This is a genomic window from Phyllobacterium trifolii (assembly GCF_014192095.1).
GTDB lineage: Bacteria > Pseudomonadota > Alphaproteobacteria > Rhizobiales > Rhizobiaceae > Phyllobacterium > Phyllobacterium trifolii.
In genome coordinates this window covers 1-57,671 of record NZ_JACHXN010000010.1, presented here as the reverse complement: position 1 = coordinate 57,671, position 57,671 = coordinate 1, and the positions used below count along the sequence as shown (strand labels likewise).

47 protein-coding genes (1 of these 47 running past the window's edge) are annotated in these 57,671 nt (G+C 56.0%); 16 read left to right on the top strand and 31 right to left on the bottom strand.

All coding sequences use genetic code 11. The features are described 5' to 3' along the window. Positions 1-121, top strand: partial view of a MarR family winged helix-turn-helix transcriptional regulator gene (locus FHS21_RS16055; RefSeq protein WP_183662908.1) — the 3' portion only. The gene continues 338 nt to the left of window position 1, outside the view; the window shows 121 of its 459 coding nt (coding positions 339-459); the start codon falls outside the window, past its left edge; the stop codon is at positions 119-121. A gap of 8 nt (positions 122-129) precedes the next feature. On the opposite strand, the gene FHS21_RS16050 is transcribed toward FHS21_RS16055, so the two are convergent. From FHS21_RS16050 to FHS21_RS16040, 3 genes are all read right to left on the bottom strand, one after another. Continuing rightward, complete coding sequence (locus tag FHS21_RS16050; RefSeq protein ID WP_183662905.1) at positions 130-891, bottom strand: ABC transporter permease; 762 nt, start codon at positions 889-891, stop codon at positions 130-132. Continuing rightward, complete coding sequence (locus tag FHS21_RS16045) at positions 888-1,814, bottom strand: ABC transporter ATP-binding protein (RefSeq protein ID WP_112531527.1); 927 nt, start codon at positions 1,812-1,814, stop codon at positions 888-890. Before FHS21_RS16045 ends, FHS21_RS16050 begins: the two co-directional genes overlap by 4 nt. A gap of 198 nt (positions 1,815-2,012) precedes the next feature. Continuing rightward, positions 2,013-3,233, bottom strand: coding sequence for an MFS transporter (locus FHS21_RS16040; RefSeq protein WP_183662902.1), 1,221 nt, complete (start codon positions 3,231-3,233; stop codon positions 2,013-2,015). Positions 3,234-3,361: 128 nt separating this feature from the next. On the opposite strand from FHS21_RS16040, the gene FHS21_RS16035 reads away from it, so the two are divergent. Next, positions 3,362-4,189: an AraC family transcriptional regulator gene (locus FHS21_RS16035; protein WP_112531528.1), complete on the top strand. Its 828-nt coding sequence runs from the start codon at positions 3,362-3,364 to the stop codon at positions 4,187-4,189. Here the strand turns inward: FHS21_RS16035 and metH are convergent. Beyond that, positions 4,174-7,950, bottom strand: coding sequence for a methionine synthase (gene metH / locus FHS21_RS16030; protein WP_183662899.1), 3,777 nt, complete (start codon positions 7,948-7,950; stop codon positions 4,174-4,176). The genes FHS21_RS16035 and metH overlap by 16 nt on opposite strands. 187 nt (positions 7,951-8,137) lie before the next feature. Here metH and FHS21_RS16025 point away from each other — a divergent pair, with 187 nt between their 5' ends. Beyond that, positions 8,138-8,320, top strand: coding sequence for an MbcA/ParS/Xre antitoxin family protein (locus tag FHS21_RS16025; RefSeq protein WP_183662889.1), 183 nt, complete (start codon positions 8,138-8,140; stop codon positions 8,318-8,320). 13 nt (positions 8,321-8,333) lie between these two features. On the opposite strand, the gene FHS21_RS16020 is transcribed toward FHS21_RS16025, so the two are convergent. The 16 genes from FHS21_RS16020 to FHS21_RS15945 form a co-directional block, all read right to left on the bottom strand. Next, entirely contained in the window at positions 8,334-9,137 is an 804-nt protein-coding gene (locus FHS21_RS16020; protein ID WP_183662887.1) for a heme ABC transporter ATP-binding protein, read from the bottom strand. Positions 9,138-9,139: 2 nt separating this feature from the next. Further along, positions 9,140-10,237, bottom strand: coding sequence for a FecCD family ABC transporter permease (locus tag FHS21_RS16015; RefSeq protein WP_183663247.1), 1,098 nt, complete (start codon positions 10,235-10,237; stop codon positions 9,140-9,142). 14 nt (positions 10,238-10,251) lie between these two features. Further along, positions 10,252-11,130: a heme/hemin ABC transporter substrate-binding protein gene (locus FHS21_RS16010; protein WP_183662885.1), complete on the bottom strand. Its 879-nt coding sequence runs from the start codon at positions 11,128-11,130 to the stop codon at positions 10,252-10,254. Positions 11,131-11,139: 9 nt separating this feature from the next. After that, entirely contained in the window at positions 11,140-12,198 is a 1,059-nt protein-coding gene (locus tag FHS21_RS16005) for a hemin-degrading factor (RefSeq protein WP_183662882.1), read from the bottom strand. A gap of 22 nt (positions 12,199-12,220) precedes the next feature. Next, positions 12,221-12,430 (bottom strand): hemin uptake protein HemP, encoded by a 210-nt coding sequence (gene hemP, locus FHS21_RS16000; protein ID WP_112531533.1) that lies wholly within the window; start codon positions 12,428-12,430, stop codon positions 12,221-12,223. Between the two features lie 300 nt (positions 12,431-12,730). After that, a complete protein-coding gene (locus tag FHS21_RS15995) occupies positions 12,731-13,678 on the bottom strand; it encodes a substrate-binding domain-containing protein (protein WP_112531534.1) in 948 nt (315 codons plus the stop codon). A 114-nt stretch (positions 13,679-13,792) separates the two neighbouring features. After that, on the bottom strand, positions 13,793-14,803 hold the full coding sequence (locus FHS21_RS15990; RefSeq protein ID WP_112531535.1) for an ABC transporter permease: 1,011 nt from the start codon (positions 14,801-14,803) through the stop codon (positions 13,793-13,795). Continuing rightward, the gene (locus FHS21_RS15985; protein WP_183662879.1) at positions 14,800-16,347 is read right to left on the bottom strand and encodes a sugar ABC transporter ATP-binding protein; all 1,548 of its coding nucleotides are present in this window, start codon (positions 16,345-16,347) and stop codon (positions 14,800-14,802) included. Before FHS21_RS15985 ends, FHS21_RS15990 begins: the two co-directional genes overlap by 4 nt. After that, a complete protein-coding gene (locus tag FHS21_RS15980; RefSeq protein ID WP_183662876.1) occupies positions 16,347-17,519 on the bottom strand; it encodes a Gfo/Idh/MocA family protein in 1,173 nt (390 codons plus the stop codon). Before FHS21_RS15980 ends, FHS21_RS15985 begins: the two co-directional genes overlap by 1 nt. Positions 17,520-17,530: 11 nt before the next feature. Next, positions 17,531-18,586, bottom strand: a complete 1,056-nt coding sequence (locus FHS21_RS15975) for a sugar phosphate isomerase/epimerase family protein (RefSeq protein ID WP_112531538.1) — start codon at positions 18,584-18,586, stop codon at positions 17,531-17,533. A gap of 27 nt (positions 18,587-18,613) precedes the next feature. Further along, positions 18,614-19,630, bottom strand: coding sequence for a LacI family DNA-binding transcriptional regulator (locus FHS21_RS15970; protein ID WP_112531539.1), 1,017 nt, complete (start codon positions 19,628-19,630; stop codon positions 18,614-18,616). Between the two features lie 946 nt (positions 19,631-20,576). Further along, positions 20,577-22,553, bottom strand: a complete 1,977-nt coding sequence (locus FHS21_RS15965; protein ID WP_183662874.1) for a hypothetical protein — start codon at positions 22,551-22,553, stop codon at positions 20,577-20,579. A gap of 7 nt (positions 22,554-22,560) precedes the next feature. Continuing rightward, positions 22,561-24,513 (bottom strand): coiled-coil domain-containing protein, encoded by a 1,953-nt coding sequence (locus FHS21_RS15960; RefSeq protein WP_183662872.1) that lies wholly within the window; start codon positions 24,511-24,513, stop codon positions 22,561-22,563. Next, a complete protein-coding gene (locus FHS21_RS15955; RefSeq protein WP_183662870.1) occupies positions 24,510-25,019 on the bottom strand; it encodes a hypothetical protein in 510 nt (169 codons plus the stop codon). The genes FHS21_RS15960 and FHS21_RS15955 overlap by 4 nt, the downstream gene beginning before the upstream one ends. 475 nt (positions 25,020-25,494) lie before the next feature. Continuing rightward, positions 25,495-26,328 (bottom strand): hypothetical protein, encoded by an 834-nt coding sequence (locus FHS21_RS15950; RefSeq protein WP_183662868.1) that lies wholly within the window; start codon positions 26,326-26,328, stop codon positions 25,495-25,497. Continuing rightward, positions 26,328-28,034 (bottom strand): ATP-binding protein, encoded by a 1,707-nt coding sequence (locus FHS21_RS15945; RefSeq protein WP_183662867.1) that lies wholly within the window; start codon positions 28,032-28,034, stop codon positions 26,328-26,330. The genes FHS21_RS15950 and FHS21_RS15945 overlap by 1 nt, the downstream gene beginning before the upstream one ends. A 722-nt stretch (positions 28,035-28,756) precedes the next feature. Between FHS21_RS15945 and FHS21_RS15940 the strand changes: the two genes are divergently transcribed. The 3 genes from FHS21_RS15940 (at position 28,757) to FHS21_RS15930 (ending at position 30,366) form a co-directional block, all read left to right on the top strand. Further along, the gene (locus tag FHS21_RS15940) at positions 28,757-29,269 is read left to right on the top strand and encodes a YoaK family protein (protein WP_183662865.1); all 513 of its coding nucleotides are present in this window, start codon (positions 28,757-28,759) and stop codon (positions 29,267-29,269) included. Next, positions 29,187-29,438, top strand: coding sequence for a DUF1275 family protein (locus FHS21_RS31550; protein ID WP_376772124.1), 252 nt, complete (start codon positions 29,187-29,189; stop codon positions 29,436-29,438). The genes FHS21_RS15940 and FHS21_RS31550 overlap by 83 nt, the downstream gene beginning before the upstream one ends. 160 nt (positions 29,439-29,598) lie before the next feature. Beyond that, a complete protein-coding gene (locus FHS21_RS15930) occupies positions 29,599-30,366 on the top strand; it encodes a metallophosphoesterase (RefSeq protein WP_183662858.1) in 768 nt (255 codons plus the stop codon). A gap of 320 nt (positions 30,367-30,686) precedes the next feature. On the opposite strand, the gene FHS21_RS15925 is transcribed toward FHS21_RS15930, so the two are convergent. Continuing rightward, positions 30,687-31,490, bottom strand: a complete 804-nt coding sequence (locus tag FHS21_RS15925) for a DeoR/GlpR family DNA-binding transcription regulator (RefSeq protein WP_183662855.1) — start codon at positions 31,488-31,490, stop codon at positions 30,687-30,689. Positions 31,491-31,688: 198 nt separating this feature from the next. Here FHS21_RS15925 and pdxA point away from each other — a divergent pair, with 198 nt between their 5' ends. From pdxA to FHS21_RS15875, 10 genes are all read left to right on the top strand, one after another. Continuing rightward, a complete protein-coding gene (pdxA, locus tag FHS21_RS15920) occupies positions 31,689-32,783 on the top strand; it encodes a 4-hydroxythreonine-4-phosphate dehydrogenase PdxA (RefSeq protein WP_281386103.1) in 1,095 nt (364 codons plus the stop codon). A 131-nt stretch (positions 32,784-32,914) separates the two neighbouring features. Continuing rightward, positions 32,915-34,435, top strand: coding sequence for an ABC transporter substrate-binding protein (locus tag FHS21_RS15915; protein WP_183662852.1), 1,521 nt, complete (start codon positions 32,915-32,917; stop codon positions 34,433-34,435). A gap of 94 nt (positions 34,436-34,529) precedes the next feature. Continuing rightward, positions 34,530-35,537 carry an ABC transporter ATP-binding protein gene (locus FHS21_RS15910; RefSeq protein WP_183662848.1) on the top strand — a complete coding sequence of 336 codons (1,008 nt, stop codon included), beginning with the start codon at positions 34,530-34,532 and terminating at the stop codon, positions 35,535-35,537. Further along, complete coding sequence (locus FHS21_RS15905) at positions 35,534-36,517, top strand: ABC transporter ATP-binding protein (protein WP_183662845.1); 984 nt, start codon at positions 35,534-35,536, stop codon at positions 36,515-36,517. The genes FHS21_RS15910 and FHS21_RS15905 overlap by 4 nt, the downstream gene beginning before the upstream one ends. A gap of 49 nt (positions 36,518-36,566) precedes the next feature. Then, positions 36,567-37,508, top strand: coding sequence for an ABC transporter permease (locus FHS21_RS15900; RefSeq protein ID WP_183662832.1), 942 nt, complete (start codon positions 36,567-36,569; stop codon positions 37,506-37,508). Positions 37,509-37,515: 7 nt separating this feature from the next. Next, the gene (locus tag FHS21_RS15895) at positions 37,516-38,394 is read left to right on the top strand and encodes an ABC transporter permease (RefSeq protein ID WP_210283539.1); all 879 of its coding nucleotides are present in this window, start codon (positions 37,516-37,518) and stop codon (positions 38,392-38,394) included. Between the two features lie 56 nt (positions 38,395-38,450). After that, a complete protein-coding gene (locus tag FHS21_RS15890; RefSeq protein ID WP_183662828.1) occupies positions 38,451-40,574 on the top strand; it encodes an alpha-amylase family protein in 2,124 nt (707 codons plus the stop codon). A gap of 6 nt (positions 40,575-40,580) precedes the next feature. Continuing rightward, positions 40,581-41,474 carry an SMP-30/gluconolactonase/LRE family protein gene (locus FHS21_RS15885; protein WP_210283538.1) on the top strand — a complete coding sequence of 298 codons (894 nt, stop codon included), beginning with the start codon at positions 40,581-40,583 and terminating at the stop codon, positions 41,472-41,474. 60 nt (positions 41,475-41,534) lie between these two features. After that, the gene (locus FHS21_RS15880; protein WP_183662825.1) at positions 41,535-42,653 is read left to right on the top strand and encodes a four-carbon acid sugar kinase family protein; all 1,119 of its coding nucleotides are present in this window, start codon (positions 41,535-41,537) and stop codon (positions 42,651-42,653) included. A gap of 106 nt (positions 42,654-42,759) precedes the next feature. Then, positions 42,760-43,920: a mandelate racemase/muconate lactonizing enzyme family protein gene (locus tag FHS21_RS15875; protein WP_183662822.1), complete on the top strand. Its 1,161-nt coding sequence runs from the start codon at positions 42,760-42,762 to the stop codon at positions 43,918-43,920. A gap of 604 nt (positions 43,921-44,524) precedes the next feature. Here the strand turns inward: FHS21_RS15875 and FHS21_RS15870 are convergent. From FHS21_RS15870 to FHS21_RS15825, 10 genes are all read right to left on the bottom strand, one after another. Then, complete coding sequence (locus tag FHS21_RS15870; RefSeq protein ID WP_183662819.1) at positions 44,525-45,442, bottom strand: LysR family transcriptional regulator; 918 nt, start codon at positions 45,440-45,442, stop codon at positions 44,525-44,527. Between the two features lie 292 nt (positions 45,443-45,734). Continuing rightward, complete coding sequence (locus FHS21_RS15865; protein ID WP_312879889.1) at positions 45,735-46,823, bottom strand: mandelate racemase/muconate lactonizing enzyme family protein; 1,089 nt, start codon at positions 46,821-46,823, stop codon at positions 45,735-45,737. Between the two features lie 52 nt (positions 46,824-46,875). Next, positions 46,876-48,036, bottom strand: a complete 1,161-nt coding sequence (locus FHS21_RS15860; protein WP_183662814.1) for a mandelate racemase/muconate lactonizing enzyme family protein — start codon at positions 48,034-48,036, stop codon at positions 46,876-46,878. 9 nt (positions 48,037-48,045) lie between these two features. Then, the gene (locus FHS21_RS15855) at positions 48,046-49,119 is read right to left on the bottom strand and encodes an ABC transporter ATP-binding protein (protein WP_183662811.1); all 1,074 of its coding nucleotides are present in this window, start codon (positions 49,117-49,119) and stop codon (positions 48,046-48,048) included. A 4-nt stretch (positions 49,120-49,123) separates the two neighbouring features. Continuing rightward, complete coding sequence (locus tag FHS21_RS15850; protein WP_246411066.1) at positions 49,124-50,875, bottom strand: ABC transporter permease; 1,752 nt, start codon at positions 50,873-50,875, stop codon at positions 49,124-49,126. A gap of 35 nt (positions 50,876-50,910) precedes the next feature. Beyond that, on the bottom strand, positions 50,911-52,023 hold the full coding sequence (locus FHS21_RS15845; RefSeq protein WP_183662807.1) for an ABC transporter substrate-binding protein: 1,113 nt from the start codon (positions 52,021-52,023) through the stop codon (positions 50,911-50,913). Between the two features lie 293 nt (positions 52,024-52,316). Further along, positions 52,317-52,781, bottom strand: a complete 465-nt coding sequence (locus tag FHS21_RS15840; protein WP_312879888.1) for a GlcG/HbpS family heme-binding protein — start codon at positions 52,779-52,781, stop codon at positions 52,317-52,319. A gap of 61 nt (positions 52,782-52,842) precedes the next feature. Further along, positions 52,843-55,014 carry a malate synthase G gene (locus tag FHS21_RS15835; RefSeq protein WP_183662805.1) on the bottom strand — a complete coding sequence of 724 codons (2,172 nt, stop codon included), beginning with the start codon at positions 55,012-55,014 and terminating at the stop codon, positions 52,843-52,845. Positions 55,015-55,078: 64 nt separating this feature from the next. Further along, positions 55,079-57,379, bottom strand: coding sequence for an NADP-dependent malic enzyme (locus FHS21_RS15830; protein WP_312879892.1), 2,301 nt, complete (start codon positions 57,377-57,379; stop codon positions 55,079-55,081). A 22-nt stretch (positions 57,380-57,401) separates the two neighbouring features. Continuing rightward, positions 57,402-57,671 (bottom strand): heterodisulfide reductase-related iron-sulfur binding cluster (locus FHS21_RS15825; RefSeq protein WP_246411064.1); only part of this gene is annotated, 270 nt, incomplete at its 5' end.

Below are 57,671 nucleotides of genomic sequence, written 5' to 3'. Positions count from 1 at the left end.
TGAACTTGCCAAAGTCGCGTATCAATTCGAGACCGAGTTGCTCTCACATCTCGGTAAGCGGGGTGAGAACGAGCTGAAAGCCGGACTGGCGGCGCTCGAAGCTTACTTCGGACGCACCTGAGCGATTTCCTAGCTCTTCAATCGATATCCCGTCGTGAAGATCCAGCGCAGGATCAGAATGCAGGCGATGAGGAATAGCGCCGTCATGGCGAGGCTGGTGCCGATGTGCACATCCGACAGGCCGAAGAAGCTCCAGCGGAAACCGCTGATCAGGTACACGACCGGGTTAAACAGCGTCACTTTTTGCCAGAAGGGCGGCAGCATTTCGATGGAATAGAAACTGCCTCCGAGGAAGGTCAGCGGTGTGATGATCATCAGCGGGACGAGCTGCAGCTTTTCGAAGCCGTCGGCCCAGATGCCGATGATGAAGCCGAACATGCTGAATGTAACTGCAGTCAGCACCAGGAAGAGCAGCATGACGAAGGGATGCTCGATCCGCAGCGGAACGAAGAGGGCGGCCGTGGCCAGAATGATGACGCCAAGAATGATGGATTTGGTCGCTGCGGCCCCGACATAGGCGATGACGATCTCCAGATAGGACACGGGTGCCGATAAAAGCTCGTAGATCGTGCCGACGAACTTCGGAAAATAAATGCCGAAGGAAGCGTTCGAGATGCTCTGCGTCAACAGCGAAAGCATGATCAGGCCCGGCACGATGAACGCGCCATAGCTGACCCCGCTGATTTCAGGAATGCGTCCGCCGATGGCCGAGCCGAAGACGACGAAATAGAGGCTCGTGGAAACGACCGGCGAAATGACGCTCTGCATGATCGTGCGCCATGTGCGGTGCATCTCGAACAGGTAGATCGCCTTGATGGCATAGAGGTTCATTTGCGTTCCCTCACGAGATTCACGAAGATTTCTTCCAACGAACTTTCTCGCGTCTGGATATCCTTGAAACGGACACCAGCTAAGTCGAGGTCTTTCAGCAAGGCTGTAATCCCGGTGCGTTCTTTCTGCGTGTCATAGTGGTAGATGAGCTCGCAGCCGTCGGATGAAAGCTCAAGCTCATATTGGGCTAACGCCTCGGGCACCTCGTCGCGTTTTTCCTGTAGAAACAGCCGCAATTGCTTCCTGCCAAGCGAGCGCATCAGTTCGGCCTTCTCCTCGACCAGAATGATTTCGCCATGGCTGATGACGCCGATGCGATCGGCCATCTGCTGGGCTTCCTCGATATAATGCGTGGTCAGGATGATGGTGACGCCGGATTCGCGCAGTGCCCGCACGACATTCCACATGTCGCGCCGGAGCTCGACATCGACCCCCGCCGTAGGCTCGTCGAGAAACAGGATCTCCGGTTCGTGCGACAGCGCCTTCGCAATCATGACACGGCGCTTCATGCCACCGGAGAGGGTCATGAGCTTCGAATCCTTCTTGTCCCACAGCGAGAGTTCTTTCAGGATCTTTTCGATATGCGCCGGCTTGGTCGGCTTGCCGAAGAGACCGCGACTGAAACTGACCGTATTCCACACCGTCTCGAAGGCGTCGGTTGTCAGTTCCTGTGGCACGAGGCCGATCTTGCTACGGGCCGCGCGATATTCCTTGATGATATCGTGGCCATCGGCGAGGATTGTTCCCGACGTCGGATTGACGATGCCGCAAATTGTCGAGATCAGCGTGGTTTTACCCGCGCCGTTTGGACCGAGCAGCGCGAATATCTCGCCATGGCGAATGTCGAGATTGATATTCTTCAGCGCTTCGAAACCGGTTGAGTAGGTTTTGTAAAGGCTGGAGACAGAGATAGCTGAGGACATGAATTTACCTGGAAAGGAATTTCGGTCTGGACGTATCTGGCGGAACAAATCTGAAGCGCAGGCGCGCCCTTGAGAATGGTGTTCCTTATATGGGGTTGGATATCGTTTTTCAAACCGGCATTCCTGACAATTGACGTCAGCAGCGTTGATAAAGGAGAACTGGCCAAAAAAGCCCGGGCGATGCCGGGCTTTTTGTTTTCAGGCCGTGGCGGGTTCGCCTCGTACTTCCCGCATACTCGGCAGGAAGATCGTCAGCAATCCAAGGAATGGCAGGTAGGAACAGATCATATAGACATAGTCGATCCCCTTGGCGTCGGCGACGAAGCCAAGTACCGCAGCGGCAATACCGGCCATGCCGAAGGCGAAGCCGAAGAAGATGCCGGCGATCATGCCGACCCGGCCGGGTACCAGCTCCTGGGCAAAAACCACAATCGCAGGAAAGGCGGACGAGAGGATGAAGCCGATGAAAACCGTCAGCACACCTGTCCAGACCAGATTGGCGTAAGGCATCATCAACGTGAATGGCAGGACGCCGAGGATCGAGAACCAGATGACGGCCTTGGTGCCGATCTTGTCGCCGATGGGACCGCCAAGAATAGTCCCGACAGCAGCCGCGCCGAGGAACAGGAACAGCATCATCTGCGATTGCTGCACCGAAATGCCGAATTTGTGGATGACGTAGAACGTGTAGTAGCTGGAGATACTGGCAAGGTAGATGTTCTTGGTGAAGACAAGCAGCGTCAGGATCAAAAGCGATGTAATGACCTTTTTGCGTGGCAGCTTCAGAACCCTGCTGGCGGCTGGATTGTTTGCGTTGGCGATGCGATAGCGCTGGTACCAGTTGCCGACCTGATAAAGGATGATCATGCCGATCAGAGCGGCAGCGGAGAACCAGGCAATGCTTTGCTGGCCGCGCGGCAAAACGATGAATGCTGCGAGCAAGGGCCCGAGTGCCGTGCCGAAATTGCCGCCGACCTGAAAGAACGACTGTGCCAGACCATGGCGGCCGCCCGAGGCGAGACGGGCCACACGCGAGGATTCCGGATGGAAGATCGACGAACCGATGCCGATGAAAGCCGCGCCGGCGAGCAACATGACATAATGCGTGGCGATGGAAAGCAAGCCGAGCCCGACCAGCGAAAAAGCCATGCCGACAGGCAGCGAATAGGGCATCGGTCGCTTGTCGGTATAGGTGCCGACGATCGGCTGCAGCAGCGAGGCCGTGACCTGGAATGTCAGCGTCAGAAAACCGATCTGCTTGAAATTGAGGCCATAATTCTGTTTGAGCATCGGATAGATAGCTGCAAGCAGCGATTGCATCATGTCATTGAGAAAATGGCAGAAGCTGACCGCAAAAATGATGGCGAAGACGGTTGTTTCAGCGGAAGTCCGCTGAGCAGGCAAGGCAGTATCGGTCATGGTGTGCGTCCATCGAAGAAAGAGGGCGCACCGCCCAAGCAGGCACCCTTTCAGCGCAACTGATATACCTGTTGCGCGCATCCTGCTTTCGTGGTTTGGTCCAGTTCTTTCGAGTGTGGGCCAAAACAATGCGCTATCAGACATTTGCTGCCCGGAACGCTGCGGGCCTGCGACTTGAGGAGCTGCACAAGGTGCGGCTGGACTGGCTCGAGCAGGCCGAAGGCGACGTTTTTGCGTTGGCGACGGTTTATCCATCCGGGTTCCACATCCCCGATCATCATCACAGCCAATCGCAGCTCCTGCATGCCATCAGCGGCGTTGCCATGGTGACGACCAAGTTTGGCCGCTGGATGGTGCCGCCACATCATGCATTGTGGCTGCCTGCAGGAACGGAGCATGCGGTGGACATGCTCGGCGATGTCTCGATGCATTCAATCTACGTGCGACCGGACGCCGTGGCGGGGTTGAAACGGCATTTGCACGTGGTGGGGCTGACGCCTCTAATGGACAACCTGATCCGCGAGGCCGTGGCGGCGCCTGCCGACGTGCACGCCGATCCACGGACGACGTTTGTCATGGGGTTGCTGCTGCATGAAATCCCGAACCTTCCGGAACAGCCACTCGGCCTGCCATTCCCGGAAGACCGGCGGCTGGCGGCACTGTGCCGTGGATTCCTCGAAGACCCCTCGCCCCACACAAATATCGACGACTGGGCGGATCGGCTTGGAATGAGCCGACGTACTTTCACGCGGACATTTCGGCGCGAAACCGGCCTCAGCCTTTCAACCTGGCGCCAGCAGGCTTGCCTGCTGTCAGCGCTGCCCCGCCTGACCAAGGGTGAGCCGGTGACCAGCGTTGCACTGGATCTCGGCTATAACAGCGTGCCGGCTTTCACCACCATGTTCAAGCGCATGCTCGGCGCGCCGCCGCGGCATTACCTTCACTCGGCCGCCTGAACCCTTGGTGCTGGTACGTAGTTGAGAATCGGCCCAAGCCAGCGCTCGACCTGCTCGACCGGCATTTGCTTGCGTTCCGAATAATCTTCAACCTGGTCACGCTCGACCTTGGCGACGCCGAAATAATAGCTTTCCGGATGGGCGATATAGATGCCCGAAACAGATGAGCCCGGCCACATGGCGAAGCTTTCAGTCAGGCGAACGTTGATCCTGGCTTCCGCGTCAAGGATGCGGAATAGTGTCTCTTTTTCAGTGTGGTCAGGCTGCGCCGGATAGCCCGGCGCCGGGCGGATACCGCGATAGGGTTCACCGATGAGTTCCTCCGGAGCAAGATCTTCGTCAGGCGCGTAGCCCCAGAATTCCTTGCGCACACGCTCGTGCATCAATTCGGCAAAGGCTTCGGCAAAACGGTCTGCCAGCGCCTTGACGAGAATGGAGGAATAATCATCGTTGGCGCGTTCGAAGCGCTCGGCGATGGCGATTTCCTCGATACCAGCAGTGACGACGAAAGCTCCCATATAGTCGTGAACGCCGCTGTCGATGGGCGCTACGAAATCGCCGAGGGCTACATTCGGTCTGCCATCGCGTTTCGACAGTTGCTGGCGCAGGGTGTAGAAGGTCGCGAGCTCGTCCTTCCGCTCCTCATCGGCGAAAACGCGAATGTCGTCGCCCGTCGCTCCCGCTGGCCAAAGGCCGATGACGGCTTTCGGATTGAACCACTTCTCCGCGATGATCTTCTTCAGCATCGCCTGCGCATCATCGAACAATTGCCGGGCAGCTTCGCCCTGCTTCTCGTCTTCAAGGATCGCGGGATAGCGGCCCTTCAATTCCCATGTCTGGAAGAAAGGCGTCCAGTCGATATAACTGGCAATGTCCGCAAGATCGTAGTTCTCGAAGACGCGCGTCCCGATGAAACCCGGCTTGGTCGGTTCGTACGAGGTCCAGTCGATCCTGTGCGCATTGGCGCGCGCCCTGGCCAGTGGCAGGCGCTGCTTGTCGGCCTCGTTGCGCGCATGTGCATCTGCAACCTTGATATATTCGGCCTCGATGGCTTCGACGTAGCCCGGCTTGGTTTCCTTCGACAGAAGGTTTGATACAACACCCACCGCACGGCTCGCATCGGTGACATAGATCGTCTGGCCCTTGTTGTAGCGCGGGTTGATTTTGACCGCCGTGTGCACGCGGCTGGTCGTTGCGCCGCCGATCAGCAACGGGATGTCAAAACCCTCGCGCTCCATCTCCGAGGCGACATGCACCATTTCGTCGAGCGACGGGGTGATCAGGCCGGAGAGGCCGATAATATCGACGTTCTGTTCGCGGGCGGTCTGCAGGATCTTGGTTGCGGGTACCATCACGCCGAGATCGATGATCTCGTAATTGTTGCAGGCCAGGACCACGCCGACGATGTTCTTGCCGATATCGTGGACGTCGCCCTTGACGGTTGCCATCAACACCTTGCCGGCGCTCTCACGCTCCCCTGTGCCACCATTGGCAAGCTTCTCCGCTTCCATATAAGGCAGCAGCAGGGCCACGGCCTGCTTCATGACGCGAGCGGATTTCACCACCTGCGGCAGGAACATCTTGCCAGCGCCGAAAAGGTCGCCGACGACGTTCATGCCTGCCATCAACGGGCCTTCGATCACGTGCAACGGGCGCTCAGCCTCCTTACGCGCCTCTTCGGTATCGACATCGATGAATTCGGTAATGCCGTTGACCAATGCATGCTCGATGCGTTTGGCGACACTCCATTCGCGCCAGGCAAGATCGCGTTCGCGTGCTTCCTTGCCTGCAGAACCCTTGTAGCGCTCGGCAAGATCAAGCAGCCGCTCAGTCGCATCGTCGCGGCGGTTGAGCACCACGTCTTCGCAGGCCTCGCGCAGTTCCGGATCGATGGATTCATAGACCGCGAGCTGGCCTGCATTGACGATACCCATGTCCATACCGACCTGGATGGCATGATAAAGGAAAACTGCGTGCATCGCCTCGCGCACAGGCTCGTTGCCGCGGAACGAGAAGGAGAGATTTGAGATGCCGCCGGAAATATGCACATGCGGCAGGGTATCGACGATCTGCTTCGTGGCCTCGATGAAGGCGACGCCATAGCCATTGTGCTCTTCGATGCCTGTCGCGACAGCAAAGACGTTCGGATCGAAGATAATGTCTTCCGGCGGGAAGCCTGCGTCCTTAGTCAGGAGCTCATAGGCGCGTGTACAGATCGCGACTTTCCGCTCCAACGTATCGGCCTGGCCGTCCGTATCGAAGGCCATGACGACAACGGCGGCACCATAGGCGCGCACTTTTTTGGCATGGTCGAGGAAGGCCTGTTCACCTTCCTTCATCGAGATCGAGTTGACCAGCGGCTTGCCTTGCACGCACTTCAGGCCTGCTTCGATGACGTCCCACTTCGAACTGTCGATCATCACCGGCACCCGGGCGATGTCCGGCTCTGCCGCGATCAGGTTCAAGAATTCGACCATGGCCTTTTCACTGTCGATCAGGCCTTCGTCCATGTTGATGTCGATGATCTGCGCGCCGTTCGCCACCTGATCGCGCGCGACATCCAACGCCGTGGCGAAATCGCCGGAAGTGATGAGCTTGCGGAACTTCGCCGAGCCGGTGATGTTGGTGCGCTCGCCAACATTGACGAAGGGAATATCCTTGGTCAGCGTGAAAGGTTCGAGCCCTGACAGGCGCATATGCGTTTCCGTCTCGGGGATCTCGCGCGGCTTGTATTTGCCGACTGCCTCGGCGATAGCCTTGATATGCTCCGGAGTTGAACCGCAGCAGCCGCCGACGATATTGAGGAGGCCCTCGCTGGCGAAACCCTCGAGCTGCGCTGCCATCGCTTCCGGGCTCTCGTCATACTGGCCGAATTCGTTGGGCAGGCCCGCATTGGGATAGGCGCAGACGAAGGTATCGGCGACGCTGGAAATCTCGGCAAGATGCGCACGCATGGCATTGGCGCCAAGGGCACAGTTCAAGCCGATGGTGAAAGGCTTGGCGTGACGGACCGAATGCCAGAAAGCGGTCGGCGTCTGGCCGGAAAGCGTGCGGCCGGAAAGGTCGGTAATCGTGCCGGAGATCATCACCGGAAGGGTGATGCCCTTCTCTTCGAACACTTCGTTCGTGGCGAAGATTGCTGCCTTGGCGTTGAGCGTATCGAAGATGGTCTCGATGAGGATGATGTCGGCGCCGCCATCGATGAGGCCACGCACTTGGGTCCCGTAGGCGGTGCGCAAGTCGTCGAAAGTGACTGCGCGATAGCCTGGGTTGTTGACGTCAGGCGAAATCGACGCCGTGCGGTTTGTCGGGCCGAGCGCTCCGGCGACAAACCTGCGGCGGCCATCCTTCTGCTCGGCTTTCAATGCGGCGCGGCGGGCAAGCCGCGCACCATCGCGGTTAAGTTCATACACGACCTCTTCCATGCTGTAGTCCGCCTGGGCGATCGTGGTGGAAGAAAATGTGTTGGTCTCAAGGATATCGGCGCCCGCCATGGCATAGGCGTAGTGAATATCTTCGATAGCTTGCGGCTGCGTCAGGATCAGGAGATCGTTGTTGCCCTGCAGGTGGCATGAACAATCCGCAAAGCGATCGCCGCGAAAGTCATCTTCGTTGAGGCTAAGGCCTTGAATCTGCGTGCCCATGGCGCCGTCGAGAATCAGTATCCGTTCTTTCGCCGCCTTGGTCAAAGCTGCAAAAACTTCGGAGCCGTCCCGAGGAGAATCCATGGGACCGAACAGATTATCAACCGCAATATTCATAACTCGGCACGCCTCATGATCCATGATCCGGATGAGCCGCAAGGGTCACATAAAGATATCTTTATGTCAACAAGTCAATTCTGTTGGCGGCATGATATGTCGCAGTTGCGGTGGTCGTCTGCACCAACCAGGCCTTGTACATCGGTAATATCTTGTCAATAATGAATCCAGCAGGAGGACAGTCCGTATGACGAGCATCCAGACACTGGCTGAAGAAACGTTTGGCGATAAGGAAAAGGCCAACCGCTGGCTGCGTCGAACGCTGGCTGAACTCGGCGGCGAAACGCCGCTTGTGGTTGCGCAGACAGAAGCTGGCGCACGCATCATCGAAACCATTCTTGGCAAGATCGCCTTGGGCGCCGCCGCCTGATACAGCTTGGCGACTATGGACGGACCGACATCACCGCTGACTGCGGCAAGACAAAAGGCACATGCGTGGCGGGCAAGGCACCGACTTTCAACGCACACTCATAGACACGCAAGATACGGTCGTCTGTAAGCACCTCGGCAGGCGTCCCCACGCTATCAATAGAGCCCTCGTGCATGACCACGACGCGATCAGCGTACATCGAGGTCAGATTGAGATCATGCAGAATCGCGATTACTCCGCCGCCACGCGTGGCAAAGGCGCGGGCGATCTGCATGATGATGAGCTGATGCTTGATATCAAGACTGGAGACGGGCTCGTCGAGAAAGAGGAAGCGCGGCTGACCATCCAGAACTGGCTGCCAGACCTGACAGAGGACGCGCGCAAGTTGCACGCGCTGCTGTTCGCCTCCGGAAAGTTCCTGGTAGAAACGACCGCCAAAGCCAGCAAGATCGACGAGTGCCAGCGCCTCGTCCGGAAGATTTTCGGCAACATCATGCGTCGCACCGGAACGCCCGCTGGTGAGGCCCAGCCTGACGATTTCGCGAACGGTGAACGGAAAGGATAGCAAGGTCGATTGCGGCAGGATCGCCCGCATGGCGGCCATCTGCCACGGTTTCAGATGGCCGAGCGAGTGTCCGTTGATCGTTATGCGCCCGGTGAAAGGCAGATCGCCGGAAAGCGCCCGCATCAGCGTCGTCTTGCCTGAACCGTTGGGGCCGACGATGACAGTCAGCTCGCCCGCTTGGGCATTGAAATTCGCATCCTTGATAATCGACTTGCGTCCAAGCACGACGCTGACGTTGGAAAGGCTGATCATGGTCAAAGATCCACAATGCCGCGGCGGCGCAGCAATATCCACAGGAAGAAAGGCGCTCCGACAGCTGCCGTAACGATGCCAATCGGCAATTCCGAAGGCGCGACGATGGTGCGGCTAACGGCGTCCGCGAGCAGCAGCAGGCTCGCACCCAAGAGTGCCGATGCGGGGAGCAGATAGCGATGGTCCGGCCCAATAACCAGGCGTAGCAAATGCGGCACGACAACGCCGACGAAGCCGATGCCACCGCTAACGGCAACGGAGGCGCCAGCTGCGGCAGCGACCACAATGATGGCCACGCGCTTGAAACGCTGGACCGGAATGCCGAGGTGGCTTGCCGAGGCTTCACCAAGTGCCAGGGCATTGAGGCCGCGCCCAAGAAAGGGAGAAACCAGCAGCGCCAACACGATAAAGGGACCAGCCGCAGCCATCTTGGCCCAATTGGAGCCGGCAAGCGACCCCAGCGTCCAGAACGTGAGATCACGCAACTGCCTGTCATCGGCGAGAAAGGTCAGGAGACCTATATACGCCATGGCCATGGCGCCAAGTGCAATACCGGCCAGTAGCATTGTCGCGATGGAGGTTTGACCGCGCCGTGTGGCAACGCCATAGAGAATGAGCGTGAAAACAAGGGCGCCGATAAAGGCAGCAACCGGCAGGGCAAATATACTGAAGGTCGCAATGAAGGGTGCCAGCACCGTTGCACCGAGGACAATGACGCTGACGGCTCCAAGTCCGGCACCCGCGGAGACGCCGACAATCCCAGGATCCGCAAGCGGATTGCGAAACAAACCCTGCATCACCGCACCAGAAACGGCGAGCGAAGCTCCGATCATCGCGCCGAGAATAATGCGTGGCAACCTTATATCCCAGATGATGATGCTGTCGCGCAGGGAAAGGACATTACCGTCACTGCTTGCGCCTCGAACCAAAGCGCTGACAACAGATATGACCGAAGCGTCGGATGCGCCGGCGGCAAGGCTGAACAGCATTGTCGCCAGCAGAGCAAAGCCCAGCACGACGATGATGCCCTTCGCCAGGAATGAGCGGTCGCCTTCTGGACGGGTCTTGCCTTGTCCCGACCGAAGAGCCACAGGTCGCATCAAGACAGACTCGCTCATTGGCTCGTTTCAGATCCGTAGAATGCTTTGGCCAGATCGTGCACCGCTTCCGCCGTTCGCGGCCCGAAACCGAGCAGATACTGCCCGCCCATGCGCACGATGTTCTTTTTCTGACCGGCAGGCGTCGCTGCAATTGCCTTGTTGGCTAGAAGATCCGCGTCGGTTGTAGCGCGCGGCCCGTGGATATCCATCACCAGAATGACATCCGGCTGTGCCGTGAGGATCGCTTCGTCGGTCATTGTCTTGTAGCCGGAATATCCACTGACGACGTTATCGCCGCCTGCAAGTTCGATAATTCCATCAGCCGCCGTCTTGATACCCGCTGCCATGATTTTTCCGCCCGTGGTACTGAGGACAAAGAGCACACGTTTGCGGGTCTTGATATTTTTGGTTTCGGCTTCCGCCGCCGCCAGTTCCTTCTCGACTTTGGCAGATAGCTTTTCGGCCTTGTCATCGACGCCGAGTGCCTTGCCGACAATCCGAATCTTTTCCGACACGCTTTCGGCGGTGTAGTTTTCCGGAACGAACACGAAAGGTACGCTGGCTTTTTTCAACACGTCGATGGCTTCCCTCGGCCCTGAACCTTCGACGGCAATGATCGCAGTCGGGTTGATCGACAAAACGCCTTCCGGAGACAAGGCACGCATGTATCCAACGTCAGGAATCTTGTGTGCAGCTTCGGGGAAAACGCTGGTGGTGTCGCGACCGACCAACCGTCCCTCCTCACCCAGATCGTAGATGATTTCGGTGATCGATCCGCCGATGGACACCACGCGGCTTGCATCGGGAATGGGACCGGAAATCTCTTCCGCCATCGCAACGGCTGGCAGTGCCATAACGCCGAGCGCTGCCACCATGAGGGGAAATCTGTTCATTGTCATTTCCTATGCCGCAGCGCGCATCAGGCGCGGCAGAGCTTCGACGAGCTGACGCCAATCGCTACGTTCACCGGAGCCCTCATGGCGCTTGCCGAAGAACTGAATGATCATATCGCCTTCGGCACCGTAGGCTTCGAGCGAGGTAACATGCCCGTCCTTGGTAGGCTTGCGCACGGCCCACAACTCCGCGATGTGATCAGTACGCAGATGCATATGAAAGGTTTCGTCGAGGATGTTGATCCACGGACCCATCGGCTTCACGTTGTGAATTGGTCCCGAATGAATCTGGATGCAGCCGCGATTGCCGATAAAGCACATGATCGGCAGCTGCTCCTGCGCGGCATCGTGCATCATTGTGGTCAATGCGGCCGTGTCGAGTTGCCAGGCGTAGTCTTGCCCGATCACCTGCACCGCCTGATGACGGGTCATCTTCAACGAACGCAGTATGCCAAAGAATTCGTGGACATCCCTCATCTGGGTCCAGCGGTCGCGCAAGCCGGTCGCGTCCAGTTCTTCAAGCTCTGCGGTTTTTTCCTCTGGCTTCGGCAGGGCTGTCAGTTGCACGGACTGTGACTGATCATCGAGACGAAGTTTGGCTACGAGCGTTTTGTAGGCTTCCAGATTGGAGGCCGGCCGAAGGTGGATCTTGTGGATGGCCTCGCCGGCTGCGTCAAAGAATTGCAGGCTGCGCCGAATGTCGTCGCCATCGTGCTTTTCGATGGCAAAACCGTGTGCCCAGGCATTGGGAAAAAGCCGCATATCGATCTGCTCGCCGAGCAGCATGGAGGCGTGCTTGCCGACGATCGGCTTGTCATAGACACCGATCTTCTCATGTACGGCGCTTTCGTTGCGGGTGAGCGCCATCACTTCGCCAAGCGATTCGATTTCAGTCAGAAAGGTTTCGATGCGCGGGTTGATGCGAACGACATTGTTCCCGCAATAGGCGGCCACTAGATCGGCTTCCGAGATATGCAGCTGCTGCGCAAGATCGCGCTCGCGCATTTTCGAGTTGTCCGCCCGCGCCTGCCGAATTGCCTCGGGTGTTGGTTTTACTGCGTCAGTCATGTTTCAAGCCTGTTGATGGGAATTATTTATTCAGGATCAGTTTGCCCTGCCGGGTGATTTTGAGTCGGTAGAGAGAGCCAGCGTGTTCAATGCCAACTTCGTTGGTACCGTCGAAAAGGATGTCGCTGCCGTAGACGCGGATGTCCTTTTGTATCGGCGCGGAAAAATTGGCGCGCACCGGCGTAGTGTTGGGGAGACGCACCTGCATATCGATGATCTGACGTGGGGACATGGCAGTGGGCCTTTTCTGTTCCTTTTGTCCGGAACAACGCTGCCCGCATCATCCCGCTTATTTAAACTTGACTATCTTATTCATCTTTATTACTCAACCTAAACAAGAGTCAATGACTCACATTAAAAATGGGCTACCAATTTGCAGCAAGCATTGGCCATAACATGACCGCTGTTACAGCCATATTCCTGCTTGCCGCAACAGGGTGGCGTCGGGGTTAGAGTCCCCCGGCGCCAACCCTGACCAAACAAAAAGGGCCCGTACGGGCCCTTTCTTTTTCAATGGGATAAGCGTCTCAGATCAGAAGGGCGAATCCGGGAAGTAGAATTCCTTGGCGTTGTCCTTGGTGACCAGTGTGGCGTCGAGGATGTACTTGCCGCGCACAGGAACCTGGTCGTAGAAGTTTGCAACCGTTAATTCCATTGCCGTCGCAATCATTGAAGGCGGATAGAGCACGTTGATCGGTGTCATTGCATCGCCATCGGCAACGCGCTTGATCATGTCCTTCATGCCGGCACCGCCGATGACCATCTTGATGTCAGTGCGCTTGGCCTGGCTGATGGCCTCGAGTACGCCGACAGCCATATCGTCATCCTGGCACCATACGGCGTCGATCTTCGGGAACTTGGTCAGGTAGTCCTGCATGATCTTGAAGGCATCATCGCGTGACCAGTTACCGAATTGCTTGTCGAGAACCTTGATACCGCTGCCGGCGATTGCATCGTCAAAACCCTTCTGGCGCTCTTCGTCGATGACGATCGGCAGACCACGGATAACGGCGACGTCACCGGTCTTCAGCGTGTCCTTGAGGTACTCGCCAGCGACGCGGCCGAGCTCCGGGTTGTTACCGGCAACGTAAAGGTCCTGGATCGTCGGATCGGACAGAGCACGGTCGACCACGGTGACGAATACGCCCTTTTCCTTGACCTGACGCAGCGGATCGGTCAGCTCGTCAGAATTGTGCGGCAGGGTAACAAGGGCGTCGATGCCCTGTGTCGTCAGATCTTCGAGTGCATTTGCCTGCGATGCACCATCCGGCGAAGTCTTGATGGTGATCTTGAGGCCCGGATGAGCAGCTTCAAGCAGCTTGGCAGCCCGTTCGGCGTGGTAGACAACGCCGCCTGTCCAGCCGTGATCTGCCGCGGGAATAGACACGGCGATGTTGACCTCTTTTTTGTCCTGAGCGTAGGCGAAGGTCATGGTCGAAGCGAGCGCCGCCCCGGCAAGACCGATCAAAAGTTTACGCATTTGGTTTCTCCCAATTTAGCTCGGGCCTTGATTGCGGCTCGGTGGGTGGCCCTTTTCCCCCCGTTCCCTTAGAAGGAGCAGGCCTCCCGCCCCCTTATGCGTATAGTCTGCCGACTATTTTTTCTTTTGCAGGGTGCGCTGCACCAGCATGGCGATAATGATGATCGTGCCTTGTACCGCGCCGATCAGATATTCACTGACGATATTCGACAGCACCATGATGTTGCCGACGATCTCCAGCATGAAGGCACCGCAGATCGTCCCCCAGATACGGCCGACACCCCCGCGCAGTGCAGTGCCGCCGATGACCACAGCGGTGATCGCCTGGAGTTCCCATAGCATACCTGTTGTCGTGGTCGCGGCGCCGAGCCGCGGGACGTAAACGACGACAGCGATGGCGACGCAGATGCCTTGAATGATGTAGGTCATGGCGCGGACGCGATTGACGTGGATCCCAGAATATTTTGCCACGTCCTCGTTTGAACCGACGGCGATCACATGCCGTCCGAACGACGTCTTGTAGAGGATGAACGCGCCAAGCAGGCCGGCTGCGATGATGACCCATACCGGTATCGGCAGGCCGAGAAACACCCCGGTATAGACCGGGCGGAACATATTGCGCATCGCGATGGATTTCATTGCGATCGAACCGCCATCCGCCAGCCAGACCGTAACCGACCGGAAGATCGCCATGGTGCCAAGCGTGACAATGAAAGGTTCGATCTTGCCGATGGTAATGACCGCACCGTTGAGCAACCCCGCAAGAGCGCCGACACCGATCGCAACGACGATGCCCGTTGCCAGCATGGCCATGTCGCCATCGATTGCTCCCGAATTCAGGAACAGGATCATGATGCCGGCGACAAGCGCGGCCATGGAACCAACCGACAGATCGAGACCGCCGGCGGAAATGACGAATGTCGCCCCAATCGCAATGATGGCAATGAAGGATGACCGGGTCAGAACGTTGAGCAGGTTGTCGATCGACAGGAAATTTGGATTGACGAGCGCGCCGAGAACGAACAAGGCGGCGAGCGCCAGGAATGGCGCAACGGCCGTCTTGTCGAGATCCGCCAGCTTGCGGCCGAAACCGCGTGTGTCGGTGATTGTTTTCGTGTCGGTCATGCGTTCCCCGCCGAGTAAAGCTCTGCTTCGTTGATTTTGACGCCAGTGGCGTAGACGACGATTTCGTCTTCGGTCATTGCCTCGCCGGTAACCTCGCCGACAATGCGTGACGAACGCATGACGAGGATACGGTGGCATATGCCGATGAGTTCCTGCATTTCCGAGGAGATCACGATGACCGATTTGCCAGTTTTGGCGAGATCGGAAATGAATTTATAGATCTGTTCCTTGGTGCCGATATCGATGCCGCGTGTCGGCTCGTCGATGATGACGATGCTGGGCTCAAGCAGCATCATCTTGGCCAAAAGCAGCTTCTGCTGGTTGCCGCCGGACAGCTGTCCGGCGAGAAGGTCGCGGCGACGCGCACGGATATCGAAGTCGGTAATCGCCTTGTCGAGGCTGTTATCCTCACGCTTGCGCTCTATAAGCGGACCCTTGGTGAACTTCTCCAGCGTTGCCAGCGTGAGGTTCGTGCGCAGATCCTGGGCGAGGAGCAACCCTTTGCCCTTGCGATCTTCGCTCAGGTAAACGATGCCCGCAGCCATACTGTCGCGCACCGTCTTGAACTTGACCGGATTGCCGTTGAGCTTGACCTCGCCATGGCCGGTGCGTAACCCGACGATGCCTTCGAGAAGCTCGGTCCTGCCAGCGCCGATCAGCCCGGCAAAGCCCAAAATCTCGCCTTTGCGCAAGGTGAACGATGCATCGCGTGCATATCCCGGAACATCGAAGTTCTGGACCTCCAGCACGTTCTGATGGCTCGCCGTATCTCCGCGCTCCGGATAGAGCTTCGACATATCGCGCCCGACCATCAGCCGCGCCATATCGACCGGCTGCAATTCCGAGGCTTCGCGTGTGGCGATGAGTTTGCCGTCGCGCAGCACCGTTATACGGTCGGCGATGGCGCCTACCTCCGGCAGGCGATGTGAGATGTAAAGGATGGCCACGCCCCTGTCCCGAAGATCGCGGATGACCTTCAGCAGCGCTTCCGTTTCGAACGGTGTCAGCGACGCCGTAGGCTCATCGAAGATTACGACGCGATGCGGCACCTGAAGTGCGCGGGCGATCTGGACCAGTTGGCGCCGGGCGATGGAAAGCCGCGAAATCTGCGTCGTCGGATCGATATCGGCTCCGAGACTTTGCACAGCTTCGGCGGACTGGCGGTTCATCTCGCGGTCATTGACCATAAGTCCGCGTTTCAACTCGCGTCCCATGAAGATGTTTTGCGCGACCGTCAGGTCCGGTGCCAGCAATATTTCCTGATGCACCAGCACCAGACCACGATGTTCCGCGTCGACGGGTCCGGCGAAACTTACCGCTTCCCCGTCCATCGCGACGGTGCCGCGCGTCGGCTTCAGGTGTCCGCTCATAAGCTTCATCAGCGTCGACTTGCCGGCACCGTTTTCACCGATGATGGCATGCACTTCGCCGGGCATGACGCGCAAGCTGATATCCGTCAGCACTTCGACCGGGCCGAACGCTTTGGCAATGCCTCGTGCTTCGAGCACCGGCACTGTCGCAGCCTTGGTTGGGTTTTCGCTCATCACACCTTCGTCCAAACGCCGCCCGCCTTGGACGACTTCACCGCAGCCTCGATGAATTCCATCCCTGCAAGCCCATCGTCCACAGTCGGAAAAATCACGTCCTTAGGCTGCTTTTTCCCACTCCGCGCAGCGATGATCGCCTGCGCGGCCTCCGAGTAAATGTTGGCGAAGCCTTCGAGATAGCCTTCTGGATGACCGGACGGTACGCGGGTCAAGCGCGCTGCCTCCGGCGATGCACCAGCACCTCCGCGCGTGAGCAATTGCTTCGGCTTGCCGAAGGGCGTGTACCAGAGATAGTTCGGGTCGGCCTGCGTCCATTCCAGCCCGCCCTTGGTGCCGTAGATGCGCAGCTTGAGGCCGTTCTCATTGCCAGGCGCTACCTGGCTCGCCCAGATCATGCCCTTGGCGCCGCCATCGAAGCGCATGAGAATTTGCACATCGTCGTCGAGCACCCTGCCCTCGCCAAAACTGGTGAGCTCAGCGCAGAGCTGCTTGAGCTTGAGGCCCGAAGCGAAGCAGGCAAGATTATAGGCGTGCGTGCCGATATCGCCGATGGCACCGCCCGCACCCGAGCGCTTCGGATCGATGCGCCATTCGGCCTGCTTGTTGCCAGTGGCTTCGGTTTTCTCCGTCATCCAGTCTTGCGGATATTCGGCTTGCACAACCCGAATATCGCCGAGCACGCCCTTTGCCACCATGGCGCGCGCCTGTCGCATCATCGGATAGCCGGTGTAATTATGCGTGACGACGAAGAGCTTGCCGGTCTTGTTGACCAGCGACACGAGTTCCTTGGCCTCCTTGACCGTGGTAGTCAGCGGCTTGTCGCAGATGACGTGGATACCCGCTTTCAGGAATGCCTTTGCCGCCGGGGCGTGCATGTGGTTCGGCGTGACAATGGAAACCGCTTCGATGCCGTCGGGACGCTTGGCCTCGGTCTTGGCCATCTCCTCGAACGAGGCATAGGCGCGGTCTTCGGCGATGCCGATTTCCTTCGCGGAAGCTTTGGCGCGCGCCGGATCGGAAGAGAGAGCGCCTGCAACGAGCTCATACTGATCGTCCATGCGCAGCGCAATACGGTGGACTGCCCCGATAAACGCGCCCTGCCCGCCACCAACCATACCGATACGGATGCGGCGGCTTGCGGATTTCTCCTTGGATGCTCCAATAGCCATTATTCGATCCTCTATTTCAGGCCAAGAATACGGCGATTGGCCGCGTCATCGGTACCAGAACCGGCAAAATCATCGAAAGCGCGCTCGGTGACGCGGATCAGGTGCGCGTCGATGAACTGCGCACCTTCGCGTGCGCCGTCCTCCGGGTGCTTCAAGGCGCATTCCCATTCAAGCACTGCCCAACCATCGAAATCATGGGCGGTCAGCTTGGAGAAGACCGCACCGAAATCAACCTGTCCGTCGCCGAGCGAGCGGAAACGGCCTGCACGATCGACCCACGACTGGTAGCCGCCATAAACGCCCTGGCGTCCGGTCGGATTGAACTCGGCGTCCTTAACGTGGAAGGCTTTGATCTTCTCGTGGTAGATGTCGATATAGTCGAGGTAGTCGAGCTGCTGCAGGACAAAGTGAGACGGGTCGTAGAGGAGATTGGCGCGGGAATGATTTTTCACCCGCTCCAGGAACATCTCGTAGGTTATTCCGTCGTGCAGGTCTTCTCCGGGATGGATCTCATAGGCAGCGTCGACACCCTGCTCGTCGAAATAATTCAGGATCGGTGTCCAGCGTTTCGCCAGTTCATCGAATGCCGCTTCAACGAGACCGGCCGGACGCTGCGGAAACGGATAGAGGAACGGCCAGGCGAGCGCGCCGGAGAAGGTCGGTATGGCCTTCAGGCCGAGGTGTTTTGAAGCGCGCGCCGCCCGCTTGAGCTGATCCACTGCCCACTCTTGCCTCGCCTTCGGATTGCCATGCACTTCCGGTGCGGCAAAGCCATCCATCAACTCGTCATAGACAGGATGAACCGCCACGAGCTGGCCCTGAAGGTGGGTCGCGAGCTCTGTGATGGTCAGGCCATGCGAAGCGGCGACACCGGCGATCTCGTCGCAATAGTCCTTCGAATCCGAAGCCTTCTTCAGATCGATGAGGCGCCCATCCCAAGCCGGTATCTGGATACCCTTGTAGCCCAGCCCTGCTACCCATCCGCACATGGCATCAAGCGAATTGAACGGCGCTGCATCGCCCGCGAACTGCGCTAAGAAAATGGCCGGTCCCTTGATCGTCTTCATGTCAATCCTCCAATTCCAGATTTGCCGTCAAGGCATGTTGTCCCTGAGAAATATGTCGATGCGAATATGTTCCTGACCTGGAACGATCGGGCGTCCCTCACGTAATGCGGTCAGGATACGGGCAGCGCTGCGCGCCATATGACCTGCATCCTGATTGATGAGCGCGTCTACTGTGCCGCGCACAAGATGGCGGCGCGTCGAGGGCGTCAATTCGTGGGCGACGAAGATCACGTCGGAAATGTGGTTTGTCGCTTCGAGCGCAGCGATAACGCCTGCTTGCCCGCCGCCGGCATTGTAGATGGCCACAAGGTCCGGATGATCCCGCAAGAGCGAGCGGGTGACGGCCTCAACGCGTGCGTTCTCGTCGCGAGCCTCGCGCACAGGAAGCACTTCGAGATTTGGATATTCGCGCGAGATGATCTGTTCGAAACCGAATTGGCGCTCGACGTGATCGCGCAATGCCAGCGACCCGGCGATCATGCCGACCTTGCCCTTGCGCGGCCCGACGAAGCGGCCGATCAGCGAGGCGGCTGTCCGTCCGGCGGCAAAGTTGTCGATTCCGACATAATGCGCCCGCCGTGAATTCGGCACGTCCGACACGAGAGTAAGCACGACCACACCGGCGTCTGCCAAGGCGTTGATCGCCTCGGTGACGGCGGGATGATCGAGCGCAACGACGGCCACACCGTCGATGCCGGACGGGAGCCTTTCGAGGGCCGCCGCAAGTGCCTCGCCGTCGAATGTATCGACATGCTGGATCGACAAGCGGACACGCTCCTGCAATTGCCGCTCGCGTGTGGCACGAAACTCGGCGCCAAGGGCCATCATGAATTCATTTTCGCCGGTGGGCAGGATGATGCGGAAATCATAGTCGCGTCCGCGAGCGAGCCGGGACGCGTGTGGATCGGGTAGAAAGCCAAGCTGTTTGATGGCCGCATTGACGCGTTCGATGGTGCGCGCGTGCACACCAATCCTTCCGTTCACGACACGATCGACCGTTGCTAAACTGACACCGGCTTCTCGGGCGACGTCTTCGAGCGTCATCTTCCCCACGAGAATTCTCCTCCGCCTAAAGTCTTAGAACAGCGAAATGAGGTGTGCAACTCTTTTTGAGTGGTTTTGATGGGAAAAATTGGCGGTCCGACTAAAAGCCAAGTATCAAACGACACATAGTATGGTCGAATTTCACCCAGAGAGTGCCTCAAACGACAAAACAGCGCGCCGTACCGTAATGAGCTGATAAACTGTAGTGACGAATAAGATTTCTTGCATCGATGGTCATGGGCACGGCTGCCATTCAAGACTAGCGCAAAGTTGAGTGACTTTGCCGCTCGGAGCGCTCATTGCTGTGCAGATCCGGCCACCATATTCTGCAGTAAATTACACCCAATTTTCATTTTGGGTGTAATTTACTGCAGAGCTTTTTTAGAAAACTGTGTCTGCCGGCAAATTAGCGATCGAGGATTGCACTGGCGAACGAAGCCGGACAAGGATCGTCGTTGTGGTAAAAATTTTCCTGGGGAGAACTTGAAACGGACTTTTGCGCTCAAGGCGGCGACCACGGCATTTTTGAAATGGACGACGGTCAGATCATCCGCAAAACATGACGAGGGGTGATATGGCAATCAATGGCGGGAGCCCACACTACCTGAAATACCAGCCAATGCCCATGAGCACTGCAACGCCTATCAGGAACAGTCCCCCGTAAGTCATGTAGGAGCGGTCGCTTGGTGGTCGTCGTCGTGCTTTTCAAAAATGATCCGACATGACAATTCTCCCTGCAGCGTCTGGCCAGATACTCATACTCTGCTATTTACCTACGGCTTACAAGAGATGGATCCGCCGTTGTGCCAAAACTAGAGCAGACCCGGCACCAGTTTCTCCTTTTCCCATTCAACATGTATTCAATCTATCTGGTCAGCCACTTCGGTGTAACAAGTTCGGAATCCCATTCGATTATTTTGGTGGCGTATCCGATTTTTATCGTCGATCATTTCTCGTCCGGCACCAACGTTGATGGTTGTGAAGGCTTGCGGAGCTTCTTGGCTTTTGCGGAAGCAGCACTAGGACTGATCAGGTTGCCAGGAACGTTGATAATGAGAATGCCCCGCGTTATACCATCTCCGAGCACATCGCCGACATAGGGGTGAACGAGCGTTTCCATCGCGGGAGCAATTCTTTCGCCAGTCGACAGATCGAGAACCATCATCGTACCGAGCTTCAAGTTGGTATTCTGGTAAGCCGCAGTCTGCTCGCCATAGTTAGCAAGCAACGCCTGGAATGATGCATCCTTCAGTTCCCGCTTAACTTCGGTTATTAGGCTATAACGTCCGTGCTGGTGCAAAATGTCCGTCCGCCCTCCTCCGATGCCGCGGACCTCATCAGACGTGCCGAAGGCGGCTTGCTTCAATGTGCGAAGCAGATCCTGTTGCAGGGTCGCCTCAAGCGGTGCCTTGGTTGCATGTTTGTGAAACAGGTAAGCGCCAGAAGGGTCTTGGGATGGCGTCGTATTCAACCTATACTCTAGGAACAGCAGCATTCGTAAAGCCAGAGCAAGGAAGAATCCTTTTGCTTCCGGAAGGTGGTAATCGGGAACAGATTCGAATGTTTCATCAATTCGCTCAAGCGTGGCTGCTATCACCGGCGAGAGCTTTGCCGCCTCCATAAGGTAAGATGCGGACAGAGCGGTCTCGAGCGACGCGATGCCCGGCAACCCTGATGAACGAACCCGATGTATTGCAGCGGCGATTGTCGGGGAGCCAAGCGCCGCATCAATGGGGTTTGCTGGCGGACTATGCGTGAGGCCATCGACAAGATGCCTGATGTCGGAAAGATCTTCGGTCGATGATGGTCCAAACTGGTCTAACCACGTCTTGACGATTTCTAGCTGATGGTTAGACCGGAAAAAGCTGGCTTCAACCCGCGGGCTTATGATGACTGGGATTCCGGTGCCAGGTTTACCGGAAATCACGGTCCGGTTTGCTGAATAGACTCCGAGAAGCTCTTCCTCGACTATCCGCGCTCCATCCAGCCAGACCGGTTTGTTCAGCGAGGTAGCCAAGGCCGCTAGCCGCCTTCCCATCGAGGCGAATACTGCGGTCTGCATCGCCCTCGCCCCGTCAAGGCTGCTGTAGCCCGACCGATACTGATAGGTGGAAAATCCATGCACCGCATTGTTGAGTTCTGCAACATCGTCGGTCATTTGCCGCGCGTCGGCTCCAGAGTAGAACTTTAGCAGCAAGCCGATCGCCATCGAGAAAACACGCGCATCAAAACGAGTTTCGCGTGCGCGCCACGATCCCTCGAAACAGTCCTTCGCCGCATCAAGAAGGCTGGAAACAGCCGATATCTCGCTTGCATCAACCGCTTGAGAGAAACGGATCATGCCGATCTCGAAGAGTACCTGGTCCTGTGCGTCTTCGCTCGCCCGGGCTTCCTCAAGAAACGCGACAACTTCACTACGACCGGATCTGGCGTGAAGCAGGCCACCAATCCGAGCCGCGTGAGCGATGTAGTCAGCATCGTCGCGGGTGTCGGTGTCGGCGATCTCGGCTTCCAACCGCAGAAGCTTCCGGTCGTCTCCGGACGCCGCAAAGAATGCGCCGCGCAGAGCGGCGCTTCGGATTGATGCGCTGAGGTCCTTCCGGGTAGCGATCGACAACCAGTGATAAAAAAGCCTTCTGGCAGGTTGCGGGTTGAAAGGAAAAAACGGCGCTATCGAATCGATTACTTCCCGCATCACGATATCGTCTGATGTCCGGATCGCAATTTCGGCAGAAAAATCTTCCAGCAGCGGGGGATCGGTCTCGAATTCTGAAAGAGCCGCTTTCAGGAATTCATCTTGAAGTCCCGACTGAACGATCTCATCCACATTATCCACAATGGCCTGCAAACCGCCGAAATCGCTGGCGGCGGGGGTTTTCCCGCTTTCTAAAATCTCCAACATTAAGCTTGTTAGCGATGTCATTTCCTATTCACCAAAGATAGTCGTCACCGACAGCTTCTATCCGCCTTGCTTTGGGTACGTGAGAAAGGATGACCGGTCCCGAAACTGCTGACAAGATGATCTGTACCGTTTTCAGTTCTTCCGAAAGCGTAGAAATTCCCGACACGAGGTTTTCATAGTCCACGCTGACCATCGCGTTATCTCCCGGCGAATCTATGAGAAGCAAGCCGGGGTGCCGTCCCACACCTTCATCTTCGCTCACCTTGAGCATTGCGAGCGTTGCCGCAACCTTCAAACGGGCCTTTTCGCCATCGGTACATTTGCTGAAGAAAGTGGGTTGACCGTTCTTTATAAGCTTCATGCGGACTCCGCCGTCGATGGACACCGATTGAAGATTCTCGATTCCGAATGTAACCGCGTATTCCTTGGTCAGATCCGACACCCTCTTCAGGACGCGGCCTTGCTCAACTTCATACATTTCTTTCGTGATGACCTCTGCGGCCGCCAGAACTTTGGAATCACCGTCCTCTGCTTCTGTCTCCGCCTGATTTAGGTTTCGCAGTTCTGCTATCTGCGCATCAAGTATTTGAATCCTGACCGTATTTTCCTCAACGGTCGTCATGTCTGCTATTTCAGCCTCAGCGGTTGCGCACTGTTCTGACGCTTTGGCGCGGGCCAATCTCGCTTCATTGATCTGACTGGTTATTAATCTGACGCGAGTTGTTTGTGCGTCCAATTGCTCCTTGGCCTCATTCTCCGCCAGCAGGAGTGTGCGTTCCGTATCCTCTTCATCGTCACCTTTTCGATCAGGAGTCTTGCACACAACGCATGTGTGATCCCTCAGGTGGCTTTCAGCGGCCTCCTCGGTAATCACCTCATCGCAGCTCGGGCAGCATACTGGCCGTATCGCCCGGAACACATATCCCGCGGCCGCGGACTCCTTTGCTGCCTGCGACGATCGTCTGGCTTCGGCATAGGCCATTTTGGCAGACTCAAAATCATCCTCCGCGACTTGCTTCTTGGCCACGAACGCGCGCAGGTCGGCGTCAGCGTTCACAAAGCGTTGGCTTGCCTCGGCCAATTTCAGGCGGGCCGTATTAGGAGAGACGTCCGCAAACTTTGCCTGCAAGTCTGCGCGCTGTGCGGCTAGAGACGCGATGCGGCCTTCGGTGGTCGCACGGATCCCCGAAGATACAAGATGCGATTGGGCTGCCTTCACCCTGAACCGGGATTGCGCCGCCTTTATCTCGTTCGTGGTATTCACCCAAGGGAAGCCAAGATACATCTGCATCATCCGGGCCGACATTGCTCCAGGCATCTGAACACCGAACAACGCCGACGGACGAGGCTCCACCCACATGGCTGTAAAAAGCCAAACCCATCCATGCGGCTGATCTATGCCTTTGCCATCTTTCTCGATGTGGTTCTCGATTTTTTGGAGACCAAGCTCCTCCATGAAGAAATCCGACATCGCGGCCTCAAACTCGACGTGGTTGCTGAATGAAGCCAGCTGGAATTCATTTCCACGGGCGTGCTTAAGCAACTCGCCCGTCCCTTCTGAAGCATTGGAGAGACGTACTTCGAATTCCCGGTCATCGAGCGTAAAACGCAGCGTCACTGCCGTGAACCACGAAGTCATGACATCGGCAATGTATTGACGACCGGTCAGGCACCATCGGATGATATTGAGAATGGAGGTTTTCCCGCGGAAGTTGCGTTGGCTTGTAACTGCCCACAGGCCGGGTCCCATCGGTTTCGGACCGAAATCTATGTCACTCGGCGGCGTTGCCCCCAGCTTTTTGCCCGTGAAAGACAGAGACGTTACCATCAGCCGTTGCGGCACCGCGGCCGTTACCTTCGGTCGGATGCCATGTTTCTCAAGTACCGAGGCGACGAGCTCCTCGCTGTACCCGGACTTTTTTGAAATCGCTGCAATCCAGACCTGTCTGCCCTTGGCGTCAGGCATAACTTTCGCGCTCATCGTGTGTTCCCCATTCTATCAAGGCGCATTTTCACGCGCTGGGCTATGGTCGGGATCGTGTCGCCGACTTGGGCATCGTGGTATTCTTTCTGCTCGTGTTGCCTGTCTTTGAGCGCCTTGCCACCACGGTTGTCAGCAATTCTCAGTACCAGTGCGATCCGCTCGCGATACCAGTTCATCAACGGAAAGTTTTCCACCACGGCCGCACAGGTTTCGAACGCCTTCTCACTGAGGAGGAAGTCGCGGACGTTGGTGCCTCGCGAGGTCTTGCGAGTCCGGGGCAGCACGAGCCCGCGGGATTTCAAAATTGCCAGCGATGTGTCGAGAGGCTCGTAAGCCCCGTAGTATTTGCGCATCATCGGCATCCTCCGGACGTCTGGCTCGTCCGCGGCGAAAATTTCGCGGGCTGCCACAAGCATCTCTGGATCACTGCTCTGCTCGAACTGGGACAGGATTTCATCGGCAAGATAGTCAGGATAACGCACCCAAAAATCGAGCGCCTGCAACCGCATTTCACCCTTGAACGTGTAAGGGAAATCAGGCACCTGGGGGGGTGTCGCCCTAGTGCATCCTCCCACAAGTATAAACAGCTGTCTTATAGCGTCTCGCCGATAGTCTTTTTCCACGTCTCCCATACCCTCACCCTTGCTCAGCCAAGTAGCTCTCCGTCCAAGTCACCCGCCATTCCATGGGACCTGCGGAGGCAGCTCAACTATCGTCAGCTCTTTTGTTGTGCGTTTCCGATCCGCCGGCTCGCTGATTGAGCCTTTCTTGTCGCCCTGTGCTTGTTTCGTCTTGGATCGCATTTCGCGCAACAACATTCAATGGCAACCACGAGTTGTATGATCGGCGAACTGCCGCATTCCGGAATTCCCGTCCGATGCATCAGCCGCAACCGGCGGATTAGTTTTTCGAAATCACAACGTTCAAAAGGATGCGGTTCGAAAAGTGCACTCGAAGCAATGGCCACGAAAAAATGCGCTACGGGAGTGTCGGCAATGGTTCTGTCTCGAGGTAGTTGAGCATGGCCGCATTCGAGAGGACCGCGGCGTAAAAGACATGCTCCCATGAGTTCGCGCTTGGGTCTTCAGAGTTAACACGAAACATTTCCAATGTATCAGCAACGTTCAGCCCCGAATTACGCATTATTTGGACCAGACGGATTAGCCGCCTATGCTGCTCCCGAAAAAAATGGCCATATCGCTGATCAATGGCCAGTTCACGGACGTGACTTTCAACCAAGGCTAACTGTTCCGCTGGAAGTTCAGGGTCGGGGATCAGATTGAATGTCGGCGTGTCAAAGGGTGGATCAATAAGAAGCTTGATTACCTGTTCGGCGACGAACACATCGAAATACGGATGAATGAAAAACCGGGGGTTGGCGGCATCGCCGGTCTTCTCCAGCTTTTTGCCCTGGCACGCGTCACACATGGGGAACAAGTTGTGGGGAGTGATGCAGAAGTGTGGGTAGATGCCCTTCGGCAAATAGTGGTCAAGGGTGTTTGGCGCACCCGCTTCGCCACATGCCGGACAAAGGTTCAAGCCATGATCGCGCAACTGGTCGAGCACCAAACCGTGTGCTGACGCTTTCTTTGGCGAGAGGTAAAGATTGAGAAACTTATTTTTCCGGTGGGCAACATCGGGCCATGGCTGTACGAACTGCGGCGAGCCGCCAGCCCCGATATATTCTTGAACCTTTGCCCGCCAATCGGCTCTTATGGAAGTAAAAAACGCGGCATTTACTCCGTTCTGACGTTCCGCGACAACGTCATCGACAAGTTGCAGACTGCAACTGTTCGGAACCGGCAGCCTCATTACCATTGGCCGCGCTCCATGGCCTTAATCTGTACAATTAATTCTTCATTGAGTTCGTTTTGCATCGCTTCAATGAAGTCATCAGCCGTATCGAACTCGTTCAACTGCGCCCTGATCCAGGCTTCGAAAGGTTTGGACACAGCTTTGTCCCCGAACACGTATGACGAAATACGCTGAAAATCGCCGCCAAACGTTTGGAACGGCGGATGCTTGAGGACCAATCCTTCTTCCGTTTGCTCAAATACATGCACGCAGTCGGCAGGAACCTCCCGAACCGTCACCACCGAATGAGTCGCCAGCAACGCCTTGGAGTTGAACCGCTTCAAGATCGTCTTGAGCATATTGACGAATTGAATCTCCAGCGTGGGATGTAGAAACAGTTCAGGTTCATCAACGAGGATCAGGCTATTTCGCCGGATCGCCCCAAGGATATTGATTACGATGTAGGCGAACAATCGTTGTCCGGAACTCAATTCAATTGCCCTGCCATCACGAAAGAAGATGACACCAGATTCGGATCGGAGATTTTCTGTGATCTGATCGGAGTTAAGCTCTTGGATCCGATCAGACGAGATGGGAATGTATCGCCGTTTTTCACTATCGGTGACGTCCAATCCAAGGGGCTCGATGAAGGTGGTGTCGTCGTAGTATTTCTCGACCTTGCCATCCGACGCAACTTCCACCGCGGCATAGTCAAATTCGATCGCAGTCGCTAACACGCTCTCTACTGTTTTAACTTTCTGGGCCCAGTCGCGGATAGAATGAAAACGCTTGTCATCGGTAAGACAGTCTACGAGTGCTTGGGCGGCATTCCGTTTTGGGAATTGGTGCGAAAGCTTGATGCTGCCAAGCTTTTTATCATCGGAAACAACGGACCTGCCTCGGAAGCCAAAATAGCGGTACGCATGAGTATCCTGGAGCTTCCTCCTTAGCAGATCGACCGGAAACCGCTCGAATGGACTATACGAAACGACGACGATTTGACTTAAATTTGGCTTCTCAACAAAACCGCGCACTTTTGTTCTTCCCGGTGAAATCCAGTCCCGCACCATTTGATGAAGGACTCGTGATTTTCCTGAACCATTGGGCCCGATAAGAACGTTGATGTCGTGTGGCAAGCGGCTTTCGGACTGGTACTTCAACTCCAACGTTGAGATATCGCCGAAAACGTCCTCGAACTTAAACCCGAGATCGAGCACGGCGATCGCTTGACGTTCGAAAATCCGCCACGCGTCGAGATAAGCTTTGACGCTACCGCGCTCTCGCTGAAGTGACTTCTTGAAACCTTCGGTCTCGACCAACGCTCTGGCTGCTTCGTCATCTGAGACACGCACCAAATAGCTTGCATCGTGCAATAACTGTGCGACCGCGATAGCCGCATCGGTACCGAGCAAGCCTTCAATTTGTTCGTAAAAGGTGATGTCGGACGGTGTAGAAATATAGTTTACGCCCGGGATTGGAAATTCGCCATTCCAACCGCCTTCAAGGAGCTGATCCAAACGCCTGCTGGAGTTATAGACGTTGTCGATCAGAAGCCGAACCAGCTCTAACTCGACAATCTCACCTTTAAGGCGGCACACAACTGGGAAGCTCGTCTTATAGCCAAAATCGTCCCAGTTGTTCGATAGCAGTTCGATTACGTCGCTGTCCGACTTGGGCGGCAAATTATTGCGTTGAAAGGGACGGCCACGATAGATGACTTTCATTTAGTCTCCGTGCGATTCGAAGTCCTGGTATGGTACGTGGATCAGGAGCGTCTCGAAAGATGGCTCCGATGGATGAGATTATACTTGGCGATTAGGAAGCTGATCTAACAACAGGGAGTTTAGAAACCCTCAACTCTTTACAGCTGAAGTGCCGCTTTCAAAGTCGTCAAAATCTTTGAAAAGTTATCTGGTTAGCCAGCACGATGGAAGCACATACGTGGTCTGGCTCTGGAACCTCTTATAGAGCTTAGACTTGATTCAAGGATAACAAGGCGAGTTGCGATCATAATACCCGAAAATGACCGGCGCATTTGATCGCCCGCTTGGTCTCAGTGTCGCTTTGGTTGCTAGTATTGGAGCAAGGCGACTCACGTTCTGTAGTAAATCGCACCCGTTTTCCATTCTGGGTGCGATTTACTACAGCGCTATGGCGGAGGTAGCGCGGCACCTGTTTGGTTTGCTGCCGCTGAAAGTTCGGTTAGGTTGTAACAGCTAAGATATTAGCTGATTTTCGTTGCTCATGCTCAAATGGCTCATATGTTAGCTGTTTGCCGATAAGAACTGTCTGACGCCCTCATCGAAAGAAGCCGTCGCGGCTTGTTCTTAAATGGCGAGCCGAAGGCTTTCTCGTGCGCAAAACCATTCTCCAAGTTGACAGGATCAACTAAATTTAGATTTCGTCCTCTTCATGCTAGTCCTCCCTATTCGCTTCAAGGTTCCGAATGCTTATTCAAGAAGGTGCAAGTCGCACAACCCGTATCGATCTAATGCTGGCAGCAATACTCTCGTTTGTTGCCGGCACCGTGAACAGCGCCGGCTATTTTGCGTTTGGTTACTTTTCGGCGAACATGACAGGCAATGTATCGTTGATCTCCGATCATATATCGCTCGGACAGTTTCTTGTCGCCGCGGCCTTCGCATCCATAGTAGTGCTGTTCATTCTCGGAGCATCCCTGTTTATCCAGCTGGGCAAACGTAACAACTGGCGAAGAGTTTATGCTCTCACACTGTTTGCAGAGGCCTGTTTGCTCTTGATCGTCGGCGCACTGGATATTCATGGGTCCGGCCCGTTGATAGGAACCATGATCGTCGGCATCTTGAGTTTCACTATGGGAATTCAAAACGCCGCTTCAACGCGCATCTCCACCGGCCGTGTCAGAACCCACACACATCTCTGGAGTGGCAACAGATATCGGCGTAGGACTGGCGATCTTGTGGCGTTCACCCAGCGCTGAAAACAGCGATGCGACGATCCAGCGGTTGGAATTGCATTCCGCGACAATCCTTTCGTTCTTGCTCGGCGGGATCATTGGCGTCTTTTTTTACAGGGTGACGCAAGGCGCAATTTTTTGGGCGGCTTCAGTTCCGTTGTTTTTACAATGTGCAAGATATCTCAGGAAGTGATCGACGCCGAGGGCAGCTGCCGCCAGCAATCCACACCTTCTATCGCGGTGCTACCAGCGTCCGACAATAAGCTCATTTGGACGACCAGGATGTGGGTACGTAAATTTTACGAAACTGAGCTACGTACTTTCGACAAGAAAATATCCCACGAAAGAATTCTATGCTCCCCGACATCTGCACCTACACCATCGGCGACGTCCACGGACGCGCCGATCTATTGAAGGCGATGCTTACCGCCATCGACGTCGATGCCGAACAAAACGATTGGACGCCCCGCATTATCTTCCTCGGCGATATCATCGATCACGGTCCCAATAGCCGCAGCGCGATGGACCTCGTCTGCCGAACACTCAAGAATACGCCAGATTCGCGCCTCATCCTCGGGAACCACGATAATTTTCTGCTTGAATTCATGACCGGTGAAACAATGGATGCCGCCAGATTCGGCCGTTGGCTTGACCGGGTTGGGGGTTACGAAACCTTCTTATCGTACGGACTGGAAGGATTCCGGTCGTTGGATGACATCGCTGCGTACTTTCGCGAGGAGTATGCTGACCATCTCGAAGTGCTACAAAATGCCGACAGGATGATCGTCGATCGGAAGTTTGCCTTCGTGCATGCGGGCATCGATCCGGATCTGCCATTGGATCAACAAAGCGAACGGGATTTAATGTGGATACGGGACAAATTTCTGGACTTCGACGGTCCCCTCCCTCACTTATTTGTCCATGGCCATACGCCGTCTCCAGATTATGTGCCGGTGGTAAAATCAAACCGTATAGGCATCGACACATGGGCATTTCGCTCAAATATCCTTACGTCCTTGGCTGTCTCACCGTCTCAGACCGAGCTATCTTTCATTGTTGTTGATGGATCGACGGGTGAAGAGCTCGCTATCAGGAAAATTCCCGTTCCGTCCAGTGGTTGACTCCAAGCTTTCAAATGACTGGGTATCGCTCTGTTTGGGCTGAGGTAAATTCCGCGCTGCCGCACTGGTGAGTGCAGGGCGTTCTGCCGCTTGGACGATCGCATCGCTGGGTGCACGTTATGCCCATCTCCGGGCACAAGTGATTGGATTTCGAGCAACAATTAATTCAATAAGCGCTCGTTTTAAATTGGGTCAGGACGAAAGTGAAAGGGACTTTGATAAAATTGTGGGCGGCGTAGACATTCACTTGGCCAGTTGGATGAAACGGTTCCGCACGGATCACTAGTTCATGGCATCGTCAGCAACCTCCGCCCACTCGCTCAATTAGTTGCACGGCGGTCGGGTCGAGACTCTACCACCACGATCTGCAACTTCACGCCATGGTCCGCGATCATTTGCAAATCGGCGTCTGATATTTTGGAATCGGTCACGATCTCGCTCACCGTACTTAGCGAGCAAATCTGGCAGAACGCAGGGGACTGGAACTTACCAGAATCAGCCAAAAGCACGACGCGTTCCGCCGCAGAGATCATTAGTCGCTTCTGCGCCGCCAAGTCGAGGGAAGTTTCGCTGAGACTCCCTTCGGAAATCGCATGCGTTCCTAGCAGGAGCACGTCGGCGCGGATCGTTCGCCAGAATTCAGGCCCCGGTTCCCCCTTCAAGGTCAACGAGCCTGGGCGCAACGTGCCACCCGGTATGATCACGGTAACCGAATTAGAGCTTCCAAGAACCTCGCCAATCCCGAGATCATTGGTCAATGCCGTGATTGGGAGGCCGCTGCTGACGACCAAATTTGCTACTTCGCGCACGGTCGTACTGGAGTCGAAGATTACGCTCTGACCGGATCTGAGCATACCTATCGCGTACTTCGCGATCGCCTTCTTCTCCTCGCGGGCGAGCCCTGCTGCAACTGCGGTCGTTGGTTCGTAGGTTGATCTGCGCGTGCTCTGGACTAGGGCGCCGCCGCGTGTGCGTTCCAGCAAACCTTCTGCTTCCAGTTCCTCGAGATCCCTTCGCACCGTCGAACTCGATACCGCGATAGCTTCCACTAGTTCTTGTATGGATATAGTTCCGCGGCGCTGAACCTGCTCTAGGACCATTGCGCGGCGCTGTGCGGGAATCAAATTATTAATCTCCTCTACCCTTTCGGCTTTGCGCCCGGAATCTACAACCTAACTGCACTAACTACCGCTGTCGACCGACGAGGTATTGGAGGCAGCCTCGTACTGTCAAGGACACAACTGCGCGCAAGTGAAAAATTTTGGTATCTATTGACATGTTTTGAAAGGTATTGCACCATTCTCGTTAGTGGAGGACTTAGCTTGCGTATTGCAATTACAATGGGCGATCCTGCCGGCATTGGGCCGGAAATTGCGTTGGGCGCTGCTATTGAGCTTTTGCCTCAAGTTGAGGCAGGCGACTTACGGCTGGTGATTATCGGTAGTCACCAAGCCCATTTGCGTGCCGTAGATATCCTTGGCGTTGGTGATACTGCTAAGCTGGTGGACAGAAGCTCACCCATAGCAAGTTGGCCTGATATAGCCTTTCTCCCGGTACGTGCCGAACGAGACCCGATCGTGTTCGGCCAGGTCTCGGCTGAGGCGGGGCGCTTCGCCTATGAGGCGGTTGCGCTGGCCGTCGAACTGGCGCTAGCCGGCAAAGTGGCTGCCCTATGTACGGCCCCGCTGAACAAGGAGGCGCTCAATCTGGGGGGACATGCATTTGCTGGGCACACTGACATGCTTGCGCAGCTTACCGGCGCATCGGATTCCGTGATGATGCTGGCGCATGGCGCTATGCGCGTCAGTCACGTGACGACCCATGTCGCGTTGAAAGATGTGCCCAAATTTATCACAGCGGCGCGCATAGGCCGTGTGGTACGGTTGACTGTTGAGACGCTTAAAAAACTCGGTATCGAAAAGCCGCGCATCGCGGTGGCGGCCCTCAATCCGCACGCTGGCGAAGGCGGCTTGTTTGGTCGCGAGGACTTCGAGGTGACTGAACCACTCCTAAGCACGATGCGGGCGGAAGGATTCGACGTCGTCGGCCCCGTGCCGGGCGACACAGTCTTCGTAAAATTGCGAGCCGGGCAGTATGACGCAGTCGTTGCCCAATATCATGACCAAGGCCATATACCGGTCAAGCTGCTCGGCTTTACGATCGACAGCGCGACTGGAGAGTGGACATCCCTGAATGGCGTTAATATTACGCTTGGCCTGCCGATCGTGCGGACGTCGGTCGATCACGGCACCGCTTTCGATATCGCCGGGAAAGGCGTGGCGCGGGCCTCGAGCCTGATCGAAGCGATCAACCTTGCCGCAAGCCTTGTCATGTCTCGCGACGCGCTCAAGTCCGGTCACAGGCCCGGGCTGCCTCAATCCGCACCTAGAAGCACTAGACTGCCGGAGGGCCGATAACGTCGCGCTGACGCGACGGCTGAGAATAAGAGAAAAAGGGCTCAAGGCGCCCAAACCATCGAGTGGAGGAGAACACTATGGAGATGACTGGAAGATACCTTCGGAAGGGATTGCTAAGAGCAACACTTTCTATGTTAGGCCTGATCACCATGCTCGCGCCTGGCATCCGCATAGCCCAGGCGGATGAGCCGATTCGAGGGGGCGTGGTTACCGGCCTATGGGTCGCTGAGCCCGCAAGCCTAGATCCGCTTTACACGAATTCGCCTGGCGGTGACAGTTCGACCTATAATCTGTTCGCCGAGCGCCTGGTCAACATTATGCCCTCTGGCGAGGTCGTCCCCAGGCTGGCGACCGAATGGAAGTGGAGTGATGACCGGCGGAGCCTGACTTTCAAGCTTCGTCAGGACGTCACATTCTCCGATGGAACCCCCTTTGACGCCGGTGCCGTAAAATTCAATATTGAGCGCGCTCGAGACCCAAACTTGACGACCGCGTCCAAGCAATATCTGACCAATCTCGACAAAGTGAACGTGGTCGACCCTCACACAGTGGAATTCACCTTCAAGGAGCCCTCTGTGGCAATGATGGCGGTCTTCGCGTCCGAGCCCGGCGTCATGTTGTCGCCAACGGCAATAAAAAAGGAAGGCGAAAATTTCGCCCGCAAGCCCGTCGGCACCGGCCCGTTCAAAGTCGTATCATGGACATCCGGCAAGGTTGAAACCACGCGCAATGAGAATTACTGGGCCCATGACACTACCGGCAAGCAGTTGCCTTATTTGGACGGCGTTACCATGCGCTACGTCCCAAGTGCAGCTGTACGTATCGTTGAACTTCAGTCCGGCGCAGCGCACTTGGGCGATGCCATCTTGGAAAAGGACTTCGAAAAGATCGCGAACGATCCCGAATTGAAGCTCGTTGATACTCATCTGGCAATGGACCATTTCGCCAGCTTCAACAACTCCGCTCCGCCATTCGACAACACAGAACTGCGCAAGGCTGTCTCACTTGGCATCGATCGTGCGGCGCTCGCCAAGGCAATTTCCGGTAAGTACGGCGTCCCTCTCGCGGGCATTCTTCCGCCGACGTCCTGGACCAACGATCCGAACCTCAAGCCTGTCGCCTATGATCCCGCAGGCTCGCAAAAGGCTCTCCAGGCTTCCGGATTCGAGGGCACTCTCCACATGGCAATGATCCAGCGCGACCCCGACACTCAGATTGCGCAAATTATCCAGGCCATGTTGAGACAGGTCGGCATTAACCTGAAAATCGATATGATGGATCGCAGCGCCTGGATGGACCTGACGTTGAAGGGACCGGCGCAGATCACTCTCGGACGCTCGACCTTGCCCGATGTGGATCCGGATATCACCATGACTTCTTATTATGGACGTGACGGATCCCGTAACTACATGCGTACCAACGATGCGAAGGTCGTGGCCCTCCTCGATGAGGCGCGTTTAAAGACTTCCCAGGAGGAGCGGCGCACCTTGTACAACGAGGCGCAGCAGATCCTGATGGACAACAACTATCAACTCTTCCTCTTTTCCCGCCCGGTGAAGTTCATCGCGCGAAAGGACCTACAGGGGCTGGAGCTTGAACTCGGTGGTGGCGCGTGGATGCTTGATAAAGCTTGGCTAAGTGCGGCCAATTAAGCTGTGGCCGGCGCCTTTTCAGGTAAGTCTCCGGGGTGGCGATACGCCATCCCTCGCCCTTCCCCGCCCATAGGCATATTTCCGGAGCAAGCGGATGACCTTTCAAACAGGCAACGTCCTCGAGGTTGAAAATCTAAGCGTTTACTTTGGCCGACTGCCGGGTAGCCTGCCTGTCGTTCGCGAGGTCAGCTTTACTGCTGTCGGAGGGCAGACGCTCGCCGTCGTTGGCGAGTCTGGGTCGGGGAAATCAGTGACTGGCCTTGCATTGCTTAGCCTGCTCAACAGGGGCCTTTCGAAAGTGACCGGCAGTGGTAACTTTTATCCTGGCTCAGGGCCACCTGTCGATCTTCTGCATCTGGACACCAGGAAAATGCGTGCGCTGCGCGGCGATAGGGTTGCAATGATCTTTCAGGAGCCGATGACGAGCCTTAATCCTTCGCTCACACTGGGTTACCAAGTCGGGGAAGCGCTGCGTATTCATCGCGGCGCCAGCCGCAGGCAAGCGCGAGCGGAGGCGATTGAGATGCTCGAGCGTGTCGGCATACCGGATGCGCCGCGCCGCGCCGATTCCTATCCGCACGAGATATCGGGTGGCATGCGTCAGCGCGTCATGATCGCAAGCGCAATGATATCCCGGCCCACCCTTTTGATCGCCGACGAACCCACGACCGCCCTTGATGTGACGATTCAGGCCCAAATTCTCGATGAGTTGAAGAAACTTCAAGAAGAAATGGGAATGTCAATGATCTTCATTACACATGATTTGGGTGTCGTTGCCGAGATCGCGCATGCTGTTTTGGTGATGTATGCAGGTCAAGTTGTCGAACAGGGACCAGTTCGACGCGTGCTGGAGCGGCCGCGACATCCGTACACGCGGGCATTGCTCGCGTCGGTCCCGAGGCTTGATAGGCCGAAAACTACACTTGCTGCGATTGCCGGACGAATCCCCGATCCACAGCAACCAATAGCGGGGTGCCGCTTCCATCCGCGTTGCCCGTATTGCGTGCGCGGGCTCTGCGATGTTCGTGAGCCTGAACTTGATGACATAGACGGGATTCAATCCGTCCGTTGCGTTCGGTGGCCCGAACTGGAGGCGGCATGACTGCCCTTCGGCCCCTTGTCCAAGTCGAGGGCCTCACCAAGACGTTCTTGTCGCGGGGAGCTGTCGGGGGGCGCGTTCAAACCACAAAAGCCGTTTCGAACGTTTCATTCGCGATTGGTCGAAGCGAGAACCTCGCGCTCGTGGGAGAAAGTGGATCCGGCAAGACCACAACTGGACGCCTGCTGCTGCGTCTTCTCGATGCCACTTCCGGCATGGTCCGCTTCGATGGGACCGACATCGCCGCGTTGAGCCGGTCGGCGTTGCGACCTTTCAGGCGACGCATGCAAATTGTGTTCCAGGATCCATATTCATCGTTGAACCCCTATCTGCGCGTGGGCGATGCCGTTGAGGAAGGGCTGATCATTCACGGCATTGGCAATGCGGGCCAGCGGCGAGACAGGGTAGCCGAGCTTTTCGAACTAGTCGGGCTGCGGGCGCATCAGGCGGAGCGATTTCCGCACGAATTTTCCGGCGGTCAGCGGCAGCGGATCGGTATTGCCCGCGCGCTCGCGGTCAACCCAGAATTCATCGTTGCGGACGAACCGGTGTCGGCCCTGGATGTTTCAGTTCAGGCACAGATCCTCAATCTTCTAGAGGAATTGCGCCGGAAATTGGGGCTGGCGATGCTGTTCATCGCCCATGATCTTGCCGTCGTGCGCTATGTAGCTACCCATGTCGGTGTTATGTATCTCGGCCATATCGTCGAAATGGCCACGGCCGATCGGCTATTCGAGGCAACACGTCACCCTTACACGGAAGCGCTGCTTTCGGCCGCGCCGCGACTGGAGTTAGGCCATGGTGCTGAGCGGATCGTGCTGTCAGGCGACATCCCAAGTCCGATCGATCCACCCTCCGGATGCCCATTCCGTACGAGATGCCGGCACGCCCGGACAGAATGCGCCGATGCGCCAATGACGCTCGAAGCGGTAGGTCCTGACCAGGTCACGGCCTGCATCCGGTATCGGGAGATCTATTCGTGAGCATAACCGCGCTATCCTTGAGACGACCATTCGATATAGGGAGGCGGACATGCTGACGTTTATCCTGCGCCGCTTGGCCTTCCTGGTGCCGATGCTTTTGGTTGTGACCTTTGTGATCTTCGCTCTCATCCTGCTGCTGCCTGGCGATCCGGTCTTCGCAATCCTGGGCGACGCCGCTACGCCGGCACAGATCGCCGAATTGCGACAGAAGCTGCATTTGGACCAGCCGATCATTGTGCAGTATCTGGTGTGGCTGAAAAGCGTGCTGACCGGCGATTTTGGCCGCTCGCTCCGCACAAGCGAACTGGTCTCGGACATGCTTCTTACGCGCATACCCGTGACAGTCGAACTCTCGCTGCTGTCGCTCGTCGTGTCCTGCGCAGTTGGCATCCCAGCGGGCGTGATTGCAGCGGTGCGCCGCAACCAGTGGCCCGACCTAGTCTTCAGCACCGCGAGCCTCGCTGGCATTGCAATGCCGTATTTCTGGACGGGCATTCTGCTGATGATGCTTTTTTCAGTTCATCTGCGCTGGCTTCCGCCGTCCGGCTACATTCCCCTCTTCCAGGACCCGTTGATGAGCCTGAAGCTGATGATCATGCCAGCGCTCACCGTAGGGCTACCGCTCTCTGCCGTGATCATGCGGCAGACGCGAAACTCAATGGTTCAGGTGCTTTCGCAGGATTATATCCGCACCGCCGAGGCAAGGGGCGTAAGTCCGATGGGGGTGTTGTTCCTCCATGCACTACGCAATGCGTTGATACCGGTAGTGACGGTAATCGGCCTGCAGATTGGCTCCCTGATCGGCGGATCCGTCGTCGCCGAAACGATGTTCTCATTGCCGGGGCTAGGACGAATGGTCATCGAGGGCATATTCCAACGTGACTTCGCACCGGTACAGGCGGCGATGCTCATTATCGTGATCGGGGTTCTCCTCGCCAATCTCTTGACCGACTTGAGCTACGCGGTCCTCGACAAGCGCGTAAAAATTTGAGGTTATTGTGACAAGTATCGTGCAAGAGACTTCCGCTCGCCGCCGCCCAATCAGCCAATTGGGCCTGGCCGCCCGCCGCTTCCGTCAGCACACGCTCGGTAAAATCGGACTTGCCATTATGTTGGTCGCAATCGCCGGCGCGGTGATGGCCCCCCTGGTTGCGCCTTATAATCCGGAAGCGATTGACTACGCGTCGATCCTTTCACCACCGTCGTCCACATATTTGCTGGGTACCGACGAAATCGGTCGTGACCTGCTGTCTCGGCTTCTTTACGGCGGTCAAGTGTCGCTAGCGATCGTTGCCGGCGCCATATCGATCGCCCTTGTCGCCGGCTCCGTTATCGGGTTGACAGCAGGCGTGCTGGGAGGTCGCATCGATGACGTCATTATGCGGGTGATGGACGGGTTGCTTGCCTTTCCCATGCTAATTTTCGCTCTTGCCATCGTGGCGGTGCTCGGACCGAACCTCGCCAACGCAATGATCGCCATTGGCGTGGTCAACACACCAGAATTCGCCAGGCTGGTGCGTGGCCAGACCTTGTCTATCCGGGAGCAGGAATTCGTGCAGGCCGCCACCGCGCTTGGCGCCTCCGTACCCCGGATCATGTTCAAACATATATGGCCCAGTCTCGCCGGCAATGTTGTCGTCTACGCGGCGCTGCGGGCGTGCTCGGCCCTTATCACTGAATCTTCTCTCGCCTTCTTGGGGCTTGGCGTGTCGCCGCCTACCCCGACCTGGGGGCAGATGCTTTCGACCGCACTTCAATATCCAGAAGCATGGTGGATCGGCGTCTTCCCCGGCCTTGCGATCTTCTTCACCGCCCTATCCTTCAATTTCGTCGGCGACGGCATCCGTGATGCCATGGACGCGAAAATCAACACCTAGCGTTAGCTCCTTCACCGGCGGCCCGTCCAGCGTCTACCATCTCATAGGAGAACTTTATGTCCCAGATATCACCTCACGAATGGCTTAAGTCAGCGCTGATCATGATCATGACGATGCGAGAGGACGATGCAGCCAAGTGGGAGCCGGAAAAGCTGGTCGAATTCGCAAAAAGCTTCTCAGTGGATGCGCTGGGTTTCAGCGTGGCCGGTATAACGGCTTTCTATCCCACGGAAATACCTCTCCATCGCCGCAGCCCTTCGCTTGGCGACCGCGACCTGGTCGGGGAGACGCTCAAAGCGCTCAACGAAGCCGGTATCAAGGCCATTGCCCGCATCGATTCCAGTCTGGTGCCAAGAGGGATGGCGGCCGACCACCCCGAGTGGTGCGCCCGTGACGAGGCCGGCAAGCTCATTAGCGTCCATGGGCTTTATGTCGCCTGTCCCAACGGCGGATACTACCACGAATTCGCGATAAAGGTCGTCCGCGAGGTGCTGGGGCGGTATGCGTTCTCGGGCATGTGGTCAAATGCGGCGCAGTTTTCGCCATGGCATACGCGGGTCTGCTATTGCTCCAACTGCCAGTCGAAGTTTCGGGCTGATACTGGGCATGCAATGCCGAAAGAAAACTGGAGCGACCCACTTTGGCGCCGCTACAACGAACTCCGCTATCGTTGGATCGCCGAATGGGTCGAACTGATGGACAAAACGATCGCCGAGGTGCGGCCCGAATGCGCCTGGATGCCGCTCGCGCAAGTGATGGAATCTTGGGACCATTCTCAGAAGGGCGGATGGGATATAGACTATACGGCGCCGTTCGCAGATATGGTCATCCTTGAGGCGCAGAGGCGCTATGCTAATCTTTGGTGGCCAGGTGTGGAAGCTCGCTATATGCGTGGCATCGAGGAAGACAAGCCTGGCGGCATCGTCGTAAGCTATTTCCTGCCTTGGTGGCGGCTATATTCAGTGCCGGAGCCGGAAAACCGCGTATGGATGTCCCAGGTCGTCGCGCATGGATGCCGGCCTTGGCTGCATGTGACGGGCTTTTTCAGCGAGCATTTCGACCGGCGCGGGCTCGAGCCCATGCGCAAGATGTACAAGTTTCTCGCCAAAAACCGGGATGCCTATGACGGGATGAAATCGCAGGCCGACGTGGCGCTCGTCTACTCGCGCTTCAGTCAGGACAACCTCAACGGCGGCCAGCCCGAGCCGGCCTACATTAACCATTTCCGGGGCGCCTACAATGCGATGATGCAGCAGCGCATTCCGTTCGATCTTCTTAGCGACAAGCGCATTACTCCGTCCCAGCTTGGGAAATACAAGGTTTTGCTGTTGCCGAACGGCGCCTGCCTCAACGATGCTGCGGTCGACGCGCTGCGCGCCTTTGTGGAGGGCGGCGGGCGCCTGATCGCGTCGTCCGAAGCTACCTTCCGCAATGAACTGGGCGAATTGCGGGAGCATCCGCTAATTCTCGAATTCCTGGGCGCCGAGGACACGCAGACCGTCGAGCGCGACCTCAAGGCCGCTTATGGCCGGATCATAGATCCGAGCCACTTCTTGTTCGAAGGCATCGGCGACACCGATGTCCTGCCCATTGGCGGCGATCTTAAAGTACTCAAAGGACCAGGCACACGCGCCGATGCTCTTGCCTATGTTCCGCCGGTCGAAGGAGAACGTGGGTCCGGCTTTAGCGTCCCGGAATACAACTTCATCGAACGGGTGAGCACGTATAGCCTCGCGATGACAGCGCAGGTAAAGCAAGGCTCGCTGGTTTACTTCCCATGGCCAATCGAGCAGGTGGCCCACCACTACGGGCTTGCCGATCTTTTCCAGGTGATCGGGAACGCGGTCCGGTCTACGCCGGGATGGTCCCCGAAGCTACGGGTCACCGGCCCCGGTTTCTACGACGTGGCCCTGATGGCCAAGGACGACAGGCTCGCCGTCACTGTCATCAATTTCTCGGCGCCGGGCAGCTTCAACAGCGGCCATCGCAGACTGGTGCACGAGGTTATGCCGGTCTCCGAGGTGCAGGTCGAAATACGCCTTCCTGAGGGTCGACGCTGCAGAAGCGCCCGCCTCGCGGTGGCTGCGGAGGAGGTAACATTCGAGATCGAGGATGGTTTCCTCAAGGCGCGAATCCCGAAACTCACCGAGTTCGAGACCATTCTCCTCAGCTTGGAGTGAGCAAAAATGTTTGAGCATACGCATGAGGTTGAAGCACAGCCATTTGCCAGGTTGCCGGACGCCTATCGGGGCGTAAGCAAAAATCACGCTTGGGTGGCATTGAACCGCCGCGGAGCGCCCACGCATTCTTTCCTGGAGGCGCCCGTCTTCGACGAAGAGGGGCGACTTTACATCGTCGATATTCCCAATGGTCGGATCTTCCGCATCACACCATCGGCGGAATTCGACCTTGTGGCGGAATATGACGGTGATCCGAACGGACTGGCCGTTCATCCGGACGGGCGCATCTTCATAGCCGATCACAGGAATGGCCTGCTGGCAATGTCACCGCACACAACTCGGATCGAAACGCTCGTATCGCAACCGCCTGGCGACAAGTTCAAGGGACTAAACGACCTGATCTTCGACCATTTGGGCAACCTCTATTTCACGGACCAGGGGCAGACCGGGCTCCAGGATCCGACCGGACGGCTCTGGCGTCTTGAAGCCGATGGGAAGCTGGAGTGCTTGCTGGACAACATCCCCAGCCCTAACGGGCTTGTGCTCACGGCAGACGAAAGCATCCTTTATCTGGCGGTCACCCGTGAGAACGCGGTCTGGAGGGTGCCACTTCATCTCGACGGCCGCGTTGGCCGCGTTGGACGCTACATTCAGCTTTCCGGCGGTTTCGCAGGACCCGACGGCATGGCCATTTCTCCGCAGGATAGTCTGGTCGTGTGCCAGATCGGTGCAGGTCTCGTATGGGTGTTTGATCGCCTTGGCCGGCCTAACATGAGAATCAAGACTCCCGGGTTGCAGCCGACCAATGTGACGATTTCACCAAAGGATCCACACACCATTTACATTACCGAGGCCGAGCAGGGCGTGGTGCTACGCCATCGTTTCAACGATGCCTGGTAGAGGTTGGCACCCTGAACCTCTGAGGCTCGTCTTGCTTCGCGAATTATCGGGAGGTTAGATATGAAACCCCTTCGCCTTATTGCTGACGATCTGACCGGTGCCCTCGATAGTGCCTGTGCTTTCGCCCTCGCTTCATGGCCGGTGAAGGTTGCGATTCCAGGATTGCCCTTGCCAGAAGGTCCCTCGGTCGCTGTCAGTACAGAGTCGCGCGAAATGGCTCGCGTGGATGCGGTTCAGTCTGTCGCCACGATTGTCGCCAAACTACGCGCGCCGGATACCAACACGATTTGGTTCAAGAAGATCGACAGCGTCATGCGGGGAAACCCTGTCGCGGAGATTGGTGCTATGCTACGCAGCGGCTATTTTGACCACTGCGTTCTGGCCCCTGCCTATCCTGCAATGGGGCGCATCACTGTCGCTGACCGTCAGTACCTGCTTCGGGCTGATGGCGAATTGCTGGCGGTCGGCCCCAACTTCCGCACAGCGCTCAATGAGATTGGACTTTCCGCAGAGCTGGTCGATGAGGCCGCAGCCGATGTAACTCCTGGAAACGGTGCAGCCATTCAGATTGTCGAGGCCTGCGAGCAAGAGGAGTTGCGGCGGCGGATATCAGCGATCGCTGCTCTGCCTGAAGTGCGCCGCCTTTGGGCAGGGTCCGGTGGGCTGGCAATGGCATTGGCCGGCCAGAAAGCTCCAATATCTTTCCCGCCGATATCTGCGTTCATCGTTGGTACCGGGCATCCGGTTGCCCGGGAACAGGCAAGTCGGCTAAGGCAAGAGCATCTCATTGGCCATGCGCCCTCCACCGCCCTTGCACCATTACTGCTCGCACCAGCCCTCAATACCGACGACGTCTTTGAAGGGGAGCGCGAGTTGCAATCGGCGTTGCAAGTGCTGCATTTCCCAGAGCCGGACAGGACTTCGATCCTCGTCACCGGTGGCGCGACATTAACAACTACCCTTCAATCGACAGCCGCACAGTGCCTCGAATGCATCGGAGAGGCTGTTCCGGGTGTTGCGGTTTCCCGCATCCTCGGCGGCAGGTGGCATGGTATCACACTGTTATCCAAGTCGGGAGGTTTCGGCAGCCCATCGCTTTTTCTCGACTTGCTTCGCCTCGGCCACAGCAACCCTAGAGATGGCCGTGGGCAGGCTCATTCGTACGGTGGCATCGATTAAGCACAGCCGACAAGACACTAATGCGCCCTACGGAAGACAGATTGTTTTGGCGCATATTTTTTCTTAGCCGGCTGGCATTTTGGGTCGGTCAAACGCAGGAGTGACCATGAAGATTGTTGAAATTGTACCTTGGCTGGTCAAGGCGCAGAAGACGTTCTGGGGCGAATATCTATTTGTGGAGGTTCGCACCGACGAAGGCCTCAGCGGCTGGGGAGAAATCACAACGACCACCAGGATGGCGAACAGAGCCATCGCGACCATATTGCGCCAGCTCAACGAACTTATCGTCGGCGACGATCCGGCGCACATAGAACGCATCTGGCACAAAATATTTCGTGCCTTCACCTACATGGGCACGCGTGGCGCAACCACCCATGTGGTGAGCGGTATCGATATCGCGCTGTGGGATCTCAAAGGCAAGGCCCTGGGAAGGCCAATTTACGATCTCCTCGGCGGTCCCGTCCGAGACGATCTACTGCTCTACACGCATCCGGAAAGGCGCAACATGGTCGATCGAGAGCGGTCGATGCAGGAAATCCAGTTGATCGTCGACGCTGGCTTTACCGCTGTGAAGTTCGACCCTTTCCCCCATCTCGATGGAGCAAGCACCTCGAATACCGCATATCTCGACGGCCGCCTGAGCAAGGAAGGGGAACGCATCGCCGCCGAATTGATTGCGCTGACGCGGGAGGTCGCGGGCACGGACATGGAAATACTGGTCGACGCGCATGGGCGGTTCGATGTACCTACCGCCATTCGCCTCTGCCGCACACTGGAGGATGCGGGCAACATTGAATGGTTCGAGGAGCCTGTCCCACCTGAAAGCTATCACGCGTTGCGCCAGGTTCGAGACAAGGTGAGCACCGCCATCTCGGTGGGCGAGCGGCTACACACTCGCTGGGACTTCGTGCCGATTTTTGAGGGTGAACTGGCCGACTACATCATGCCGGATGTGACCTGGACGGGCGGCATCACCGAATTGAAGAAGATATCGACCATGGCGGAAGCCTACTACGTGCCCGTCACGCCGCACGATGCCAGCGGACCGATAAACCTCGTCGCCGGTGGCCATGTCATGATGACAACGCCCAATTTCTATCGCATCGAAACCAGTAGGTACGACCTGCAGAAATACAATATCTATCTCGAGGAGCCTCTTAACCAGAGCGGAGGAAGGCTGAAGCTGTCCTCAGCGCCTGGTCTCGGCATCACACTGAACATGGATTATATGCGCGCCAACGTCGTGGATGGCTTTGGGGGCTGCTGATGCAGGTCTACACAAGGCGCCGCTTTTGGGAAACATGCATAAAAGCAAAGACCTAAAGCCCATCGACTGAATGCGCTGAAACGCGAAGCGCATTCAGAATGCAGGTTCATCAGAATTACATGTGTGTAGACAAGGGTGCTGAGATCGCTAGTCGCAATCGGGCTGCAATTCTTCGGGCGATACTGGACTTATTAACCGAAGACACCTACGGCGATTTGATGAGATTTCTTAATTCGGAAATGGACGCAGCTTCACCAATCAAACCCGTTCTTTACAATGTCGCGAAGTGCGTCTGCGCCGGTTGTAATGGGAAGAATCATTTTTCTGATCATGATTGCCTGTGAGCTTGCCACTGAATTTTCAGCCAAGGGGTTCGTTCGCTTCGAAACCGTGCGGCCTGGAAGTTGACTGAACCATCACGTTGAGTTTCTAGCCAACCCTCTCGCTGCGTCGCTTTGATGGCTTTCTATCTTCGATAAGAGCACTTGTCCCTGCGCTCGCCGGTTCGTTACGTTTTATGACGCCAGGTGCCCCCGCAGGCCTTTGCGACCCGGCCGAAAGAACGCACAGCCTGATTCAAGTCAAACGAACGCCGTTCGGCACGCTATGGCGCCAAGTCCGTCACCCTGAGCGCCTGCGTCTCGCTCGCAACCTCCTGAAGCTTGTTTGCGAAGGCCATGGCAAGATGCGAAATCGGACGATCGTTGCGAAAGAACAATTGGGCCCTGATCTCAACACGAGGGCGAAATGGCCTCACCGCAACACGGCGCGGACCCTCAAACGGGCGGTGAAGCGGTTCGACAATGGCAATCCCTGCACGTTCACTCACCAATCTGTACGAAATTTCCGAGTGGCTGCAATCGACCGCATTGTGTCGCACGACGCCGCAAGAGTTATACGCCTCTTCGATGCGAAGGCCACACCAAGTAGTTGGGCTGGGGGAGATGAGACGCTCTCCGATTAGATCCTTTGGATGTATTTCCTGCTTTGCTGAGAGGATGTGATCGCTGGGTAGGACGGCCACCAGCTCTGTGAAAAACAAATCGAGGGTCTGAAAATTCGGCTCCGTTATAGGGCTATACAAGAGGCCAATGTCAACTTGCTGTCGTTGTACTCGTGCGATGACTTCAATTCTCGATAGAATTTTTACGCCAACATTTACCTGGGGCCGGGCCTTCATGAATGAGCCTACTGCTTGAGGTACCAGTTCTGAAGCCAATGTCGAGACCGTCGCTATTTTGACGCTGCCGGTGCGATCGTTTCTTAACTCCGTAGCGACTCTACGAGCTGATGCAACACCATCGAAAATGCTAGAAACAACGGGAATCAGTAGTTCTGCTTCCGGTGATGGGCGAAGCCGCCCATTCTTCCTCACGAACAGCTTATAGCCGAGCACATCCTCGGTGTTCTTGATGTACTTGCTCACCGCCGGCTGCGAAATACCAAGCATTTCTCCAGCCCTCGTGAGGTTCTCGGCGATTATTATCGCCCAGAACACCTCAAGTTGCCTCATAGTGAGCATAGCGACGATCCCAAGAAAAGCGTCCCACTGTCATTTAGTTTGCGAAAGGTTGTAACCTATCGATGACTATCTCCTTTCGGCGGCAAGAAGACAATGTACTCATTTGCAGCGGACCTTGGCGACGCAGGCCGGCGATGTGTGGGGCTGCGAACCGCTGGCCAGCGAAGTGTGCTGGTGCGCAATCAAAGGCACGCGCTCCCGTGGCCGTCCACAACTCACCAATCGTTGAGTCAAAAAGTGGTGCGATGAATTGGTGGGTAAGGTCATGCGCATACTGACCTCTCCGACGCCATCAACCAATGCGATAGGGTGCGAGCGCCTCGTCGTTTGGATCCAATCCTATACCCGCAACCTCAGGCACGGTCACCGTCCCGTCCGAGTTTAGGGTCGGCGAATGAAGGTAGATTTCTCCGGCCATGGGATTGACCTGTTTAGGCGAGAATTCGAGAAGGGGTGCGTTGGGTATCGCCGCCAGCAGATGAAGATGGGTCTGCGGATCACCATGCGGACAGATGTCGAGGCTGTGGGCCTGGCTCATTGCCGCTACTTTCATGAACTCCGTAACGCCGCCCATATATCGAACATCGGGATTGAGGAAGGCTACCGCCTGCGTCGCAATCAGGTCGCGAAATCCATGTTTGGTGTATTCATTTTCACCGGTCGCGATCGGAATTGTCGTCGCCGCAGCAATTTTTTTCATGCCCTCATAGTCATCCGGTTGCACCGGTTCCTCGAACCAAAAAGGCTCGTGTTCTGCCGCCTGCAGGGATAGCTGTATGGCTTCATGATATCGATAGGCGCAATTCGCATCTATCAGCAGCTTTACATCAGGCCCGATAGCGTCACGCGCAGCTTTGATCCGCGCAACGTCCTCTTTTAACGGCACAGCACCAATTTTCATCTTTACCGCTTTGGCGCCCAGCGATACATACGATGACAATTCCTCCTGCAACTCCTTGAAACCCTTGCCGTCGGTATAATATCCACCTGCGATATAGATGGGTATGCGCGTCCGAAATCCTCCGAGCATCCGATAGAGCGGCATTTCGGCTGCTTTTGCTTTAATATCCCATAAGGCCATATCGATGGAGGAAAGTGCCCTGGTTTCGTTCCCCCGCCGCCCTGACATTTTCGGGCTCCAAAGACTGGCCCAGATGGCCTCGGTCAAAGTCGGATCCTTGCCGATCAACGTTTGCAAGAACTGCGCGCGCATCTCACGCTCTCCTGCCCGCGGCCGTCCAATTCCATAACCGGTTATGCCGTCATCAGTCTCGATTTTCACAACGGTCATGTCAGAGGTGGTATAGGTGTGAAGTCCGTTCGTGATTGGTCGAACCCGTTTCCACTCATAGTCAGCTGTCGTTGCCCTGGTGATCTTCACTGCATTCACTCCCGTATAGAAAAACTTGACCGGAAACACATTGACTGGAGCTTCATTGATCGACCACCGAGCCATCAAAATGAGGACGCATAGCGATTCCCCGAGGCGCAACGGGCTCCTTGAACTCAATACCGGGAACCAACTGAATCCCGAGTCCAGGACTGTCGGGTATTTTGATAAAACCGTCCTCGGGTTGGTCCAAACCTGTCACAATATTGGCCGCTCGCAGGTCTGAATGACCTTCTGATTCCGGATTGGCGGACGGGTATTCCTGAATAGCAAAGTTCGGGATAGCCGCATCCAATTGAAGGCATGCCGCCAGGCTAACCGGTGACAAGGGATTATGAGGGACAACCTGAGCATCGTAGGCTTCGGCTAAAGCTGCAATTTTTCGGCCTCCGGTTATCCCTCCGCAAATGCAGATACATGGCCGCAGGAACTGAACGCCGCGTCTGGCGAGCAATGTCTGAAACTGATGGAAGCTCGTAAACCGCTCACCTGTCGCTATCGGAATAGGTATATGATCGGCAACCCAGGCCATTGCATCAGGATTGGCGGGCGGCACCGGATCCTCCATGAATAAGGGGTGATAAGGCTCGATGTCGCGCGCAAGCGTGATGGCTTCCGGTACCGTCATGCGACGATGGACCTCGACGCAGAGGTCCATGTCTGGACCAACAGCCTCGCGCATCAACCTGATATTGTTAACGGCATCCTGTATTTTTCTAGCGTGTGCTTTGAAATAGGGCTGTTCCTGATCCTCGTCCAGCAACGGATTGAGATGCCCTACCGCCGTGAAGCCGACCCTTTGAAACTTCTTTGCCAACGAAATTTGCTTTTCGATCGTGCTGCCTTTGACGTGGGCATACAACCTGGCTTTTGTGCGTACAGCGCCGCCGATAAGTTCATGGATCGGCACGCCCAAAGACTTGCCTTTGAGGTCCCAAAGAGCGATATCGATAGCAGACACCGCTCCGCTGATAGCAGCCCCCACGAAATGGTGGGCTCTGAGCATGACATTCCAGTGGTGCTCGATCTGGCGCGCATCCTTGCCGATGAGATAATCACCGAACTTTGAAATCGCCACTGCGCTTGCTTCCAGATGCCCCCATGCACCGGATTCACCGATTCCAGTCAGCCCCTCATCTGTCGTTATTCGAACGAAAAGGTACCGGCTTACGAAAAGCGGCTCCACTTTTACAATTTTTATCATGTCTGCGCCTTATGGTTTTACCGAGATGCAATCTTCGGTGGGTAAAAGGATATTGGTATTAGTGGCCTCAGGGGCTCGATCCGTCAGAACGCGAAGTTCACCTACTTGCGTTCGGCCAAGGATCTCATAGACGGAGCCATGATAAAGTACCGTCGTCACGGCGAACGGCAGGACGGCGCCGTGCACAAAATTGTCCGCGATATCATCGATGAGTTTTATCTTTTGAGGTCTTATGGCGACGCACATGGCGCCTCCAGCCAATAAAGGATTCTTTTGCCGAACACTTATGCGGATACCTGCTTCCGTCACCATGGCGGATCCGGCATCTGCCGCACGCCCTCTGATGATATTCGCGCCACCCACAAATTCCGCAGCATAAGCCGTCTCAGGACGATCATAAATCTCGCTCGCCGTTCCAACTTGCTCAATACGGCCCTGACTAAGCAAAACAACTTGGTCGCTCAGGGAAAGAGCTTCAGTTTGATCGTGAGTCACAAGTATGGTGGTCAAACCGAAGGTTTCATGAATGTTTTTTAACCAGGCGCGCGCACGTTCGCGCAGTTGCGCATCGAGATTTGAGAGCGGTTCGTCCAGAAGCAAAATTCGTGGCCGATAAACGATTGAGCGGGCAATCGCCACACGTTGCTGCTGGCCGCCGGACAACTGAAAGGGGTAACGATCGGCCAATACACCTAGTTCGAGTTTTTCGAGCATCTCTCGGGCCCGTCTTTCCCTTTCCGAGCGACCCAGTCGCCTGATTTTCAAGGGATAACTCACATTTTCAAGAACTGTCAGATGCGGCCATAGAGCATAGCTTTGAAAAACAAATCCGATATTTCTTCGCTCTGTAGGAAGGCTAACTTGCTGCCGCTCAGAATAGACAAGATCTGGGCCCAGATGAACCTCACCCCCTGTCGGGCGATCCAAACCGCCGATGATGTTGAGAAGCGTGGTTTTGCCGCAGCCGCTCGGTCCCAAAAGCGATGTGAAAGAACCGTCACGAACGATTAGATTTATGTCTCCGAGAACCTTGAGATTTCCATATGATTTGGCAATTCCTACTAGGGTTACAGCGCTTTGCATAATGCTAATCCTTGGCGTAAATGAAGATTGCGATCGGCAAGGTAAGAACGAGAGTTATTACTGATAGCGCCGCCACCGGTCCGAGATTGCCCATCAGATCGAGTTGCAACATTGTCGTACCAATAACCGCTGTGTCCGGCCCAAACAGGAAGGACGCTGCGGCGTATTCCTTGAAAAATTGGACGAAGTAGAGGAGGAAACAGCCCACCATTGCGGATCGGAGCAGCGGTAGCGTCACCGCCCAAATAGAGCGCAGTTCGCCGCCGCCTGCCACACGGACTGCCCGCTCAAGGTCTTCCCCCAGTTGTAGGTAGGCCGGCGTGAGCACGGCAAAACCGGTTGGGAAATAGCGTATGGTAAAGGCGATCATCAGTATCGCCAGTGTGCCGCGGATATAACCACCACCAGGCAGCAGCACCGCCGCGTAGAAGATGCCGATACCCACCACAATTCCCGGAATGGCGCGTGGAATAAACGCCGTGAATTCCACAAAGCGGCGCAGGCGGGTTGAGGATCGGTAGGCAACGATAGCTAACGCGAATGTCAGCAACATTGCGACAAATCCTCCGACTGTTGCAACGATCAGCGTGTTAACGATGCTTTGTACGTATGCATCGTAGCCAAGGATCAACTTGAAGTTTTCAAGGGTTAGAACGCTGTGGATCGGGATCAGCGGTGACATAAAGGAGCAAAACGACCGAAGGATCAAAAATGCACTGGGTATCCCTGTTGTCAGCAGCGTATAGGTGAGGAAAGCCGCGGAAATAATCCATCCTGTGCGTCCAAGGGGGACGAGTCCGCGACGAACACTGCGTCCGCCCACTGTGGTATACCGCCTCACATCGCCAAGAAGACTCTTCTGAGCTAGGATGACGATCTGGATCATGGCCAACATGACGAGCGCTGCAGCGCTGACAAGCCCGTAGTCAGCTTGTGTGGCGACGCCTCGCTCGTAGAGATAGGTTGACAGAACTTCGATTCTTGCCGGTTCGCCGAATATGAGGGGTACAGCGAGGTGGTCTATGGCCATTACAAAGTTGAGCAGCACACAATACAGCAGCGACGGCCGCAGCAGCGGCAAGACGATCGTCATCAAGGCACTGAAGGGCGCAGCGCCAGCGGCTCGCGCCGCTGATTCCAGTGTCGGCGGGATGTTCGCAATAGCTGAAGAAAAGAAAAGATAGCTAACAGGCGCCGCCGTCACACCGGCCAGCAAACCCATGCCGCCAATCGAGTTCAGGTTGGGGAGACTTACGCCGAGTATCGCTCTGAGGAAAATCGTCGCATATCCACTCGGTCCGAATAGCATCGACCAGGCAAACGCCAGAATGAGGGCGGAAACGAAGATGGGAGATAGGAACAATATTTTCAACGTCCGCCGAAAGGGAATATCCAGCCGTTCAAGGATCAGAGCAGCCAGAAATCCCACGAAGGTTGAAATTGCCGTTGCGATCAGGGCGAACCAGAATGTCGCAATGCTGGCTGCATGGAAGCGCGGGTCGTCAAAAAGAGTTCGGAAGTTCGCGAGAGTAAGCGAAGAGTTACTCTCGTATAACGGTTTGTCACTAAACGCCTGGTAGGCGATGGGCAGCATTGGCGATACAAGGAGCGCAAAAAGAAGTACCGCGAGGGTCCACCGAACAATGTTGGGAATTTGAATGATGATAGATCGCAACGAACGCGAGCCCGCAATCATACCAACGGGCAACCGCGTTGTCAGGCCGGAGGGATCACCGTCGTTTCCTAAGATTTGCATGGTAATGTTCCGCTTCGATAGGAGTTCTTTTGTAGCTACTCGGTGATATTGAAAGCGGCTTTAACTTTTGAAACGGTTTGGGTGGAAGGGGTCATCAATTTCGGATCGAAAGTTGTCCGGATGATGTGGTCTTCCCCGATTTGCTGTGCAATTTTCTGATACGTATAGCCAAGCGGGCCATCGGGGAGAGTGACGTCGCTTCTGTAAGGCATGAGACCACCCTCGGCCAATGCAGATTGACCGTCATGGGAAAGGATGAAATCCATCAGAAGCTTTGCTGAGTTTGGGTTTTTGACGGTTGTCGCCATCGCCATGTGACGCATCAGCAAAAGCGTACCGTCACTTGGAAAAGTCCAACCCAGAACAGATGCGCGAGTAGGATCGTTCATCAACGGGAAGACTTGGATGCCTGACAGCTGGTAACCGATGAGATATTCGCCTGACGTAACCTTCTCCATAATGGGGCCCGCTGAGCGATAGATTTCCGACAAAGGACCGAGCGTTTTGAAGATATCGAACGCCTTTTCTTCCCCTAATGACGCTATATAATGTGTAAGCAGGTTTTGGGAGCCGGCTGTGCCCATCGGGCGCGGCGTCGCAATTTTTTTGTCGAAGGACGGGGCGTCCGCCTTTGCGAGTTTAACCACGTCCGCCATGGATCTTGGCCATTGCGCCTCGGGCAGCAGAAGCTTGTTGTAGACCAGAACCTGGGGATCGACTGAAATTGTGTAGACGCCTGGACTAGGTTTTGACCATTCGGGCAGTCTGGAGTCTTCCACAGAAACAAATGACTTCACGTTATTCTTCTGGACGAACTCAAGCCACGTTGCTGCGCTGCTCGTTAAAACGATATCGACTTCGCTGTTCCCAGTTGCTTGCTCTGCATAGTAGCGTTCAAACACTTCGTTCCCGGTCAGATCCAGTGTTTGAACCTTGATCCAGGGATAGATTTCGTGGAATTTTTCCAGCAAAGGCCGCCAGTTCATCTCGCCGACATTGGAATAAACCAAAACGCCCTGTTCGGCGTGTGAGGCGTCGACTACCTTCTGATAATCACTGGGGTAATAGTCGGGTAAAGCCCACGCGCCGGGCGAGCCAGCCAGAATAACGGCAATAGCCGACAGCGCGTATTTTACAATACGTTTCATGAATTCCTCCCAGATATATGGCTTCTCTTCGCAGCGGAAACGATTAGTCGCCCGCCTCCTCGCGTAGCAAACAGTAAAACTGTGTAACCGGAATTGCTGAACCGTTTTGCACCAATCCCGACGACAGGACAAATCGTAAGTTCGACACCCATCATAACCCGTGGTTATACATTTGGCCTGGGAGTTGCTTGTCTTGGGCGAATGGTGTTGCGATCGAAATCTGTACCGTTCAAGGTAAAGATGTCGTACTTAAGCGCCAATCGCCAATCGGAAGATTCGGCCTTTGTGGCCGACTACCGTTGAACCATACTGTTCGAAAAATGTTCCAGGCCGGCTTGAGCACAGGCTAGATCTTGTGCAGGCATGCCTGAGCTCAGCCCAATGCCGCCCACCACCTCGCCCTCGATTATGACAGGCAAGCCTCCGGCCACGACCATCAATCGGCCGCCAATAGCAGAATTAATGCCGTAAGCAGCTGAACCTGGTTGGCTTGCGGATCCATATTCATGCGTGGCTTTCTTAGCCCCGGCCGCGGTAAACGCCTTGTCCTGGGCGATGGTAATGCTGGTGATCTTGCCACCGTTCATACGTTCGAATGCGATGAGATTTCCAGATTCGTCGGTTATTGCTATGCACATGGGAACACCGATGTGGGCGGCTTTGCTGCGGGCTCCCTCCATAAGGATTTGCGCATCGTCGCAACCGAGCCTCTTGATGGTTAACATAATAAACTCCTCGTTTTGGATTGGTTTCTCCAAGGCGATGATGAGTCCGACGCTCCAGTAAACGTTCTGAAGTACTAGGATGTCTCAATCGACCTCACATTAAATCCGGCTTTGCCTTTAGTTCGAGCCGACGGCGGTGTAAGACCGGCTCCGTATAGCCATTTGGCTGTTCTCTGCCTTTGAAAACGAGGTCGCAGGCCGCTTGAAAAGCGATTGACTCGTCGAAATCAGCGGCCATCGCGTGATAAAGCGGGTCGTCCGCGTTCTGCTTATCAACGACCGCTGCCATGCGCTTCAGTGTTTCAAGTACTTGTGCCTCGCTCGCGACGCCATGATGCAACCAGTTGGCGATATGCTGGGCGGAGATGCGCAGCGTTGCGCGGTCTTCCATCAGCCCGACATTGTTGATGTCCGGCACTTTGGAACAGCCAACGCCCTGATCGACCCAACGCACGACATAACCGAGAATCCCTTGAGCATTGTTATCGAGTTCGCGCTGCACGTCTTCGGGTGTCCAGTTGGGACGCGGTACCATCGGCACCGACAGGATGTCGCTCAGCTTCGCCCGGGGACGGTTTTTCAAGCCGGTTTGAACCTCGGCGACATTGATTTTGTGATAATGAGTGGCATGGAGCGTCGCGGCGGTCGGCGATGGCACCCAAGCGGTATTCGCACCGGCTTTCGGATGCGCGATCTTCTGCTCAAGCATCGCCGCCATCAGGTCGGGCATGGCCCACATCCCCTTACCGATCTGCGCGTGACCGGAAAGCCCGCATTCAAGACCGATATCCACGTTCCAGTTCTCATACGCGCCAATCCAGGCGGCCTGTTTCATATCGCCCTTGCGGATCATCGGACCGGCTTCCATCGACGTGTGGATTTCATCGCCGGTTCGGTCGAGGAAGCCGGTATTGATGAAGACGACGCGTTCCTTCGCGGCCCGTATTGCTTCCTTCAGGTTCACCGTGGTGCGGCGTTCCTCATCCATAATTCCCATCTTTATGGTGTTCGGCTGCATGCCAAGCAGCCTCTCTACCCGTCCGAACAGCTCGGAGGCGAAACCGACCTCCTCCGGACCATGCATCTTCGGCTTGACCACATACATGGATCCCGTGCGGGAATTCATAAGGCGGCCGTCCGGTCCTATGTCGTGGAGCGCAGCCAAAGCGGTAATCGCCGCATCCATAATGCCTTCGGGAACCTCATTGCCCTCACTGTCGAGGATCGCTGGATTGGTCATCAGGTGCCCGACATTGCGCACGAGCATGAGCGAACGCCCAGGTACCGTCAGCGGCTTGCCATCCCTGCCAATGTATTCGCGATCGGCATTGAGTTTGCGCGTTACGGTCTTGCCGCCCTTCTCGAATGTATCCTCAAGATCGCCATTCATCAGGCCGAGCCAATTGCGATAGACAATTACCTTGTCTTCCGCATCGACGGCGGCGACAGAATCCTCGCAATCCTGAATTGTAGTCAGAGCTGATTCGAGAAGAACATCGGCAATGTGCGCGGCATTTGTCTTGCCAATCGGATGATCGGCATCGATGACGACCTCAACATGCAGCCCGTTCTTCACAAGAAGAATTGCTGTTGGCGCTGCCCTCTCGCCGCGATAGCCGGCAAACTGTCCCTCGTCCTTGAGCGAGACAGTCTTGCCGTCGGCCTTCAGGACGAGCTTCTGATTTGCGATGCTCAGACCAGAGACGTCGGACCAATGCGCACCATCCAGCGGCGCACTGTCGTCGAGAAACGCCTTGGCCCAGGCAATCACCTTCGATCCTCGGACAGGATTGAACGTCTTACCTTTTTCAGCGCCGCCTTCGTCGGAAATCGCATCGGTGCCATACAGCGCATCGTAGAGCGAGCCCCAACGCGCATTGGCGGCATTGAGCGCATAGCGAGCATTCATCACGGGAACAACGAGCTGTGGACCAGCGACAACAGCAATTTCTGGATCGACATTGCTCGTCGAGACGGCGAAGGCCCCGCCTTCTGGCAGCAGGTAGCCGATCTCCCTCAGAAAGGCCTCATACTCTTCCTGGTTGCTGTCGCGCTTACGCTTGTAAAAATCGTCCAGCTTCTGCTGAAATGCATCGCGTTTTTGCAGTAGTGCGCGGTTTTTTTTGGCCAAATCTTCGATGATCTGTGCAAAGCCAGACCAAAATTGTACGGCATCTACACCGGTGCCCGGCATAGCTTCACTGACAACGAAGTCGTAGAGTTCCTTCGTGACCTTCAGGCCGTTGATCTCGATACGCTGTACCATGATAAGTCCCTTGATTTCGGGGTGAACAATTTATGGCAAAAAACAGGTTGTGGCTGATCCTTGCCTAAAAAGACGAGACGGCGGTCTGTGGAATTCCCAGCGCTTCAGCGGCCGCGATAGCTGCCATATTCACGATGCCGCGGCTGGTCACCGAGGGTGCAAGAATATGTGCAGGACGCTTGGTCCCCATCAAGATGGGTCCCACCGACAATGCGTTGTTCAATTCCTTGAGCAATGTCATGGAGACATTGGACGCTTCCAGCGATGGAAAGATCAAGAGGTTTGCTTCGCCTTCGAAGGCCACCTGCGCCACATAGCGTTCTCGTAAAGCATCATTGATAGCAAGATCTCCCTGCATTTCCCCTTCGACGAGGAGGTCGGGCGCGACCCGTTTCAGCAGCGAATAGACCTTGCGCATTTTTTCCGATGACGCCCCGTCACGTGATCCGAAGTTCGAATAACTGAGTAAGGCCGCCTTGGCATCGATGTTGAAACGCTTGAGATGATCGCGAGATTGCAATGTGATCTGTACGATTTCCTCCGGGCTCGGATCTATATTCATGTAAGTGTCGGCAAGGAAAAACACGCCCTTCGACATGATCAGCATCGACAGTGCCGACAATTGCGCTGAATCATCGGCTAGTCCGATGATCGAACGAATATCGCGAGCGTGTTTGATGAACTGCCCCTGCAATCCACAGATGAGGGCATCGGCTTCGCCGCGATCGACCGCCAGCGCACCAATAACCGTTGTGTTGGTGCGCACAATAGTGCGGGCCGTATCAAGCGTGACGCCTGCGCGCCCAACGAGGTTATGAAAATGGCTGACATAGTCGCGATAGCGCGGGTCGTCTTCCGGATTGATGATCTCGAAATCACGATCAGGGATGATCTTGAGGCCGAAGCGTTCAATGCGCTGTTCTATTACCGACGGTCGACCGATTAGAATGGGTCGTCCAATTGCCTCTTCCAATATCACCTGGATAGCTCGCAGCACACGTTCATCCTCGCCGTCGGCAAATGCAATTCGCTTTCCTTGGCCCTGGGCGCGCTCGATCATGGGTTTCATGACCAACCCGGAACGGAAGACGAAACGCTTCAGGCTCTCCTGATAGGCTTGCATGTTTTGGATGGGACGACGCGACACGCCGCTATCCATTGCGGCCTGTGCAACAGCCGGCGCAATACGCAAAATGAGACGCTGGTCAAAAGGCGAAGGAATGAGATAACCGCTGCCGAAGGTAGCCGCCGCATCGTTGCCAAGGGATTCAAGCACGGCTTCGTGCGCCAGTTGCGCAATGGCGTTTGCGGCTGCCCTCTTCATGTCGTCATTGATTGTCGTTGCGCCTGAATCCAATGCGCCGCGGAAAATGAAAGGAAAGCACAGCACGTTGTTGACTTGGTTGGGATAGTCGGATCTTCCAGTGCAGATCATAGCATCGGGCCGCTCGGCGATTGCTACTTCCGGCATAATTTCTGGAATTGGGTTCGATAGGGCCAAGATCAAGGGGTCGCGAGCCATCTCCCGGATCATTTCGGGTTTCAATGCGCCTGCCGAAGACAAGCCAACATAGATATCCGTCCCCGGCATGACCGCAGCCAGCTCGGTTGCGTCCGTGTCCTGCGCAAATGCGCCGCGCCACCGGTCCACTGAATTGGCGCGTTTCTTGGTAACGAGACCCTGGCGGTCGGCAATGTAGATATTCTCGCGTTTGGCTCCAACGGTCACAAGCATATTCATGCACGCTATCGCTGCGGCACCGGCACCCGACGTACAGATTTTCACCTCGGCGATATTTTTTCCAACGAGCTTCATTGCATTGAGAACGGCAGCGGCAACGATGATCGCCGTTCCGTGCTGATCGTCGTGAAACACCGGAATATTCATTCGGGCCCTCAACGTTTCTTCGATATCGAAGCAATCGGGCGCCTTGATGTCTTCCAGGTTGATGCCGCCGAAACTGGGCTCCAGCGGGGCTACGACCTCAATGAATTTCTTGGGATCGCTTTCATCGATTTCGATATCGATACTGTCGATCCCGGCAAACTTCTTGAACAAGACAGCCTTGCCTTCCATGACGGGTTTGCTGGCAAGAGCTCCAATATTGCCCAGTCCCAGCACTGCAGTCCCGTTAGAAATAACAGCGACCAGATTGCCCTTGGACGTGTAGCGATAGGCCTTCTCAGGATCGGCCGCGATTTCTTCGCAGGGTGCAGCGACACCCGGTGAATAGGCCAGCGCGAGATCGCGTGCGTTCGCTAACGGCTTGCTCGGTGTGATCTCGAGTTTGCCGGGCTTGGGATACTGGTGGAAATCCAGGGCTGCGGTGTGCAGACTCGCTTTTGGTTCTTGTGACAAGGTAATCCTCCTCCTGAGGTTGTATTTATTACAGCCGTATCGGCGCCGGCACACCTTCAGGTCGGGGTCCGCCATAAGCCCAGTCCAGCAACTCAACAGTGTGGACGATCGGCAATTTCGAACCGCTGGCAATCTGGGTGATGCACCCGATATTTCCGGTTGCGATGAGGCTGGCGCCGGTCGCTTCAATGTTCTTCACCTTACGATCCCGCAACGTGCGAGCGATCTCCGGCTGCATGATATTGTAGGTGCCGGCCGAACCGCAGCATAGATGTCCTTCGGCTGGATCCTTGACGAC

Bases quoted from the DNA above. Each gene is read 5' to 3' on its own strand.
- FHS21_RS15900 (WP_183662832.1), top strand. From the start codon at position 36,567: ATGCTGACGTTTATCCTGCGCCGCTTGGCCTTCCTGGTGCCGATGCTT.
- FHS21_RS15875 (WP_183662822.1), top strand. From the start codon at position 42,760: ATGAAGATTGTTGAAATTGTACCTTGGCTGGTCAAGGCGCAGAAGACG.
- FHS21_RS16050 (WP_183662905.1), bottom strand. From the start codon at position 891: ATGAACCTCTATGCCATCAAGGCGATCTACCTGTTCGAGATGCACCGC.
- FHS21_RS15990 (WP_112531535.1), bottom strand. From the start codon at position 14,803: ATGACCGACACGAAAACAATCACCGACACACGCGGTTTCGGCCGCAAG.
- FHS21_RS15945 (WP_183662867.1), bottom strand. From the start codon at position 28,034: ATGAAAGTCATCTATCGTGGCCGTCCCTTTCAACGCAATAATTTGCCG.
- FHS21_RS15860 (WP_183662814.1), bottom strand. From the start codon at position 48,036: ATGATAAAAATTGTAAAAGTGGAGCCGCTTTTCGTAAGCCGGTACCTT.
- FHS21_RS16020 (WP_183662887.1), bottom strand. From the start codon at position 9,137: ATGATCAGCCTTTCCAACGTCAGCGTCGTGCTTGGACGCAAGTCGATT.
- FHS21_RS15965 (WP_183662874.1), bottom strand. From the start codon at position 22,553: ATGACATCGCTAACAAGCTTAATGTTGGAGATTTTAGAAAGCGGGAAA.
- FHS21_RS16015 (WP_183663247.1), bottom strand. From the start codon at position 10,237: ATGCGACCTGTGGCTCTTCGGTCGGGACAAGGCAAGACCCGTCCAGAA.
- hemP (WP_112531533.1), bottom strand. From the start codon at position 12,430: ATGTCCCCACGTCAGATCATCGATATGCAGGTGCGTCTCCCCAACACT.
- FHS21_RS15930 (WP_183662858.1), top strand. From the start codon at position 29,599: ATGCTCCCCGACATCTGCACCTACACCATCGGCGACGTCCACGGACGC.
- FHS21_RS15855 (WP_183662811.1), bottom strand. From the start codon at position 49,119: ATGCAAAGCGCTGTAACCCTAGTAGGAATTGCCAAATCATATGGAAAT.
- FHS21_RS15995 (WP_112531534.1), bottom strand. From the start codon at position 13,678: ATGCGTAAACTTTTGATCGGTCTTGCCGGGGCGGCGCTCGCTTCGACC.
- FHS21_RS15970 (WP_112531539.1), bottom strand. From the start codon at position 19,630: ATGACGCTCGAAGACGTCGCCCGAGAAGCCGGTGTCAGTTTAGCAACG.
- FHS21_RS16025 (WP_183662889.1), top strand. From the start codon at position 8,138: ATGACGAGCATCCAGACACTGGCTGAAGAAACGTTTGGCGATAAGGAA.
- FHS21_RS15885 (WP_210283538.1), top strand. From the start codon at position 40,581: ATGTTTGAGCATACGCATGAGGTTGAAGCACAGCCATTTGCCAGGTTG.
- FHS21_RS15960 (WP_183662872.1), bottom strand. From the start codon at position 24,513: ATGAGCGCGAAAGTTATGCCTGACGCCAAGGGCAGACAGGTCTGGATT.
- FHS21_RS15845 (WP_183662807.1), bottom strand. From the start codon at position 52,023: ATGAAACGTATTGTAAAATACGCGCTGTCGGCTATTGCCGTTATTCTG.
- FHS21_RS15910 (WP_183662848.1), top strand. From the start codon at position 34,530: ATGACCTTTCAAACAGGCAACGTCCTCGAGGTTGAAAATCTAAGCGTT.
- FHS21_RS16005 (WP_183662882.1), bottom strand. From the start codon at position 12,198: ATGACTGACGCAGTAAAACCAACACCCGAGGCAATTCGGCAGGCGCGG.
- FHS21_RS15915 (WP_183662852.1), top strand. From the start codon at position 32,915: ATGTTAGGCCTGATCACCATGCTCGCGCCTGGCATCCGCATAGCCCAG.
- FHS21_RS15835 (WP_183662805.1), bottom strand. From the start codon at position 55,014: ATGGTACAGCGTATCGAGATCAACGGCCTGAAGGTCACGAAGGAACTC.
- FHS21_RS15985 (WP_183662879.1), bottom strand. From the start codon at position 16,347: ATGAGCGAAAACCCAACCAAGGCTGCGACAGTGCCGGTGCTCGAAGCA.
- FHS21_RS16035 (WP_112531528.1), top strand. From the start codon at position 3,362: ATGCGCTATCAGACATTTGCTGCCCGGAACGCTGCGGGCCTGCGACTT.
- FHS21_RS15940 (WP_183662865.1), top strand. From the start codon at position 28,757: ATGCTTATTCAAGAAGGTGCAAGTCGCACAACCCGTATCGATCTAATG.
- FHS21_RS15905 (WP_183662845.1), top strand. From the start codon at position 35,534: ATGACTGCCCTTCGGCCCCTTGTCCAAGTCGAGGGCCTCACCAAGACG.
- FHS21_RS16010 (WP_183662885.1), bottom strand. From the start codon at position 11,130: ATGAACAGATTTCCCCTCATGGTGGCAGCGCTCGGCGTTATGGCACTG.
- FHS21_RS15850 (WP_246411066.1), bottom strand. From the start codon at position 50,875: ATGCAAATCTTAGGAAACGACGGTGATCCCTCCGGCCTGACAACGCGG.
- FHS21_RS15880 (WP_183662825.1), top strand. From the start codon at position 41,535: ATGAAACCCCTTCGCCTTATTGCTGACGATCTGACCGGTGCCCTCGAT.
- FHS21_RS16040 (WP_183662902.1), bottom strand. From the start codon at position 3,233: ATGACCGATACTGCCTTGCCTGCTCAGCGGACTTCCGCTGAAACAACC.
- FHS21_RS15975 (WP_112531538.1), bottom strand. From the start codon at position 18,586: ATGAAGACGATCAAGGGACCGGCCATTTTCTTAGCGCAGTTCGCGGGC.
- metH (WP_183662899.1), bottom strand. From the start codon at position 7,950: ATGAATATTGCGGTTGATAATCTGTTCGGTCCCATGGATTCTCCTCGG.
- FHS21_RS15870 (WP_183662819.1), bottom strand. From the start codon at position 45,442: ATGCTCACTATGAGGCAACTTGAGGTGTTCTGGGCGATAATAATCGCC.
- FHS21_RS15980 (WP_183662876.1), bottom strand. From the start codon at position 17,519: ATGGCTATTGGAGCATCCAAGGAGAAATCCGCAAGCCGCCGCATCCGT.
- FHS21_RS15890 (WP_183662828.1), top strand. From the start codon at position 38,451: ATGTCCCAGATATCACCTCACGAATGGCTTAAGTCAGCGCTGATCATG.
- FHS21_RS16045 (WP_112531527.1), bottom strand. From the start codon at position 1,814: ATGTCCTCAGCTATCTCTGTCTCCAGCCTTTACAAAACCTACTCAACC.
- FHS21_RS15950 (WP_183662868.1), bottom strand. From the start codon at position 26,328: ATGAGGCTGCCGGTTCCGAACAGTTGCAGTCTGCAACTTGTCGATGAC.